Source organism: Nostoc sp. NMS7, assembly GCF_017115085.1.
In the GTDB taxonomy this organism is placed as follows: Bacteria; Cyanobacteriota; Cyanobacteriia; order Cyanobacteriales; family Nostocaceae; genus Nostoc.
Window position 1 is genome coordinate 1 of the sequence record NZ_JABXKJ010000237.1, and the last position, 57671, is coordinate 57671.

Sequence of the window (57671 nt, forward strand, 5' to 3'; positions counted from 1 at the left end):
ATGCCCAATGCCCCATGCCCAATGCCCCATGCCCAATGCCCCATGCCCAATGCCCAATTCGTTATTTGCTGTTCAATATGCCCATGCACGCTGCTGTTCGCTAGTGTTGCTGGCTCACCGAGAGGGATTGATTAAACTTAGAGAACCTGTTCTAAATACTAGTCCAGCTTTTTGGAGTGTTATCGCCCCCAACCCCATATCTTGGCTCAACTGTGATGGAACACTGCGGCTAAATCACCCAGATGAGCGTCGGCTAATTGGCGAGTTAGTACAAGTGGTAGATAACATAAAATGCCCTGATATTAGCGATTCTGTGAAATGGGAAAAAATAACGCTGAATTTGAGCCAAGCTTTTGAAAAGTTCTGGTCTAATTGCCGGATTTGGGGTGAAGTGAAAATTACGTCACCAGAGGTAGCCCAAGCCAGACTGGGATTGCTCATGGCTACTCAGTCAGTATTAAGATATGTGTTAGAGGAAAATTTGGGGGTTTTTGCGCCCTTGGAGTTATAAGTCAGTAATGTTGCTTAGTACAGCATTTCCGAAATTGTTAGCTTTTTTAAACGCAGAGGGGAGGCAGCGCGTTGCGGTGAGGCAGTCCGGTCTTGGGGGTTTCCCCCATGAGGAACTGCCGAACCCGAAGGGGGGTTCCCACGCCACTCCCCCCGTTGTAGCGACTGCCGTCGCGCTGAGAATTCACTATGAATTTATGAAGTTCTGTAGTTAGGCAGAAAATAAAAACTTTTATCACACCTATTGACTCAATGCATCACCTCAGCTACATTAGCAAGTGTGTGAGGAGCGAACCAGCAGGGACACCGAGACGAAACACGGCCAGTCGTCGGTGTCCTTTCTGATTTATATGGGTTAGGTTTGAAAAAGTGCCCTCAGTATAGCAAAAACTTTTCAATTGCTACTGCTGCTCCGTCTTCCTCTACACTAGGAGCTACCCACTGCGCGATCGCTTGCACTCCTGCTGGTGCGTTACCCATAGCTACACCAAGTCCAACATATTCCAGCATTTCCACATCATTGAAGTTATCGCCAATCGCCATAACGTTGGCTATCTGTAAACCCAGCAATTCTTCGGCTAGATAACGTACACCAGTTCCCTTATTCACAGAGGCATTAGTTGCTTCAAAAAAGGTAGCAACAGATGTTGTCAGATAAAGTTCAGCAGGTGTGTATTGGCGGCGCAAATTCCCCAATAGCTTGTCGATTACATCTGTGTCATCAGACAAAGCAAGAATTTTTGTCGGTTCATTCGTTAAGGTTTGGCGCAAATCACCCACGGGAATCGGGATAACACCAGAACGTTCTGCATAAATTTGGGTTTCTCTAGTTAACTCACGGACGTATAGCTGATCATTGATGTAAAAGTGGACAGATAAAAGCGATCGCAATTCAGGTTGTTCAAAATAGTCGATTAGCTGGTGGGCAATTTCCCTGGAAACAACCCAATGGCGATGAATTTTTTGGGTAATTGGGTCTTGAATCCAGCCTCCTTGATAAGCCATTAATGGTAAAGTAGAGCCGATTTCTTGGTGGAAGCGCAAGGCGGAACGATACATTCTACCTGTAGCGATCGCCACTTGAATTCCTCGTGCTTGGGCGGCAATAATCGCTTGCTTTACACCTGTACTGACGGTGTTAGACTCTCCGGCGATCGTACCATCTATATCCAAAACTAATAGTTTAATGTCTTTTGCAGTAGCCTGATGATCAGTAGATGCCAAATGTGTGGCCGATGCTTTCTGCATAATTTCCTAGATTTTAAGTTTCAATAAGAGGTTAACAGGCTCTAGCTATCAGTGGGGAGTAGTAGAAAAAATTCGGTTCTCTAGTCACTTACGTACTTATACATACCTGCGAAAAGTTGGTTCTACTAGGCTTCCGTACTAAAGCTGCAAATACGTAGACACCAGTTTGTTTAAAATTATATGCAGGAGCAATTGGTATGCAAAAACGGCGCTATTGTCGCCAAAGCCAAGCTGAACAAGCATCTGAAATTGCTAAAATAGGGCTATGTCTGAAATCACTTCTGCAACCGCAACACGTCCCACGTTCATCCTCGTCGATGGACACTCCCTCGCTTATCGTTCATACTTTGCTTTCGCCAAAGGGCGAGATGGAGGACTGCGTACCAAAACGGGGATTCCTACCAGTATATGTTTTGGTTTTGTGAAGTGCCTGCTGGAAGTAATGGCAACACAACAGCCACAAGCAATGGCGATCGCTTTTGATTTGGGTGAGGCAACTTTTCGCCACGAAGCTGATGAGACTTATAAAGCCGATCGCCCGGAAACGCCAGAAGACTTCATTCCCGACTTAGCAAACCTGCATGAGTTGCTGAATGGCTTCAATTTACCATTTTTTACTGCCCCTGGTTTCGAGGCAGATGATGTTTTGGGAACCTTAGCACAGCGAGTAACTGCTGCTGGGTATAGGGTGAAGATTCTTACAGGCGATCGCGATTTATTTCAACTGATTGACTCTGACAAACAAATTACTGTTCTAAATTTTAGTCCAGATGCCCTCAAGCGCTCTACAAATAGCATCACGGAATTTGAAGCAGCACAAGTCAAAGAAAAAATGGGCGTTTTACCTTCACAAATTGTCGATTTCAAAGCTCTTTGTGGTGATAAATCAGATAATATTCCTGGAGTCAAGGGAATTGGTGAAAAGACAGCAGTTCAGCTGCTAAATACCTATGGTTCTCTTGATCATATTTATGCTGCCTTAGATGAAATTAAAGGCGCAACTCAGAAAAAACTCGCAAGTGGTAAAGATGATGCTGAGAAGTCTCGCTATTTGGCAACCATAGTTTTAGATGTTCCTATAAAATTTGATTTAGAAGATTGCAAATTAAAAGGGTTTGATACAAGCGTTTTATCACCAATTTTAGAAAAGTTAGAATTCAAGTCTTTTTTAGGCAAAATAAATGACCTACAGCAACGTTTTGGTGGCAAGGTTGCAGAAAACCAAGAAGCCAAAATAGATGTAATTAATCCCAATTCTAATAACTCCGAATTCAGCGCTGATGAAGATAATGATTTGTGGTTTTTCAGTGCTAATGATACGGCAGTAGTTCCACAACAATCCACTTCTCCAATTACACCACGCATCATCAACACTGAAGCTAAATTAACTGAGTTAGTGAAACTTTTGCAAAAATTCACCAATTCAGAAACTCCCGTTGCTTGGGACACTGAAACCACCGATTTAGAACCAAGAGATGCTGAGTTAGTAGGAATTGGTTGCTGTTGGGGAACGGAACCAGATGAGGTAGCCTATATTCCTCTGGGGCACAAAACTGGAGAAAATTTGCATAAAGATTTGGCGCTAGAAGCATTACGCCCAATTCTCGAAAGTGCTGATTATCCGAAAGCTCTACAAAATGCCAAATTTGACCGCTTAGTTCTCAAGTGTCAAGGAATTAATTTGGTAGGAGTAGTATTTGATCCCATGCTAGCTAGTTACATTCTAAATCCAGATTCTAGCCATAATTTGATGGATTTGGGGCAGCGATATTTGGGATTGATCGCAAAAAGTTACTTAGATTTAGTTCCTAAAGGCAAAACCATTGCTGATATAGATATTCCCGCCGTAGCAGATTACTGCGGTATGGATGCTTATTCTACCTTTGGTTTAGTGCCAAAATTGCGTGAGGAACTGGATAAATTTCCAGCTTTATCTAAGCTATTGGTGGAAGTGGAACAGCCACTAGAAGCAGTTTTAGCCGAAATGGAATATACAGGCGTTCGGATTAATTCCGCTTATTTACAAGAACTTTCCCAGCATTTAGAAACTGAGTTAGCCAGGTTAAAAGAGCAAGCAACTGCAATAGCTGGAGAAAATTTTAACTTGGGTTCACCAAAGCAAATGAGCCAAATCTTGTTTGAAAAGTTAGGGTTAAGTACCAAACATTCTCGTAAAATTCAAACGGGCTATTCTACAGATGCAGCAACATTGGAAAGACTTCAAGAAGATGATAACACCGGATTTGTTGAGGCGATCATTGAGTATCGCACCCTATCTAAATTAAAGTCTACTTATGTTGATGCATTGCCAGCATTGGTGCGTCCAGATACTCAACGGGTGCATACTGATTTTAATCAAGCAGCGACATCAACTGGTAGGTTATCTTCTTCTAATCCGAATTTGCAAAATATCCCCATTCGTACAGCTTTTAGTCGCCAAATTCGGAAGGCGTTTTTGCCAGAAGCTGGTTGGTTAATGGTGGCTGCTGATTATTCACAAATTGAATTGCGAATTTTGGCTCATTTGAGTCAAGAGCCGATATTAGTGCAAGCATATCAGCAAAATGAAGATGTTCACACTGTTACCGCGCGGTTAGTGTTTGAAAAAGAAAATATCACATCAGAAGAACGAGGGATGGCAAAAACTATCAATTTTGGCGTGATTTATGGAATGGGTTCTCTAAGGTTTTCGCGCTCAACTGGGATAGATAAGACCATTGCCAACGAGTTCATTAAGCGGTTTAATGAAAGATATCCGAAAGTATTTGCATATTTGGAGCGAGTCAAAAAAGAAGCGATCGCTCTTGGTTATGTAGAAACTATTCTCGGTCGCCGTCGTTATTTTGATTTTACTAATAACAGTTTACGCAGATTAAAAGGCAGTAACCCAGAAGATATTGACTTGAGTAAATTAAAGAATTTGGGTGCTTTCGATGCGGGTTTACTACGCTCTGCTGCTAATGCACCAATTCAAGGTTCCAACGCTGATATTATCAAAATTGCAATGGTAAGATTGCATGAGGTTTTGAAAAACTATCAGGCGCGTTTGTTGTTGCAAGTTCACGATGAACTAGTGTTTGAAATTCCTCCTCAAGAGTGGGAAGAATTACAACCACAAATTAAGTCGGTGATGGAAAATGCAGTCCAGTTGAGTGTGCCGTTGCTGGTGGATGCGCGTGTTGGTGAAAATTGGATGGAGACGAAGTAAGTTGAACTGTGACAAGGCTTTTAGTTAGAAAAGTGTCAATCAGTTTAGTTGAAATCATCAAGAGTCAACACTTTTGACTCTTGACTCTTGACTCTTGATGATGGAGTAGGCAAGAGTTAACAGTTAAGCGCCACGCTTCAGCGCCACTTCTACCTGCTGTAACTCCTTCTCTAAACGATTTTTGAGTTTTTCGGGTACGGGACGATTTGGGTAAGAACTGTAGTGTCCAGCTAGAGAATTGAGGGCTGTTCGCATGGTTGTAAAGGAGCCAAGACCAGAAACAGAGTTAACTCGCTGATAGCGAGATGAAAAGTCATTAATTTTTTGACGTGCTTCTGTTTGAACTGCTGCTTTGTCTGGTGAATCTTGTGATAAATCCAGAGCTTGTCTCATAATATTGACCACAGCTAAGGTGTCTTGGCGATAATCCCCAGTCAAACTATCTGGACTGCCAGAACAGCCCATTAAGCCGATAGCTACAACTAAAACCAGCGCAAGCAAACGCGACCAATAGCGCTTCATAAGCATTAAGTAGAAGAATACGTAAATTAATGTCCATCCTATCTTGAATTGGTATCTTGGGGATCAATTTAGTTAGGAGTGGGGGAGTAGGCTTGCCGTGAGCGTAGCCGAATGGGAGTAGGGCTGTTTCATTCGCTAAAAGGCGCTCATTTACAAGCATCTTGGGCAAAAAATCAGGTGATTAAAAAATTTGATTGGACAATTATCATCGTGATGCCTTCTCTGAGAGAGGCTTTGCCAAGAGTTAGTGAGTTAGAGTCATCTCACTTTCCCTACCTCAATCTTTGCAATTTAAGCATCGTAATACATATCATCAGCCACAAAAAACCGACTCCATAACCTGCAATTATGTCTGTAGGCCAATGGACTCCTAAATATAAGCGGCTGATACCAATAGCAGCAATTAAAATAACTGTCAAACTATAAATAACTTTGGCAAAATCAGGATAGTGAGTTGCCAATTCGTAAGCAATAAAACCATAAAGCACTATAGAACCTAGTGCATGACCACTAGGAAAACTAAAAGATTTTTCAGAAATTAACTGATGCCACAGTTGAGGGCGAGGTTTAGAAAAAAACAACTTTAGCCCTGTAATTTTATTTAATCCACGTTCCTAAAGAGGAATTTTTCATCAAAATTTTTACCTACCTTAAAAGGGCTAGCTTACCTCACCCTCAATCCCTCTCCTTTATAAGGAGAGGGAAGTTAGAGACTTGCATTTTATTTAATCCACGTTCCTAAAGAGGAATTTTTCACTAAAATTTTTACCCACGTTAAAAGGGCTACTGTTAACTACTAACTTTCTGATAGAGAGTATCGCGTTGTTGGTAAGGTCTTCCTAAAGAAGCGATCACAGCTTGCAAAGTTTCCACTTCCATACATGTACCACCCAAAGCACCTGCCATTGTGGTAATATGTTCTTCCATCAAGGTGCCGCCGATATCGTTGCAACCCCAAACTAAGGCTTCGGTTGCACCAGCAAGCCCCAATTTTACCCAACTCTGCTGATGGTTGGGAATCCAATTACCTAAGTAAATTCGCGCCACAGCCCCTAGCAGCAGGGCATCACTCAAAATTGGTTGATCGCGTCCGACACGACGACGTAAGGATTTGGGCGCTTCTTGTCCAACGAAAGGTAATAAAATAAACTCTGTGATGTTTGCTGGATATCCCTGAGTGATGGCGGTTTTTTGGAGCGATCGCAATTTTTCTAAATGTCCAATTTGCTGCTCGTGGGTTTCAATATGCCCAGATAACATGGTGCTGGTGGTATGCAAGCCTAATTTGTGAGCAGTGCTGACAATTTCTAACCAAGTGGTTGTGTCAATTTTCTCTGGACATAGTATTCGCCTAACTTCATCGTCTAACACTTCAGCTGCTGTTCCCGGCATTGAGCTAACACCAGCATCGCGCAAAGCAATAATCACATCAGCATATTCAAGTCCATCAAGTCTGGCGATAAATTCCACTTCCTGGGGAGAGAAAGCATGTAAATGTATCTGGGGAAATTCCTGTTTAATGGTTTCTACTACCTTGAGATAGTAGGGCAAAGATTTGCCATTTATCTGCGCTTGGGGATTTAACCCGCCCTGCATACAGATTTCCGTCGCACCCCGCCGCACCGCATCTGTCGCTTTTTCCAAAATTTGCGCCGAATCTAACCAGTATGCATCGGCATCACCATCATCTCGACGGAATGCACAAAAACTACAGTGTTGCTCACAAATATTAGTAAAGTTGATATTACGATTAATTATGTATGTAACTGTATCGCCTGCTTGAGTGTGGCGGAGTGTATCGGATGTAGTACGTATTGCTGCGATCGCCTCTGGCTCAGTTTGTTGTAACAATACCACTCCCTCTTCGGGAGATAAGTCATATCCCATCAAGGCACGGTCAAGAATTTTTTCAACAGCAATTTTTGTCAGCATTACTTTCTTAATTTCTCACTAAATCTTAATTTTATGTATGATCTTGGAAATAATAAGTAGCTTTATATAACCCATTAACAAAAAAATAGCGTGGTTTTACCATCGCATAATTAATTTCAGTAGACCGAAAAGTTCTGTGTTAGTAAAGCTCACCGTTCGCGTAGCGTTCCGTTAGCGCAGCCTCTCTTAGAGAAGGAAAGGTATCACTTTGTGATGGATAGTTACAGATACAACTATTGTACAAAAAAATTATAAGATACATTTTTTAGAAATTTGTTGAGAAATTCAAGATAAGTAAAACTCATAAATTAGCCAATTAGCCAAAAAGGTAAGGGTAACTCTCCCCGCGTCCGTGAGGAGCAAGTGACACGACTAGTCACACTTAGGACATAAGATTGCAATGCCTCTGTCATCTAGATAGGTTTTACTAAACCTTACGTCAGTGTTAATATAGGTAATCTTCATGAATGAAAAGGAAATAGCTGGCTCAGTATGCTAGTACGGCTCATACAGAGTCTTATTCATCTGTTTTCAGTGATCTACTGCTGACTGCTCCCTGTAGAAGTCAGAATACCTGCCGAATCAACCATTAATATCGTTTTATCTACGAGGTACAAAATGACTGTTCAATCTTCTAGTTCGATTCAGCAACAAGTTACCAGTCAAGTACTATCAGTGCCTGTACAATCAGCGCTCTATATTGCACTGTGTTCTTTGACACTGTGGACAATTTATTTCACTACATACCCCGCTATCCATGACACGACTCATACTCTGCGTCACCACACACTGATGGTGAGTTGCCATTAGTTGATTGAGTCAATAATTAGCAGGAGCAGAGAAATAAAATGACAAAACTTAAGTGGTCTAAGCTGATCGGTGCGATTTGCATGATGGGAATCATCCTGTATGGTTGGATCGGACTTGCCCAATCCCCTCAACCATCGGTGCGGCTAACAACCAATCCACCGATTAATCAGGTTCAACCCCTTGAGGCTGAAGCCACCACAGTTTTGGGATCAGGGCACTACAATCCGCCAGTGCAGCTGATGCTGCAAGCCGTAGATGCTCAAGGGCAATCTTTAAAGGATGCCAAAATCCACTTGCAATTATTCACCCCTCCTAAAAATCCTTGGTTCACAACAGATTTTCCGATCGTCGAGGGAACAAAGTTGCTGGACATTGAGGGCAATGCACCAACAGGTCAGTTGCAGGTTCAACAAACCCTGCCGATCCGGGGAACGTATCAACTCCAGGTAGCAGTTACTCCGCTTGTTGCCAATGCGTTTCAGCCGATTCAGCAAAAGCTGACGCTGACGCTGCCTGAAAATTCCTTAAAGTTCCGCTACTTTGGCATCCTGGTTGTGATTTTGCTGGCAGTTGGGCTACTAGGAGGTTGGGTGATTGGGGGCAGACAAGCGATTCAACCGGGAGAAATTGCCCCGCAACAGGTACGATTGTTATTAAGTGGATTGATTGTGGTAGCGATCGCTGCACTCCTCTGGGTGAATATCAGCGCTGAACTTGCCGAATCGCACCATATGTCGATGTCGATGCCAGGTATGGGAGAAGAAGTTCCGCTCTCTGGTAAGCCCGCTAAATTGCAGTCTCAAGGACTTTATATGCAACTATCGGGTGACGAGAGTGCAACGGTGGGTCAACCTGCCAAATTGCAGGTTAGCGTCAGTGATACCAAAACCAGCCAACCCGTGACAGATGTAGTATTGAAGGTAACAACCACCCAACTCGAAAATAATTGGGTGGCGTTTGCTTATGAGGGTACTCCAGACAGCAACGGAAAATTGGCGTGGCAGCAGGAGTTCTTTGACGGTGCCCCCCATAGCGTTGTTGTCGAGGTTGCGCCGCAAGCAAACGTAAGCCGGCAATTTCAGCCATTTCAAGTTGCAGAGAATATTCCAGTCGAAGGTGTCGCTCCGCCGATGCATGTCCGGTTGATTTCGCTAACTTACTTCACCGGAATTGTGGTAATTGGTTTGCTGCTGGGACTGTGGCTGCGACAACGGCAGACTCCGCGTACTGGGATGACTTGGAAGCGTAGTGTTTCGTAAGTCAGTGTCAACTAGCGTTATTGCTATGTCATTCGGTTGTAAATACATTTGCCCTTAGTTTCTTCGCCCAATCACCAAAGAGGCTGATTGCCTAAAATCCATGTCGGATACCATTGAGTGTTCGACATGGATTTTTATAGACACAGCATCAGAAATTGAACCCTGCAATTTATCTATGAATCATCAACACATTATATTCGTCTGCACGAACTGTGAAAGTAGTCATAACACAAAACAGTATGTTGCTAAAAGCGGTGGTGAACGGCTGCTAGAGAAATTAGAAACCCTATATCATAACTGGGTGTTGCAAGACGAGTTCTCGATTCGACCCGTTGAATGCATGGGTGTTTGTGACCAGGCTTGTGCAATTGCTTTCGTCTCTGTTAACAAACACACCTACTTATTCGGCGATTTGCCTGCTGATGATGAATGTGTAGAGAAGACAGCAACTGCCGTACTTGACTGTGCTAGTCAGTATCACACCAAGTCGGATGGTTTGCTCCCCTACGCCAAGCGCCCGGAACTGCTCAGAGCCGGAGCGATCGCACGGATTCCACCGATGCCGTCGTGTCAATAGACATTTTACTAAGTTCCCTAAACACTATGTAAGTACTTGTTGCTTTCATGAGTTATGGGGTTCATTACCATTTATAAAAATATGAAGACATTGAATTCTTTAGAATTGGATTTAAATAAAGCACTTCAAAAATTAACTTCTTTATACTTTTTATTTAAGCAAAAATACTATTGAATTGAGAAAAATTGCCTAGAGTTTTGCAAGACAGCTAATCACGGTAAAATCCCACAACCAAGAACGAAAAAGGAATACCCTACTCCCTATTTTCAAGACAGATTATAGCTCGACCTGAATCTAATAACTTCAGTAGCAGTTTTGAAGCGCTATAAAATTATTGACAATAATTATTAATTCCTCTAATATTTATAAAGCAATTGCAAATCTTTTGCAATTCTTTTTTGGCGCTAACCGTAACTAAATATCATGCCCAACAACTTCGCTCTAGGTGACGGAAAACCGTGGAGCCGCCGTCAATTACTGAAGCTGGGCCTAGCAGGTGCTGGAGTGACTGGTGCAGCTGGACTTTGGCAGATGCTAAATCTACAAAATAAGTCAATCGTCAAAGTGCCACCACTCGATATGGACGCACCAGACGACGTGACTAACCCGATGAAGATGTTAAGGAATTTTGATTATGGGACGGTGAAGCAAGAGAATGGGCGGACTATCCGGGAATTTCAGTTAACTGCTGGTACTTCCATTATAAAACTCAGTACTGCTGTCTCTTACAACATTTGGGATTTAAATGGTCGCATACCAGGGCCAACGCTACGGGCAAAAGAAGGTGATCGCATCCGCATATTATTTTTCAACAAGGCGGGGCATTCTCACTCTTTGCATTTTCATGGCGTTCATCCGGCAGAAATGGATGGTGTTCGCCCCATCAGGAATGGTAGTGCGACAATTTATGAATTTGATGCTGAACCCTATGGTGTACACCTGTACCACTGCCATATTCAACCAGTCACCCGTCACATCGCCAAGGGGTTGTACGGGATGTTTATCATCGATCCACCTACTCCCCGTCCCCCGGCTGATGAGATCGTATTAGTGATGGGTGGCTATGACGTGAATGATGATAGCCATAATGATTATTACGCCTTCAACGGTCTGCCCGACTATTACATGGATCATCCGATTCAGATTTACAAAGATCAGTTGATTCGGCTGTATCTCCTCAACATCATTGAATACGATCCGGCAGTGACGTTTCATCTCCACGCCAACTTCTTTGATGTCTATCGTTATGGCATGAGTATGAAGAAGAGCGAGAAAACTGATGTGATTACGATGGGTGTAGCAGAAAGGCACATCTTGGAATTTGCTTTTCGCTACCCAGGTAAGTATATGTTCCATCCCCATCAGGATGCGATCGCAGAAAACGGTTGCATGGGTCAATTTGAAGTCCTTGCCCAGAGTAACTCTCAAAACCCTGTGAAAAATTCCTAACCAGATAATTAATAATTCGCAAAAAGTTTTAAAACAACTATTTGATAAAAAATGTCATTATGTGCGACAGTAAAATCTATGACAATGTGTCAAACATAACTAGCTTCTAGTAATAGGTTCCAGCGTTTCAATTTATACCTTTTTCTTTGTGTGAGGACTAAAGATGATAAAACTTCGTTATATCTGTTTAACAGCAGCAGCAGCTCTAATAGTTACCTTGAGTTCCTGTACCAGTAGACCAATTGCAGAAAATCCATCAGCACCAGTTACTAGCCCTCAACCTACAGAGGCAGTAAGTAATAACAGTCATAGTAGTAACAGTGGTAAAGAAAAAATTAACATTAATACTGCTATATTGTCAGAATTGGATAAGTTTGAAGCTAAACTAGGTGTTCCGGCTTTATCGAACAAAATCCAAGCAAATCGTCCCTATGGCAGCCCAGAAGATTTAGTTACTAAAAAAGTAGTTACCCAAGAGCAGTTCAATCAAATTAAAGACCAGGTTGGTGTTCAAGAAGTGGTACTCACAGGTGAGGCCAAAGATATTGACTACATGAGTAAGTTGGGGTTAATGAAAGGGCATCTTTTAGTAGCAAAAGAACTCCTGGATCAGAATCAGCCAAAACAGGCAGAACCTCATATTGGACATCCAGTTGAAGAGATATACGTTGATGTAGAAGATCAACTTAATGAGCGCAAAGTTAAAGAATTTAAGACAACTTTGGTAAGTTTGCAAGATTTAGTGAAATCTAGTGCTAAGGATAGCAAAGTTAAAACTAGTTTTGCTTCTTCAATGCAAGCAATTGATTCTGCGATCGCAGCTTTGCCAGCAGATCAGCGCTCAAAACCGGGATTTGGGCTACAGGTAATTAACGAACTACTAGATTCGGCTAACTCCGAATATGGCGCTGCGATCGCAGATGCTAAAATAACCGCCCCAATTGAGTATCAAGACTCCCGTGGTTTTGTCTTTTACGCCAATGAATTATACAAAGGAATTTCTAGTCAAGTAGCTCAAGGCGATCCCGAAGCACACAAAGCGATTGACGCTAGTTTCGCTGAACTCATAACAGTTTGGCCTGCCGCCATTCCACCAGCGAAAGCAGTCAAAACACCTAATGATGTTACCAAGCTGGTGAAAACCATTGAGGAAAACTCTCAAAAAGTGATTGACAAATCCAATACCCAAGCATAGCGACAACACATTGATTTAATGGGAAGCATAGGGCAAGGAGTTTAAAATGAGGAAATGGTTAGGAGTTAAGAGTTATGAGTTATGAGTTATGAGTTATGAATCCCGATCTGGAAACTCCTAACTTCCAACTCCTAACTAATTACACACCATTGATTACTTGAACTAACAACTGATGCAAGAACTTGACCACAAAAAAACCATTGACCTGTTGAACGCCATCATGGAATTTGAACTAGCAGGGGTAGTCCGCTATACACATTATTCTTTGATGGTCACTGGCCCTAACCGTATTCCAATTGTGGGCTTTTTCAAAGCACAGGCGAGTGAATCTTTACTTCATGCCGAACAAGTGGGAGAAATTCTCACCGGTTTAGATGGGCATCCATCGCTGAAAATTGCCCCAATGGAAGAAACCTACCAGCATAAAGTCAAGGATATCTTGGAAGAAAGTTTATCCCATGAAAAAAAGGCATTGGATCTGTATAAAAAGTTGCTCGAAACTGTCACCAATGCCAGCATTTATCTGGAAGAATTTGCTCGTGGGATGATCGGGCAAGAAGAGATGCATAATCTCGAACTGAAAAAGATGCTACGCGATTTCAGCTAATAGTCATTAGTCCTTAGTCATTAGTCACTTGTACTGACTTTGCCTGCCCTGAGCTTGCCGTACCACTTCCCTACGGGACGCTGCGCGAACGTGGAAGCAAGCTACGCGTAGCGTCTCCAAGAGTTGGGTACTGAGCGACGCGTTGCCCTGAGCTTTGCCGTTCGCGTAGCGCGATGCCCTGAGCTTGCCGTACCACTTCGTGGAAGCAAGCTACGCGGAGCGTCTCGTAGAGAAGGGTCTCCAAGAGTTGGGTCGAAGTAGCTTTGTCGTTGGCGCAGCCTCTCGTAGAGAAGTATTAATTATTGGCTAGGGACTAATGACAAAGGACAAAAGACAAAGGACAAAAGATGAATTTTAGTACTGCTCTACCTACTTTTGTAATCACACTCCGAGAAGGAGTGGAAGCAGCCCTTGTTGTTGGCATTGTGCTAGCTTTGCTAAAAAAAGCTAAACAATCTCGACTGAACTCTTGGGTATATGCTGGTGTCGGCGTTGGCATTGTTATCAGTGGCTTAATAGGTGTGCTATTCAGTTGGGTAATTCAAGTACTGGGAGCAGTTAATCCTCAATACACCTCTGTAGTTGAGCCAGGGCTAGAAGGTGTGTTTAGTGTGCTAGCGATCGCCATGCTCAGTTGGATGCTAATCTGGATGACTAAACAAGCCAGATTCATGAAAGCTACAGTTGAAGGAGCGGTAACAGAAGCGCTGACACAAAATTCAAATGCTGGTTGGGGTGTTTTTACTTTAATTTTAATTGCCGTTGTCCGCGAAGGCTTTGAAACTGTTCTGTTCGTTGCTGCGAATTTTCAACAGGGATTAATGCCAGCCTTGGGTGCTATTGGTGGTTTGGTAGCGGCATCCGCCATTGGGGTGCTGCTATTTAAATGGGGTGTCAAAATTAACATCCGCCAGTTTTTCCAGGTAATGGGCGTTTTATTAGTGTTGATTGTCGCTGGGTTAGTAGTTTCAGCCTTGAAACATTTTGACGACGCCGTGGCTAACCTTGCCCTTAGCAGTCGTGCCACAGAAAACCTTTGTTTCTATTACGAACGCTTTACTAAAGTCCACTCCTGTATTTTGGGGCCAATGGTTTCAAATACTTCCCCAATCTTGCCTGACGAACAGTTTCCTGGCATTATCCTCAAATCTTTATTTGGTTATACAGACAATCTCTATCTTGTGCAAGCAGTGGGATATGTGACCTTTTTACTCACCATTGGCGGGCTGTATTTCCGCAGCCTTGGAGGTGCTTCTCCTGAAGGTAAAAAAAATATCCCCTTTGCTCAAAAACCAATTAGTTCTGCAAAAGATTAAAAGCACAGTCATCGAAGAGGATAGGACTTACGCAAAAGTAGACCCTGTAGAGGCAATTCATGTAGCTTTAGCTTCCCGCAGGGTATTGCCCCTACCCTGTGTAGGTGTAGCTTTGCATAAGTCTTAGCTCTAAGTCCGAGAATTCTCACCATCTTCTCAGGCAACTTCTAATATCTTTTTAATCTTGCTTTCAGAAATGAATCTTATACTGATAACAATTCAATAAACAGAGGGCTTTAAAGTCTGATGTCAACTCGCAGTTTTACTCTCTCCCGATACTTATTACTCTGCTTGTCGCTGATTTTGCTGACATCTGTTGTAATAATGCGTAGTGCGTCCTATGCAATACTTTTTAATCCCGCTACCGATATCTCAACTTCTACAGTTAAGGGAAAACAGACAGCAGTTCTCGCAGGAGGATGCTTTTGGGGAATGGAAGCGGTTTTTGAGCATCTCAAAGGTGTTTCTGATGTCGTCTCCGGCTTTTCTGGTGGTAGTGCAACAACGGCAAACTACGAACTTGTCAGTTCTGGATTGACTGGTCATGCTGAGTCAGTAAAAATTACTTATGACCCATCAGAAATCTCATATAAGCAGCTTTTGAAAATTTACTTTCTGGTGGCACATGACCCAACACAGTTGAATCGACAAGGCCCAGACTCAGGGAAGCAATATCGTTCAGTCATTTATTTTGCTAACGACGAGCAGAAGCGGGTCGCCCTTGATTATATCAATCAACTAAACAAAGCACACATCTTTGATAAACAGATAGTGACTCAACTACTTCCCTTGAATGGTTTTTATCAAGCCGAAGAGTACCATCAACACTTTATTGACCGCAATCCCAATTACCCTTACGTGGTAGTAAATGACTTGCCGAAGTTGGCTCAACTGCAATCACAGTTCCCCAATATATATAAGAAGTAAGCTTTAATTATTCACGCCCCCTTACTTATAACCTGGAAACTGGAAACGAGATTTTAAATGATATTTATTGAGCTAAATGTCTTATGGTGCAAACAACGTTTCCTTAAGCTGCTGACAAGCCTTTTCAATTGCATCTATACTACCTGGATTCACCAGTCCAAAATAATCAAACACATAGATTCGGTTATTTTTAGTTGCTTGGAGTTGCTGCCAAAAAACTTCTTTTTTCAGCGAATCCAAAAGTGCTACTGAGGAATTCCCTTGCGGGGGATTAACCAAAATTATCACCTCTGGATTTGCTTCTAAAACTTTCTCAGCCGAAAGCGTCACATAGCCAGCAATTGGACTTTTTCCTTGTAAATCTGCTGCTATATTTTTCGCCTGGAATTTTGCCAGCAAATCCCCTGCCCAACTATTTTTATTCGGTGCTAAAATTGGTTGACGACTAACCAGCGCTAAAGTAGAAAAACCCGGAGTTGGCTTTTCTGGCAAGAAAGTTTTGTACCGATTTAACAAAGGCTGAGGATCAGCGTCAATTGATTTAGCAAGTGTTTTAGTAAGTTCTTCTAGAGATTTCCAGTTATTCACCTTAGTGAGAAAGGTCGGAATTCCTAGCTGCTGAAGTTTTTGAATTGGGATGTTATAAAAACCTTCTGCACCAATAACTAAATCTGGTTTTAGTGCTACCACTTTTTCTAAATTTGGCGGATTTTGACCTTCGCTAACACGGGAAATATCCTTGAATCTTGAGTCATTCTTAAATAATCTACTACCAGTAATTCCGACAATTTTTGTTGGATCAAGTCGAGAGATAATGTCAGCAGAAAGAGAAGAAAGAGCAACAACTCTTTTGGCTGATCCTTTGGGTAATTGCTGAGAATTTATATTTGTCGTCTCAGTAGGGTTTATGACTTTTGTTTGTGGCTGCTGAGTGGTTGCAGTCGTGCAAGCAGCTAAAACTATACTGATCAAAAGTGCTAAAGCAGATAAGAGCCAACGACGATGCATATCAAAATTCCTTCTGGGATAAAAATGGACTAAGAAGCATACTCAGCACCACATTCAAAAATAGCAAATGTTGCTTTTAGTTCACAGAGCTAAAAGTCAGGTTATTCTTGGTTCAAAAATCCTACTAGTTTTGCCAGATTTTGACTAACCAACGTAGAGGCAAAATCTATCCAATAGGAGACTAAGCTTGCAGTGTATTCAGGTGTTTTATACTGCTCTGTATCCCTTTATATCTTTATAAAAAAATGCGGCAACACAAATAGGTGTTTGGCGGTCTTGAAAAATAGGTTTTAAAACCCTTACTACTTAACTATATAATTCGATACACGTTGTCCACAATTATCTGAGTTGGGGTCGATGATGATCGTAAATTAAAGGGTTTAAGCGCGATCGTCAACACGTAGCTCAGAGTTTCTCCCAAGGGGAGACGCCCGCCGTAGGATGCCCGTTCGCGTAGCGTCTCCTTTAGGAGAAGGGCTGTAGGCCGAACGCTGGCTCCGACTCCGCTCAGAAATAAGAATCTGAAACTTTCTTCAATTTTGAATTTTGAATTTTGAATTTTGAATTGTTAATGTGTCCATCTACTGGTAGGTATGTCTAACCATTCCTTGAACGTTGCAAGAGCAACATTATTTTGGCGGTGTCTATTCGCTGTTGTTTTCACTACTAGTTCGTTACTCCCCAACTTGGGAAGCGAACCAGCAAGGGCGCAAGGAACTGAGTATTGTCAGTTATCATCAACGGCGGTGCAAGAAAAAGAAAACTTGCGTTTGTCAGCCCTCAAAGGCAATGAAGATGCTCAAACGCGCTACCAAAATATGGTAGAAAAACAGGCAGAGGAATTACAGGAGTGCCGCACTCGGACTTGGCCGCAAGTCCAAGCCATTTGGTTGCGCTTGTATCCCTGTGACATTCGCCCAGGAACAATTGATCAGATTATGGATCGGATTGTTAACCGTGGCTATAACCAAGTTTATTTGGAAGTATTTTACGACGGACAGGTATTATTGCCAGCAAGAGCTAACCCGACGGTTTGGCCTTCTGTGATTCGCACTCCAGGGGCAGAAAACATGGATATACTTGCCACAGCAATTAAAAAAGGTCGGCAACGCGGTTTGAAGGTCTACGCCTGGATGTTTACCATAAATTTCGGCTATACTTATGCCCAGCACCCAGACAGAGAAGGTGCGATCGCTCGTAATGGCAAAGGTCAAACGAGCCTTTATGTTGTAGATAACGGCTCTCAAGTATTTATCGACCCCTACAACCTGCAAGCAAAACGCGATTATTATCAATTAGTACAACAAGTTTTGCGCCGTCGCCCAGATGGTTTGCTATTGGATTACGTGCGCTATCCCCGACAAGCTGGAAGTGATTCCATCGCCACCAAAGTTTCAGATTTATGGCTATTTAGTCCTGCAACCCAAGAAGCTTTATTTAAACGGGCACAGAATTATAAAGGGCTGGACTTGATTCGCCGCTTTTTGAGTAAGGGATACGTCACTGCTGGAGATATAGCCGAAATCGATAAACTTTATCCCCAGGAAGGGGAACCCCTTTGGCAAGGACGCATTCCTCCACCAGCACAAAACCCAATCCTGCCTGCAACCGATAGACAGCCACTTTTACAATGGGAGTTGTGGCAGCTCGCCGTTGCCCACGCTATGCAAGGAATTCTAGATTTTGTTAACATCGCTAGTTATCCCACAAAGCAGCAAGGTATTCCTACAGGAGTGGTGTTTTTCCCTGAAGGCAATCAAACTTTAGGACAAGGCTATGATTCCCGTTTGCAACCTTGGGATCGGTTCCCGACGACATTGGAATGGCATCCCATGTTATATGGGAGTTGCGGTAATGTTAGTTGTATTGTGACGGAAGTGCAACGGGTTTTGAGTATGGCAAAACCGGGTACGCAAATAATCCCGGCTTTAGCTGGTCAGTGGGGAAAATCGATCAGTAATCGTCCATCCCTAGAAGTACAAATGCAGGCACTTCGACAATTTGCCCCTCAACTCAAGGGAGTTAGCCATTTTGCCTATTCTTGGCAATATCCTGAGAGTGATAGCGATCGCAAATTCTGTCGGGTTAAGTAGACTTATTCCCGAAGTAGTGAAAGGGATCGAATTTCCCTTTCAACTTTCACCTTTTGACATCTCACCCCGATTTCCAATCGTTCCCGATATTCCAGGAATTTCTAGCATGGTTCAGACTCCAGTTAAAAAACTAAGTTTTGAAGAGTTTCTAGAACAATACCCTGATGGTGGCATTTACGAGCTGATCAACGGAGAGATTATAGCAGTCGAGCCAACTAGAGCGCACAAGAATGTGGCAAGGTTTTTAATGCTTGCTTTCAATGATGAAATTAGACGCTTGGGATTAGACTATATTGCTGACAAAGATGTGATCATTAGGACGTTTACTGATACTGGGCAAGAACAAGGCAGAAAACCAGATGTGAGCGTAGTTAGTGGTTCACAGTGGAACAGCAATGTTCTAGCCTACGGAGCGCTGATTGAGCCGATTCAACTTGCTGTGGAAGTCACCTCAACAAACTGGGATGATGATTATGTTGATAAATTAGATGAGTATCATCGGCTTTGTATCCCTGAATATTGGATTGTAGATTATCTGGCGATCGCTTCTCGTGCTTATCTCGGTAATCCCAAACTCCCCACAATTTTTGTTTATCAGTTGGTTGACGGTCAGTATCAAGTCCAAAAGTTTACGGGTAATGACCGCATTCTCTCTACTACTTTCCCCGAACTAGCTTTAACTGTTAAAGAAGTTGTGGCTGCAAGTCAAATCCAAAAACTATGAGAAGAAATGGTATGGACTCCCTTACACGCAAAAATACATCGCACCATTCGATCGCGCCACTTATTTGAGCGCAACCAAAGGCTATTAGTCGCTGTCTCTGGCGGACAAGATTCTTTATGTTTAATAAAATTACTTTTAGATTTACAATCCAGATGGGGATGGCATTTAGGTATCGCTCACTGTGATCATCGCTGGCGTTCTGACTCCCAAGCTAATGCTCATCACGTCGAAAACTTAGCTAAAACTTGGGGTATATCCTTTTATTTAGAAACAGCGATCGCTCCGGTAAATAGTGAAGCTGCTGCACGCGATTGGCGTTATCAAGCTTTAAGTGCGATCGCTCAGGCAAATAATTATCAATATATAGTTACAGGACACACCGCCAGCGATCGCGCCGAAACTCTCCTCTACAATTTAATTCGCGGTACCGGTGCTGATGGCTTACAAGCCCTGACTTGGCAACGCCCTCTAACTCCAGAGATTATGTTAGTGCGTCTACTTTTAGAAATCACGCGAATACAAACAGAGCAATTTTGTCAAGAATTTAAATTACCAATTTGGGAAGATTCCACCAATCAAGATTTGCAATATGCCCGCAACCGCATTCGCCAAGAGTTATTACCATATTTGCGGGAAAATTTCAACCCCCAAGTAGAATCAGCATTAGCCCAAACAGCAGAACTTCTCCAAGCGGAAGTGGAATATTTAGAAAAAGCTGCCCAGCAGTTGCGGGATGGGGCGATGGGAGATGAGGGAGATGAGGGAGTAATATCTTCCTCATCCTCCTCATCTCCCTTTGCTTTTCCCTTGAGGTTAAATCGTCGGGTATTGCAGAAAGCACCACTGGCGTTGCAACGTCGGGTGATGCGTCAGGTATTGCAGCAAATACTGACTGATGCGCCCAGTTTTGAACACATCGAAAAATTAACGGCTTTAATTATAGCGCCTAACCGATCGCAAACTGATCCATTTCCCGGTGGTGCGATCGCTCAAGTAGAAGGCGACTGGATCTGGTTGAAATAGTTATTTAAAGTCTTTTTGTTTTCAGGGACGATCCACATTATTAGTTTTAGAATATTAAGAAAATATGCAGAAACCCATGCAGATTGTCAGGAAGCATTAAACAATTGGTATAAAGTTGCTACTAAAGCGAAATGGTCAAATTTAGTTGAAGTACAGCAGGTTTTTCCCAAAGCTGAAGCTCTTGGTAATTTTACAGTTTTCAATATTAAAGGAAATAAATATCGCTTGATTGTTAGTATAGATTATCAAGGTCAGTTAATTTATATTAAGTATATCCTCACCCATGCGGAATACGACAAGGAGAACTGGAAAGATGACCCTTACTTTTAATCCAGAGAAATACAAGGAATTATTAACAGCTTATCTTCCCAAGCTGATAAAAAGTGAAGCTGAGAATGAGCAAGCTTTAGGGATAGTGGAAGATTTAATGCACCGGAAACGCACCCCATAAGAAGACGAACTTTATCAGTTATTAATTACTTTAATTGAAAAGTTTGAACAAGAATATTATCAGCAAAGCCAGCAAAATAATCCTGTATCTATGTTGTTATTTATTTTAGAAGAATCTGAGAGAAGTAGAGATGATTTAGTAGCGGTTTTAGGGACAGAAGATTTACTTGATAATATTTTAAATGGACAAGAAAAAATAACTACAGAACAAGCGCGTAAGCTGGGAGAGTTTTTTCATGTAGAATCTAGTTTATTCATGGAATAATAACTTAGTTCGTAGTTGGGCTAAAGCCCAAAAAAAATAAGTTAGGGTATTGAGTTAAAGAGAGAGAGCCCCGACTTCTTGAAGAAGTCAGGGATCTTTTTGTTCGTAATTCATTTAGGATTGCTATACGTATCCATAGTCACTTTGACATAATATCAGTTATTCTTAAGCAACCTATTCAAAATTAGCCTGACGAATCCGAAACTTATTTTTCATAGCAATCACGATTCTGCCATTAAGTAAATCTTCGCTATGTAACTTTAAAACATCTATTAATAACATCTTCCTAGCTTCAAGAGGTAAATTTTCTAAACGTAAAATTCCACAATGACGCTTTCTCTGCTGCCAAATCATCTGTTCAAAGTCATTATCTGTCGTCATAATAATTCTTTCTTCCATAACTGCCCATTTTAAAATATCCTCGTCTTTCATTTCGGGGTCAGTGTCACCTACATAAACCACTTCATGACCCATTTCTTGCAACCAATTACCCAAGGTGCGACTAGCATTGACATCGATTAAAAATTTCATATATGGTCTAAGGTGCAGTCACTCTGTCTAAGACCTCTTCTTGAGAAACAAGATAATAAGCATAAAATAAGGCTGCTTGTATATCTTCTGGTTCTAATTCCGGGTAATCTTCAAGAATTTCTTGATTAGTAGAACCCTTGGCTAATAATTCTAAAATCATTGCTACTGGTATTCTTAATCCCCGAATAATTGGTTTCCCAGCCAAAATATTTTTGTCAAACTTAATGCGTTCTAGTAATTTTTCATCGTTCATCTTTACTACCTACCTCTGATAATTTGCCAGTGACATATAGCATATGATGTACTTCATGCACCTGGGAACCGCTATAACTCCTAACTCCTAACTTGTTAAGACGCCATTAATTCTGGCTGAGACATTAAACTTTGGAGAGTATGGCGCAACTGTGCGATCGCTTGCAGTTGAGAATCACCAGTTTCCTGAAATTGATCCAAAGATTCTCCAATTTCTTGCAGCTTTTGCCGTAAGCCATCTAGACAATCCTGAATTGGTTGTAGTGCTTCTTCATAGAGATTCACTCGACCACAGCATTCAGCAGTTGTTCTTCGCAGGGATAGCAAGTTTTCTTCGATCGCTTTGAGTTCTTGGCGTTTTCCATCCAAATCGTGAGTTTGATTGTCAATCATTCCCTGATTTAGTTCAATACCATCTCGGATCTGCTCAATCTCACGTTCTAACTTTTGGATTTCCTCTGAATATTGTTGTCGCTGGGTTTCAATTTGTAACAGAATCGGTTCTAAATTAATTTTGTTGTTAACTTCTTCTTCAGCAACAGTATATCCTTGTCGCCGTAACAGTACAGCTTGGTGTTGCTTGAGAAACTCCTGATGCTGTAACATATTGCGGCGTTGTCCCACCAAACTGGAGTTTAGCATCTGATAGAGGTCTTGTTCATCCGTTAGTTCCAATTCCAAATTGATCTGGTCATGGTCAGATGCGTGATTTATTTTAGTTTGGAGTTCTTGTATAGTTTCTTGTTTATATTTCAGTTCTTGTTCTTGATCCTGAACAAAGCTAGCGTCTATTTCCACCTTATATTGCAAGTCTTGCACTATTTTTTGTAGTTCTTCTAAAGGCTTTTTCTCCAAAGCTTCCACATCAACTTGCTGACCGAGAACTAGATCACCAGATGTTGCAGCCAAAGACTGAATCTGTTGATATAACTCTTCTTGGTTTCGTAACTGCTCTTTGATTATCCGAGCATACTCTTGCTTGCTGGTAAGGTCTGCTGTATTCACCTGCAATTGTGCTGTGTGCTGAGCTAGAGAGTTTTGTGCTTGTTCCAATGCGTTTTGGCGATCGCTAAAGTTTTGTGACAAACCCTCAACTTCTGCTTGCTGTTGAGCGATCGCAATTTTTTGCTCCTCCAATTTTTGCCAATGCGGGGTTAAAGTCCCTTGCTGTTTTTCAACCAATTCAAAGGCCAGATGTAGGTGTTCTCTGACTGTTTCCGTGGGCGCAGCAGAACTAGACAAGCGATCGAGTAACTCACTCATCACCCGACTTTGCTCCTCATCCAAAACCGTCCCTTGTTGAAAATCCGCTTGACGTTCCTCTAGGCGACGCTGCTCACCCTGCAATTGCTCCCAAGCGCCTTCCAACTCCTGGCGATTGCGCTTAACTTCTGCTTGTAACCGTTCAATTTCCTGGCGCGAGGTGTCAACTTCCTGTTTTTGCTCCTCCAGACGTTGCGACTCATCCTCCATTTCTTGCAACTGTTCTGATCGTACTTCCATGTCCATTTCACGGCGATTCAACTCTTGCGCCTGAAACGTCAGCGACTGCTTCCACTGATCAATCTCATCTTCCTTGAGCTTAAATTTCTCCAATTGGCGGGAAAAATTCTGCAAAATGTTGACTAGTGGACGCCCTGCTTCTTGAATTCGCTGCACTTGACGATTCGGATTCAGTTCAACCAGTACCAAAGCACCATCATTTAATTTGCTTGCGTCCTCAGCCGGAATCACATCTTCGGAGACAGTACTCCAATTCTGGTCTGTTCGCTGACAAGCTAGCAGTTTCAGTTCGGTTTTAGCACCGCCACCGAGTAAACCACCTTTCTGTTTTTGTACTTCTGCTAAATACAGCACACCGTTAGTCCTTTATTGATGCACTTAAAGTTCGTGTTTTGGGATATACCTGAAATAATTCTGTTAACTTGTCTGACTGAACCGAAGTTTAGGAGAACAAGACAGACAAAACTAGAGACGCGAGATATTACATCTTGATACTTATAAAAGCGTCTTGGCCGCGCCTTTATATTTTGTACTGATGACAGTGATGATGACTTCCGTGTTAACACTAGCTTTGTCGAAGTGTATTACGAAAGATGAAGGTTTATAGCTTAATGTATTCTCGGATGAGAATAAGGAACAGGGTAATAATCTTTCCAATACCCGATAATCAATACTTAAACTACCTACTCAAAAAATGGAAAAATTGCGAAACACAATTACAGGACTTACGCAAACAATAGCTGAAAAGAATGATTTTTAGGTAGGGGCAATACCTTGCGGTCAGCTAAAGCTACATGAATTGCCCCAGAGTGCGTATAGTTTTGCGTAAGTCCTAAATTAATAAATAATAATATTAACGGGATTACAAGGAGTACTTTTTAGATAAATGCAGGGAAATTTAAATGAAATTGATATTTGCAGTATCTTGCAATTGATTGAGTTAGGACAGCGAACTGGGGAACTATGGGTAGAAGCTACTAGTTCTCACCATCACCACAAACTGGGTGGAGACAGAGCTAGCAAATATCGCCTCAAACAACAGTCTTGGTTCGTATTTTTCCTGAATGGTCAAATTATCTATTGCCAAGAAGGCGAGAGTAGTTTATCCCGAATCACGGATTATTTACGTCATTACCGAGTTGAGATGCGACTCACCGACAAACAAATTGCCTCCTTACCATCAACCGATACTTCAGAGTATACCTATCTTTGGGCACTCTTGGAGCGGAATATCATCAACCCAAAGATAGCTGGTAGTATCATTCACGGCTTGGTGCATGAAACCCTTTTTGACCTGTTGAGCTTACACCAAGGTAACTTCATCTTTCATCAGGGTGCGGCACTTGCCCCGCAATTAAACACTTTCGAGATTGCGGCTTTTGTTACAAAAATTACCAAGCAGGTGCAAGAGTGGAAGCAGTTCTATCCACACATTCAGTCTCCAGAACAATTTCCAGTGCTATCTGACAAAGTTCGGCTCCAATCTTCGCTATCAGAAGCAACCGTGAATAAGCTAGAACATTGGGCTGATGGGAAAACCTCCTTGCGTCAACTGGCTCGCTATCTCAACCGAGACATTTTGACAGTCGCTAAAGCAATATATCCATATGTGCAACAGGGTTGGCTACAACTAGTATATTCAGTCACAGCTAAACCAGAGACTCAGACGGCTAGCGGCGAATTGAAGGGAAAACACAAGGGGCGGATAGTATCTATTGACGATGCGATCGCTATCGGTGAAACTATAAATTCCATCCTACAACCACAAGGTTATGAAGCGATCGCTCTCACCAATCCCTTAGAGGCACTGAGTCTGGTTTTTCAACTCAAACCGGATTTGATTTTATGCGACATTGCCATGCCGGAATTGGAAGGTTACGAGGTTTGTGCCATGCTGCGACATTCAACAGCATTTCGGCTCATACCGATTATTATGCTTACTGGTAAAGATGGATTTATTGATCGAGTCAAAGCTAGCATGGTCGGGGCAACAGATTATTTAACAAAACCGTTTACAGACACTGAGTTACTTATGCTCGTAGAGAAATATATCAACAACCAATGAAAATTGGGCACTTGTACTGACTTGTACTGAGCGGCGTCGAAGTAGCGAAGTCGTTGGCGCAGCCTAAGAAGAGAAGTATTGGGCATTAGTTATTAATCACTTGACTCCTAACTCCTGTACAGACGCGATTAATCGCGTCTCTCCTAACTCCTAACTCAGTACTCCTGAGGGACATAGAGTACATAAAAAGATCCAAGATTTGTTGATCTAGTAAAATATCAGATAAAAAATGTTATCACAGAGTCAGCTAACTCAGTGAAAGGTCATATCCAGGAAAATAGTGAAAAACTAGAATAAATTTATACAGTTAATACTTGCGGAGGAATCAGGGAATGTTCCAACTAGGAACGTCTACATCAGGAGGTAGATAGACACTTATGAGTACAGTTCTGATTGTGGAAGATAGTATCGCGCAAAGGGAGATGATTACAGACCTCCTAAAAGCAAGTGGCTTAACTGTTACCCATGCCAGTGACGGATTAGAAGCATTGGAGGCAATTCAAATAGCACCTCCCGATTTAGTGGTATTGGATATTGTCATGCCCCGGATGAACGGTTACGAAGTTTGTCGGCGGTTAAAATCCGATCCAAAAACCCAAAATGTCCCTGTGGTGATGTGTTCTTCCAAGGGCGAAGAATTTGATCGCTATTGGGGGATGAAGCAGGGGGCAGACGCCTATATAGCTAAACCATTTCAACCAACCGAGTTGGTGGGAACAGTTAAACAACTGCTGCGAGGATAAGGATAAAAGTAATATGGTCAGTAAACCGGACTTTTTAACTGGCAGTGGTCAAGACCATTTCCGACCGGAATTACAAGTAGAAAGTCCTGAAGGTGAGTTACATTTGAGGTTTTACATTGCCTCGCATCAGGAGTTTGCACTACAAGCAACTGGCATCCGGGAGGTAATTGAACTAAGCCCTGATAGAATCACCCCAATTCCGAATGCTTCTCCTTTACTTTTGGGTACTCTAAATTTACGAGGTCGAGTTATTTGGGTGGCTGATTTGGGTCAATTTCTTGGGGAAGCAACTGCATTAAACACAGATAGAGCTGAAATTCCAGTGATTGCCATTGAAGAGCAAGACACAATAGTGGGTTTAGCAGTAGAGGAAATCGGTGGTATGGATTGGCTCGATGTCCAGAATCTCATCCCACCAAATAATGTTCCCGATACTATGGCTCCTTTTTTACGTGGAGAGTGGTTATTACGTGCTAAAAATAATCAGTCTCTACGACTACTCGATCAAATGGCAATTTTACGGAGTGCTAGGTGGGCAGGATGAAATTGGAGGAGGAAATGGCAGCAAGTATTGATAATCACGAGCCAACATATCAACAGGCGATGAACGCCTATGTTCAAACGAATTATGAGGTTGCCGCCACTTTAGTTGACCAAGTGGTGCAAAATTACCCAAATGACCCTAACTCTCATTTGTTGCGGGGTCACATCTACTGTGTTTTGCAGCAATACGATGTCGCAAAAGAAGAATATAAAAAGGTATTATGCTTGACTGACGATCAAGAAATTATTGGTTTTGCCAATAGTGGAATTGAGAATATCAATCAATATTTACAGTCATTCAGTGGGGAGATTGATACATCAGGAAGTCAAGAGCAAATAAATTCCCCAGAGATGTCTGATGCACTCGCAGATCGCGAACATGAATTAGAAGATTTAGGCATTAGTGAGGATTTTGACAGCAGTAACCTTGATTTGAACTTTTTTGGAGAGAATCAAGAAACTGTGAATGGCGTTGAAGAGCTATCTTCAAAAAGTCCATTTGACATCCCTACAGAAGATAGTATTGGAACAGTAAAAATATCAGATTATTCTACATCTGTTGGTGACGACCCTTTTGCCTTCAATGAAGAATCACAGGAAGAAGAGTCCAATCGCAAGAATGAGGAGAAAACCGAATTAGAGTTACCTGCTTTTTGGCAAGAAGATTTATCAGAAGATAGTCTGGAAGAACCATTAGTAAATAGTCATTTCTCAGAGCAGGGGATAAATTCTGTTCATGAAAATTCAGCTATTGACAATAATAATTCTTCAGATTCTAATTTCCCAACTGGCAATAGCGAGAATAATTTATCTGATTTTTTGAGTGAACCAAAGTCTCCAGAGCTTAGTATTGGAAATTTAGAATATAAAAAATCTAATTTTGGAGAGGAAACTTTACTGATTGTTGAAGAAGAACTTAGAAATGGTTCAGCCGCAACAAATAGCTTGGAATCCAGCAGTCAACATGATTTGCCGCAAACCGAAACAGATAATTGGTTGAAACCAACAGAGACGGGTTTTGTGGCGGATTTATCAGATGATTCTTCATCTTTTAGCAGCAATCTCCCTCTGGAAAAAAAGCAGGTAAAATCAAGTGAAATTATCGCTAAAAATGGCTTTGATGACGATGAAATTTTTGATATAGAAGCATTTGAATCGGCCTTTGGCTCCGAGGTGTCAAGCTCTTATGAAGACTCAAACAATATACTAAATGGAGAAAATTCTCAGAGCAATATTGAGTTTTTAGATGACTTTGAGGAATTTGACGATTTAGGCAACATTCCTGGCTTTGACTTGATGGAAGGAGATTCTAATTTCGGTGATCTAGCAAGGCATTCTGATCGAGCAGAAACTAGTGGCAGCGGACGCCCTGAAAGCGCCGAGGCTTTTTTAAATAATGCAGCTAGCGATCGCGAAGAAGAACTATTCTCGATGACTGGTTCCCATGAAGCAGTTCCAGTCTTTAGCCAAACAGATGTCTCGAAACTAGAACCCAACGTTAACGTCGAGCAAGGCTGGTTAGCACCATTAGAAAATGCCTCCATAGAAAGGAAACAATGGCTAATTGCTGGAAGTGTAGGCATTGTCTCGGCGCTGGTTGTCGCCACTGTTAGCTTTGTCGCCACCACATTTTCGCCAGCCCAACAACGAGAACCAGTCCGAAACACAGGTTGGGCGATGTCACTAGCAGCTGGGATTGCAGGTTTTAGTACCGCAGGCTTCATGGGGAATCTGGCACTTAAACAAATTCGGCGCACAACTGATGATCTCCAAGCTCAATTTGAAGCTGTACGTCAAGGAAATCTGAATGCTCAAGCCACAGTGTTTTCTGAAGATGAATTGGGGCATTTAGCTACTGGCTTTAATGAAATGGCGCGGGTAATTTTCACGACCACAAGTGAAGTCCAACGCAAAGCCGATGAACAAGAGGAAGCCAAAGAAAACTTGCAACGCCAGGTAATTCGTTTATTGGATGATGTGGAAGGAGCTGCTAGAGGAGATTTAACAGTCCAAGCGGAAGTGACAGCCGACGTACTAGGTGCCGTAGCTGATGCTTTTAACCTGACAATTCAAAACCTCCGAGATATCGTCCAACAAGTAAAAGTGGCAGCCAAGGATGTGACAAAAGGTGCAACCAACTCTGAAACCTTTGCTAGAGCCTTATCTGGTGATGCTTTGCGCCAAGCAGAAGAGTTGGCAGTAACGCTGAATTCTGTACAGGTAATGACTGACTCGATTCAACGGGTAGCAGAGGCGGCGCGGGAAGCCGAAACCGTCGCCCGTGATGCTAGTACGATCGCTATCAAAGGTGGAGAAGCAGTAGAAAATACTGTGGCGGGGATTTTAGAAATTCGAGAAACCGTTGCCGAAACCACCCGAAAAGTGAAGCGGTTGGCGGAATCTTCCCAAGAAATTTCTAAAATTGTGGCGTTGATTTCCCAGATTGCTTCCAGAACAAACTTGCTGGCACTCAATGCTAGTATTGAGGCGGCAAGGGCGGGAGAAGCTGGACGCGGGTTTGCGATCGTCGCCGATGAAGTGCGCCAGTTAGCAGACAAATCTGCTAAATCCCTGAAGGAGATTGAACAAATTGTGATGCAAATCCAAAGCGAAACAGGCTCAGTAATGACCGCGATGGAAGAAGGCACACAACAAGTAATTAAAGGCACAAAATTGGCAGAAGAAGCCAAGCGATCGCTCGAAAACATTATTCAAGTGGCGAATCGCATCGATATTCTTGTACGCTCGATTACCAGCGACACTGTGGAACAAACTGAAACCTCCCGCGCTGTCGCTCATGTAATGCAATCAGTAGAACTCACCGCCCAAGAAACTTCCCAGGAAGCACAGCGAGTTTCAGGTGCCCTACAACACTTAGTAGGTGTATCCCGTGACTTGATCGCTTCCGTTGAACGTTTCCGAGTGGAAACTATGGAAATCAGATAAATTGTCATTTGTCCTTTGTCGTTTGTTATTTCCTAATGACCAATGACTAATGACTAATGACCAATGACCAATGACCAATGACCAATGACCAATGACTAATGACCAATGACCAATGACCAATGACTAAAAAACTATGCTGCCGGAACAACAACAGCGGATTTTGGGTTACTTTATCGAAGAAGCCAGGGATCACCTGAATACCATTGAGCAGGGGTTGCTGAATCTAGAGAGTACCTTGAACGACCCGGAAATGATCAGTGAAGTCTTCCGGGCGGCTCACTCCATCAAAGGAGGAGCGGCGATGCTTGGATTGACTAGCATCCAGCATACCTCCCACCGTCTGGAAGATTGTTTCAAAATTCTCAAAGATAATCCGGTTAAGATTGACGAAAAGTTAGAGTCTTTATTTCTTGGTGTATCTGATACTCTAAAAGCGCTCTTAGAGCAGTTGAGCGCACCTTATGGTCTTTCTGAAGATGCGGCTAATACTTTGATGTCAGAAACTGAGCCGGTCTTTGAATGGCTGTATCAGCATTTGGAACTACTTGTACAACAAGGGAACAGTGGAGTAGCCAGCAGTCGTGACGCCACAGAAGTACAGACAACCTCTGTAGAAAATAATGGCTCTACACTTACAGAACTATTCCTGCGGCGAGATATTTCCGGTTTGGTAGAAGACACCCATCAGGAATCCCCAGAAATATCCTTCCCTGTAGCACCCCAGGAGGTGCGAACGCCAGTCACTGCTAAAGAAAATAATAACTGGAGCGAGTTTCAAGCCCAAGTGCTGCAAAGACTGCGGGAAATGTTGCAACTATTTAAGCAAACCACAACACCCTCAACTCGGCAAAACCTTCAGCAATGCTGTTACCAGTTAGTCAAACTTGGTGAGACTTGGAATTTGTCCAAATGGTGTGGTTTGTGTCAAGCAGCAGCCAGTGCGATCGGCAATCTCGAAAATACTTATCTGACTTTAGCTAAAATTGTCATTACCGAAATTAAGCAAGCTCAAGAATTAGTCCTCCAAGGTAGGGAAGCCGAAATTGCAATTAGTCAACAACTAGAAGCGCTTTTAAGCTTTGCAGAAATTGAGTTATTAGAAATTACCCCTAATTTGTTTGATGAACAGTTTGCGGCTTTGACAGAATTATCAACTGTCTCAGAGCCAATTCTATTTGGTAACACCGAGCCGTTAGTCGTAACTAACCTCACCCAGGCAACTGAGGAACTTAATCTAGACAAGGATATTAATGTTCGCCCCTATCTTCAACAAGGGACACTACTAAACGCTGCAACTCACACTAGTCTTGCTTTCACCGCACATGAGGAAGCACATCCAATCAGTAGCAATATTGATCCCAATGGGCCAGAGGTAGGAATAGCTGAGTTAAATACGCTTGCCGATTTATTTGAAGGTGAGACTAACGTACTAGATGAAACTTGGCATCAAGAAGAAACCTTAAATATTGTTGCGATCGATGACTTTGGAATTGATTTCAGCAGCACTGACGCTAAGGACGATCATCGGGATTTATTCGATTTACTCTCCTTTGATGAAGACATCATCAACGAGCAGCACCCAACAATCACACCTACGACAGAAGATTTATCCCTGTTATTTGGCGACAACTTCCTAGAAAAAGAGAATTCAAAACCGCAAAATCAACAAACATCTCCTACGACTCTAGAGTTGAGCGATATTAACGTACCTGATCTAAATTTAGATTCTTCTTCTGCTGAAAATTTACAAGAATTTACTGATATTCCTAGTGATCCAAACCAGTCTCCTGGGGAGATTGTCCAAAATAGTGCCAACAAAAACGATCTCGTTGAAGATTTATTGACACTGCCATTAGATGATGATATTGAACTATTGCCTACAGGCGAAGTGACTCAACCAGAAACTGAGGCGTTCGCCAGTGTGGAACTATCTAGTAACCAACAAAACAGTTTTGATAACTTATTGTTAGAAACGAGAAATGCAAATTGGGTACAACAAATTACCCCTAGTGACTACATAGAATTACCCCAGCAAACAGACTTGTCTTTGGATAGCCTCTTTGCTGAAGTGGAAGAACAGACACTACTGCCTACAAGTGAATCAGAAATTAGTGATTTATTTGATACATCTCCGGCAACAGCACCTGAGTTTTCGGAATCAGAAAATGAGCTGAACAGCTTCTGGAGTGAGGAAACCACAGAGGAACAGGACGATTTCGATTCCTTAATTGAGCAAAATGTGCAAAGGGCGTTAGAGGAGAGTTTGTTTGAGGGGGTGGCTGATGACATTTTTGCCGACAGTCAGCAGCCGATACCGAATCCAATCGCCAGTTTTGACATAGAAGAAGATTTTGATCTCAATTTCCAGCAGCAAGAGCAGCTATTGATATTCTCATTAGATTCTGGAGATAATTTATTTGATGAGTTAACACCGAGTAACTCAACTATTTATCCTGCAATCAACGATGCCTCCACCACTGAAATACTGTTGTTTGCGCCGCATCCAGAGTCAGAAATTATCGGGCGATCGCAACAACCAGAAGCTTTAGATTTTGTTCCAGAATTTACTAATCAGCCCCCAGAGATATCTGATGTTGATCTGGAACTTAATTCATTCGGCTCTTTCGATGAAAATCCGCAACTGCTGTTTGAAGATGTCGCCACAGATGACTCTACCTATATTCAGATGGAAACCACAGATAATACTGTGGATGAACTCCCGGCTAGAGAAACTTCTTTAGATATCAATTTTGGGGAAACTTCAGATTTAGGATCACCTCAAGCACAGCCAAGTGATTTGTTCGGCTCTTTCGATGAAAATCCGCAACTGCCGTTTGAAGATGTAGCTACAGATGACTCTACCTATATTCAGATGGAAACCACAGATAATACTGTGGATGAACTCCCGGCTAGAGAAACTTCTTTAGATATCAATTTTGGGGAAACTTCAGATTTAGGATCACCTCAAGCACAGCCAAGTGATTTGTTCGGCTCTTTCGATCAAAACAGCGAGGATAATTCGCAACTGCTGTTTGAAACGGTTATTCAGGAAGATGTAGAAACCAATTTGTGGGATCTAGGAGAGACATCTGAAGTTGCACTAGTATCAGAGGGAGAAAATGCTATTATTGCCCCCACTGAAGAATTGGCAACCACAGAAACCATTGAAGTAATTGCTCCAGAAGATGAATTTGCCGACTTGGCAGCATTACTACGAGAGGAAGTAGCACCCATCCCCAAAGCTAAGGAGATACCAGAAGTAGATTTTGCTGCCCTGGAAGAATTGTTAGCTACAGATAACGATGAGGCGGCTGCTATATCTAGCGATGTCTACGACGGGCTACGCCAACGCCAGCCCTTGAACACTCAACCAGTTTTGGCTAAAAATGCCATTCCATCACCAGCCACGGATGAATTTGGGGACTTAGAGAAGTTGCTGGCACAAGCAGATCAAACAATATCCCATTCCCCAGTAGTAAAATCGAACACCAGCAAAATTATACGTCCTTCTACTCGTCGGGCTGCGAGATTTGAAGAATCGATGAAGGTTCCAGTTAAGCAACTGGATGACATGAGTAATTTAGTTGGGGAGATGGTGGTAAATCGCAATACCTTAGAGCAAGATAATGAACGGCTGCGGCAGTCATTAGATAACTTGCTGATTCAGGTACAACAACTCTCAGATGTGGGCGCAAGGATGCAGGAGTTGTATGAGCGATCGCTACTGGAAGCTTCTCTGTTAGCCGGACGCAAAAAGAAAGACATCGGCTTTCCAGTCTCTGATTTCAATGCTGACAGGGGTTTTAGTGAGCTAGAAATGGATCGCTTTACTCCTTTCCATACACTGTCTCAGCAGATGATTGAGCGCATTGTCCGCATCCGGGAATCATCTAGTGACATTGACTTTGTTACCGAAGAAACCGAGCGAGTAGCGCGGCAATTCCGCCAAGTAACCACACAGCTACAAGAGGGATTAACAAGAGCGCGAATGGTGCCTTTTGCCCAAACTATCGATCGCTGGCGGCGAGGAGTACGTGATAATGCCATCAAGTGTGGCAAACAAGTGGAGTTGGTGATCGAAGGTGGTGATACCTTAATTGACAAGATGATTTTGGATCATCTCACCGATCCGTTAACTCACATGCTGAATAATGCGATCGCTCACGGTGTTGAAACGCCAGAAGAGAGGCAAGCTGCTGGTAAACCACCCGTGGGAATCATTACTATCCGGGCTTTCTACCAAGGCAACCAAACTATCCTTTCTGTAGGCGATGATGGGGCAGGTATCGATTCCGCAAAAGTTAAGGCTAAGGCGGTGAAGATTGGCATGATTACAGAAGCGCAGGCAAAAGCCATGTCTCGCTTGGAAGTCTACGATCTGCTGTTCCAGTCTGGTTTTACGATGAAAGACCAAGCAGATGAAATTTCTGGTCGTGGTGTGGGTATGGACGTCGTGCGCTCCGAAATTAGCGAAATTCGGGGGACAGTGAACACTGATTCGGCGATCGGCAAGGGAACCACCTTCACTATTCGTTTACCACTGACTTTGAGCATTTGTAAAGCTCTCTGCTGCGTTTCTGATCGAGCTAGAATTGCTTTCCCGATGGACGGTGTAGAAGATACGCTGGATATACCAGTCAAAAATATTCAGCACGATGCCAGTGGGCAATCATTTATTTCCTGGCGCGATACGGTGCTGCCATTCCGACCCCTGAGGGAACTTTTAACCTTTAATCGCCAAATCAGTCGCGGCAATGTCTATGGCGGCACCAGAGATGATGATATGGTTTCGGTAGTTGTGGTGCGATCGGCAAATACCCTGATTGCTCTACAGATTGACCTAGTGTTGAGCGAACAAGAAATTGTAATTAAGCAATTTGAAGGTCCAGCGCCTAAACCCATTGGTGTAGCTGGTGCAACAGTCCTGGGTGATGGTCGGATTATGCCTATTGCTGACGTGCTGGAAATAATTGACATCTTCCAGGGACGGATTTCTACACAACTTGGTGGCAATTCTTGGCAACAGAAAGCTACTCCCCTAGACACCTCTCCGGCGAAGATTGACCCAACAGTGCTGATCGTCGATGACTCAATTACAGTTCGAGAATTGCTCTCCCTGACCTTTAACAAAGCAGGTTATCGCGTAGAACAGGCACGTGACGGCCAGGAAGCTTGGGATAAACTCCGCTCCGGTCTGCCTTGCGATATCGTATTTTGTGACATTGAAATGCCGCGTTGCGATGGTCTGGAGTTACTCTCTCGCATCCAGAAAGACCCTAACCTTAACCACTTACCGATCGCGATGCTCACCTCGCGGGGGGCAGATAAGCACAGACAAATTGCCGCTCAACTCGGTGCTAGTGGCTACTTTACCAAGCCGTATCTCGAAGAAGCTCTACTTGAAGCTGCGGCGCGGATGTTGAAAGGGGAAAAACTTCTTAGCACTACGAGTAATGTTTAAGCTGAAAAACATTTAATTTGCATACCTGAATTAAAGATAACTCTTGTGGGGTAGGCCGGAAAGCCCACCCCACAAGAGTTTTAGTTTTAGGTAATATGCTACCCACATTCGGCAGATGTGACTTGTCCTCCGCAGGAGTACGCGGTTCGTTTTTCTTTCTTGTACTTAAACCTCATCTAAGTTGAGAACCGTAGTTTTCGCCCTCACCCTAAATCCCTTTCCCATATCTGGGAGAGGGACTTTGAAATTCTGGCTCCCCGAATCCCAAATGTGGGAGAAGGGGTTGGGGGATGGGGGCAAATCCTTTTGATCACAGAAGAACTACAGGTTTCAAGATAGACGTGGTTTAAATAGGGTTTAGCGCATCTTCATACAGAATTGGTATAAGCATTTCTTCCTTCTCTATGTGTTCTCTGTGCCTCTGTGGTAGCCTGCGGCAAGCCCTCTGGGTGTCAGCAGTCGCTGATGGGGGAAACCCCCTTCTCTACCAGACGCTCCGCGTTCGCATAGCGTCCCGAAGGGAAGGCGCTAGCCTCTCCCTTTGGGAGAAGACCGCGCTGCTTCACCGCTCCGCGTCTACGTTAAAAAAATTGACTTTCACAAAGAGTTTTAGCCTTAACCCAAGCGTATTGGGTAATATGCAAGTTAAATATCCAACAGCTTACACTGAGACGTTTGATTAATTATATAAAGTTTATATAAAGAACTGTAATTTACCTGCTTTTAGTACTGAATCTAAAATTTGTCCTCTTATATACTCAAATTTATATATACAGGAGGAACGAATTTGGTATATTTAATCATTTATCTATAACAAAACCTACGTTAGAAAGAAAATAGATCAAACATCTAAGCAAAAGACACTATAACGATGCAAAACTACGTTATGACCTCTACTAGCAGTGAATTTAGCTGCACGCCGCCTATAAAAACGCAATATGTAGCTTTTGTGTAGTTGACTAGTCGTAGATTTAAGTTACTCTTAAAGCGGATCGCTTCGTGTAAGAATCTACCCTGACAGAAGTGTATAAAGATATAGTTAAATTTAGCAGTTCTGTCCGAGATTTTGAATTTGCAAACTGAATAGTTTGATACAGCCCTCAAAATGCTGATCCACTACCCTAAACAAGGTAGTCAACTACATGACTCAATATCATCTGTCTGCTAATTGTAATGAATAGTTTACAATACAGTGGATGAGAAAATCTAAAGAAAATATAAAAGAGACTCAACTGTGGTGTCTGGAGGAGAAAAGTGTTTCTGAGACTAGCACATCAACATCGACAATTCGTCCAAGATTTGGTAATGAATCTGAAAGCCTTGGCGATTGTACTAGAGCGGCGCGGGTATCTTGCGTCCTGCTACACCTGTGGCGACCAAATGAATAGTGCATCGTTTATGGTTAGTTTGGGTGATGGCCACCTGATTCGGTTTTTAGTGTCCGATTACGGGATTACTTGGACGGAAATGCGGGATGACCGGGAATTAATGAAGCTAGAAGGTGCGGAGGCAATCAGCCAACTAGACGAACTGGCTAGTCTTGTCAAGCAATCTATGCAAACTGATACAGGCTCTAAAACTGTTGCCAAGAAGTATTAAGCTTCCAAAGGTTGATCGCAATTTAGAAATTGATTATCGGTAACTGGTAATGGTGGCTTAGTTAGCGATCGCTCTTACCTATTCTCCATTACCATTAAGTGATTGGCTCGTCTAGCCCATCGCGTATTTTTTGTATCTGCCAAAACCTCAGGAGCCGGATTTTGAGCCTTTAGCTTTTGGTGTTAAAACACACCAAAGTCAGAGATTGGCAGTTTTGGTTAATTATCTCTAGAATTTTTGCAGCAGCGATCGCCATTCCCGAATAAAATAAACGAATCTTCTGGTTTACCCACCACAAAGGCTGCATGAGTCGCTAAATGGACAATTGTATAATCATCCATTTAAGGTACAGTGACTCTGGGGCTAAAGGCATCGTCTAAAAGCTTCGTAGTTTCCGCAACCGCATCTGCGAAACTTTCCACTTCCCGCCTAGCAAAAGGCAAACCAGGGATAGAACTTGCCGATTACCAACTTTGATTTGATAATTAATTTTACTAAAAGCACCGGCTAAAACCCGCAAAGTAGATTATTTTGCGGTGTTTTTGCATTTTACCGAAAAAATGGGTCCAGAGCTAAACACTCCCTATACTCAAAAGTGTAAATATTAAATCAAGAAGTCCGGCAAGGCAATTAATTTTTATGCTATTCAATGATTTGGAAAATGAAAATTTATAGGTGCTGAGAAAATTAAAGATGTCAGAAGAAAAACCTAGCCAACCAAAACTACCATCAACCAACGCCCTTGACAATCCATCAAGTCATGAATTTGAGAATTGGTTTGAATATCCTGTGAGAGTCCAACCCCACCATACTGACTATGCCGGTAATGTCTGGCACGGTTCTTATCTAGCTTGGATGGAAGAAGCACGGATTGAATGCTTGCGAATTATAGGGATTGAATTTGCTGATTTAGTCGCTATCGGTTGCGATTTACCAGTTGTAGAACTGTCGGTGCGCTATCACCGTTCAATTCAATTAGGTATGGCAGTGGTTGTAAAAACGCGCATGGCTGAGGTGACTGGCGTCCGAATCAATTGGGATTATGCCATTGTCTCAACTGATGGACAACAATTATACGTCACTGCCAAGGTGACTTTAGTAGCTTTAGATCGCGACAGAGGCAAGATTATGCGTCAGTTGCCGCCGAGTTTTAAGGATGCCTTAGCCAAGATTTCAGCATTAAATAACAATTGACCAAGAAAGGTTGTCATTTCATATTTTATACTTCACCTTTCATTAGCAAAAGTGAAGTATAGATTGTTACTTTCCAGTTGGGATCTGCGACAGATTTTGAGCAAACTGCCTTACGTAATGCCAAATATCTTGTGGAGTAATGCCAAAACTAATATTTAATAAAACAAGGATTGCCGCAAGAGTTAATGCAGTAGTCACGGTTGCTTTCAACAATTTCCATAATATTATGAAGATTATCCAAGCTATAATCAACGTAATAATCATATATATTAATTCCTTAATAATTGCCCTTGTCTGAGAAGGTCTTTATTTAGAAAGGGTAAATTTTTATCTGAAGTCAAAATTACTATTGCTAAAGCTATTAGACCTAATTTGGAATAGATACTAAAGCTAAGATTTTTGTCTAACTGTGCCAATGCCATATTAGCTGAAAATGATCAAATTATTCGGCTAAAAGGCAACTTATTTGGCAATTTGGCAGAATTACTGGAAAGACTTTTTTAAGTTTTTGTATCAATAATCACAATATACAAGAGTTAGATTAGGACTCCGATTTGATTTTTGAAAACATCCTGAGACTGAAAAGGCTGTTGTATCAGGGTTTCATTTGAAATTTTGTTCAGAAATCAGACAGCAGTCCTATATTTGGTTACAAGCCAAAACATGGGTTCGACGTTTTCCTGACGGTCAATTAGTACTAATATCGGCTGATTTCGAGATTCAATAGTAGATGTATACTGGATTCTGTAAATTGTATCAATATATATGAAGAGTGCGATGTCTGATGACAAGCCTTACAGCTACGCATTTATTGGGGTTTCTGGGAGGGCGATCGCGCTCATCAACAAGTTCCGATAGGATTGAAAAATATAGATATACAGCCTATGAGTGCGATCTCTAAGTTTCAGCCTATTTTATCCAACAGTGCTTCATTAATGATCGTTTGGTAGCCGACCCCTCGTTTTTCTGCCTCTTCTTTCGCCCAGGCTATGATTTTAGGATGAAATCTGATAGAAATTGGTTCATACTTTTCTTCTTCATCCTTAGCCGGTCGTCCACGCTTCCTCGGTATAATTCCAAACTGATGGGCGATCACATCTCTGAATTTTTGGTTTTCTTCTGGTGTAACTCGTCTTGCTCTATCAAAAGGAAACTCAGATTCCTGACTCATATTGTTGACACTCCCTTGAGGTAGCTTTTCTTGCACTAATTATCCTAAGTCGCTCACCTCGCATGGTAAAAACAACCACAACAATTGAGCCATCTTCCGCTTCACCAATTGCCCATTCCCTTTCTTCTCCCTGAGAATGACTAGAATCCTCTGTAAACAGAAGATAGGGGTCGGCAAAAAGTGTTACAGCTTCCTCGAATTCAATGCCATGTTTCAAAAAATTTGACTCGGCTTTATTCTCGTCCCACTCAAAGCGCATTTATAGTATATACTAAAAATATTTGCCTTTGGTATCCTAGACCAACTTGGGCTTTGGGATGGAGTGCGATGTCTGACGACAAGCCTTACGGCTAGGCATTTTTGATATTGGGGAAGTGTGATATTTGACCGTTAGCCTTCAGCCTAATGCTGAAGGCTAAATAAGAATTGGTCAAGAGCCAGAAAATCTGCCTTTTGGATATCTGAATTAAAGGTTTTTATCGCAGAGAAATTATCTGCGAGTGAGTCTCTAACTTTTCAGTCGCTATTAAAACTTCTTGTCTTGCCCATTTATCTGCTGCCAAAATGTCATCTAAAGAGGGATTTGTACGGTGATCATTTTGATGGCGATCGCACACCCATTCGATACACCGGGGAATATCTAAAAAGCGAATTTTTTCATCTAAAAATAAAGCCACAGCTTGCTCATTGGCAGCATTCAGCACAGCTGGCATGGAACCACCAGCTTTCCCCACAGCATAAGCCAACCGCATACAAGGATACTTCTGGTGATCTGGTTCTCGGAAGGTTAAATTTCCAGCTTTGACTAAATCTAGTCGTTCCCAGTTAGTGTAAATGCGATCGGGCCAAGATAGAGCATACAGTAAGGGTAAGCGCATATCTGGCCAACCGAGTTGGGCTAAAACTGAAGTATCTTGCAATTCAATCAGCGAGTGAATAATGCTCTGGGGATGAATGACAATTTCGATATCGTCATAATCCAACCCAAACAGAAAATGAGCCTCTATTACTTCCAGTCCTTTATTCATCAAAGTAGCAGAATCTACAGTGATTTTCCGCCCCATCGACCAATTAGGATGCTTGAGGGCATCAGCAACGGTTACATCCGCTAACTTTTCTACATCCCAGTCTCGGAAAGCCCCACCGGATGCAGTGAGCAAAATTTTCCGTAAGCCTCCCTTTGGCACACCTTGGAGGCACTGAAAGATTGCAGAATGTTCGGAATCGGCTGGGAGTAACTTTACACCGTGTTTTTCCACTAGGGGTAGAACCACAGGGGCGCCAGCAATCAGGGTTTCTTTATTCGCTAAGGCAATATCTTTACCGGCTTCAATAGCTGCGATCGTGGGTAGCAAGCCCGCACAACCAACGATGCCCGTGACAACGGTTTGGGCATCGCCGTAACGAGCTACTTCTATCACTCCGGCGTCACCTGCGAGTAGAATCGGTTGAGGATCGAGGTCTTTGATTGCTTCTTTGAGCGCTGATAATTTATCTTCTGAACAAATTGCTGCTATTTGCGGTCGAAACTGCCGAATTTGAGCAGCGAACATTTCGACATTGCGCCCAGCTGCCAATCCCACAATCCGAAACTGATCTGGGTACTGAGTGACAATATCTAAAGTCTGAGTACCAATAGAACCAGTAGAACCAACGAGAGTAATCGCTTTCACAATTGCTTAAGGATTTACAGACAACTCCCACTATAAATTGCTTGGGACTGTTTAATCACAGCAATTACTATAATCGATACATTGACGTGGAGGGGGAAAAAGAAATTGTCCCCCTCCACGTCAATGTATCTTCTTGTCCTCGTCTCTGCACCAGCCCCAATCCGTTAATTTCAACTCGATAGACTCCTAGCCATAAAGTACTAAAGTTGCTTAATCTTCGTATAACTAGACAAAATTTGTATTTATAAATACTACAGTTTTAAAAGATAAATTCCGAAAGAATTGGCAAAAGTAACTAAATAGGAAATAATTTCAAGTAGTTGCCGATTTGTCCAGTTTGTTAATTATTTTGGTGGAGGATTTAATATGCCAAATATTACTCATAAATTGCTGTGTTGCAGCCATAGGTGAAAGGATGCATAAAGGAGTTTTTTGAAGCACTTAACCTTATGGTCAAAGTTCAGATAGTTATAAAAAAAGTTTTATGGAAAAATGATTTCCTGTTTCCAGCAGCAATATGGCTTGCCAGCCGAACATTGATCTGGACTGCCATGTTGGTGGTTGCGCCAAAGCTACCGTTACCAGCAGAAGATTTTTTGCCCCCTTTTGGTTGGGGCGTTTTTGATGCCTGGGATAGTATACATTATCGAGCGATCGCAACTTCTGGCTATGAATTTGTGAATGACGGCAAGCAACATAATCTCGCCTTCTTTCCCCTGTTTCCTTCAAGCATCTGGGTTTTGATGAAGTTGGGCTTACCGTTTGAATTAGCAGGTACGTTGGTCAACAACCTGGCATTTTTCGCAGCGCTTTACTGTTTGTACTTTTGGATCAAAGAGCATTATGGCATCAATGCAGCGTATTGGGTCATTGCTGTGGTTTCCTGTTATCCATCTTCGATGTTTACAGGGGTGGTTTACACAGAGGGGCTGTATTTGTTTTTAAGTACGGCGGCTTTGCGGGCGTTTGATCAAAAACAGTATGGCTGGACTGCCCTTTGGGGCGCGATGGCGACAGCAACACGTCCTACAGGTATGGCATTAATTCCAGCATTTGCGATCGCAGCCTGGAAAGAACGCCGACCACCCATAGCCTATATAGCTGGTTTGACTACCGCTATTGGCATACTTCTATTCAGTTTGTATTGTGCGATTTATTTTGGCAACCCTTTCGCTTTTATCGAAGCACAACGGGGATGGCGACCAACTCTAGGGTTTGATTGGCAGGGTTGGTTAAATATGCTGATGCAAATTGCAGTTGGTAGAAAAAATTGGCAACATGGTTGGGTTCAAAACTCCTCTGGCGGGATTCAAGACCCCTGGTATCTCTTGCTGCTTGGTGCGATTCTTGCCAGTGGCTATCTTTTATGGCGTTTTCGTTCTAGGAAATTATTCTATGGCTTTTATGCTTTCCTGTTATTTTTGTTGATTCTGTCCAGCGAACAGTGGATCAATAACTTGCTCAACTTGTTCATGGTCTTAGGTGGTGGCTATGTATTGTGGCGCTTACACACGCAGTTGACCCCAGTTATAGTTATTTATGGCTTTTGTGGTATTGGTTTGCTGCTAGCCTCTGGGGGTACCATCTCCTTAAGCCGTCTGGCCTACGGTATTGTCCCTTTGAATATAGCCATTGGTTTACTGCTATCTCGCCATCCTCGCCAGGGATATTTAATATTGGGCGCTTTTGTGATATTACTAGCCAAAATAGCTGTAGGATTTGCCCAAGAGCGCTGGGTTGGTTAGGTGAGTTCGATATTTACAGTTTATCGAATAGTCTAAAGAAACCTCACCCTGGTTTTGCTACGCAAAACCAGTCCCTCTCCGAACTCACGGAGAGGGATGTCCGTCAGCACAGGGTGAGGTTTTTCTTTTGGGTAATTCGATAACTTGTGTATACACCGTAACCGAGTTGGAGAGGGAAGATTTTACGTCGTAAAAGCTCTTTTTATTCAGCTAATTAGGCGATACAGGAATTATGTTGAGATACCAATTCTCAAATTTTTAGCGCCCAATTTGGACATCTTCATGATTGCTAAGTTACTTCACTTCACTGGGTTCAAACTTAGCCACTTACCTTTCTTAACGGCGACAATTATCGGTGGCCGTAATCCGATTTCTTTGTGGAATGTTTTATTTGTGGGAAACCTTTGTGCCTTAATACTTTTGATCGTAATCTATGGACGACAGTGGAACAGAGCTACTTTGAAACAACTATCAACAAAGGATTGGGTTAGTCTAAGAGCAGTAGCTATCTTATCAGGAGCGATCGCCTCTGGTTTAATTTTCCAAGCACTGGCACTAACTAATGTGAATAATGTCATTTTTTCAATGGGATTAGGCGACCATCCCAGATTATCATTATTTTTTAAGCGTGAACTATTGATTTTTCTGGAGTAATTTATTCTTTGTAAGTCCTTTATTGGTGATAATTAAATTTCCTAATGAATGTATCCAATCAAACGAAGATAGCCCTTGCTTCATTATTTCTAGGTGTAGGTGTCATATCTTTTGGTTCTATTTTCGTGAGATTGAGCGAAACTGAACTCAGCCCCAATGCCACTGTATTTAATCGCCTTTGGCTTAGTAGTATGGTCTTCTTGCTCTGGCATGGATACAAGGCGATATGTCAAGGACTTTCATTAGAGAAACCTGTAGAACGGCAGCTTTACACCAGTCAGGATCTCTGGCTATTGCTTGGTGGCGGTATTTTTTGGGCTGCCACTTTAGTCTTTTTGGCTTGGTCACTGACTCAAACTAGCGTCGCTATTTCTAGTGTCTTACATAATCTTGCCCCGATATCTACTAGCTTAGGAGTATGGCTATTATTTCGTCAGGGTTTTGAGAAGCAATTCCTGATTGGGATGACGATCGCACTTAGGGGAGCGATCACTATTGAATTTGAGGAACTGCAAATCGCCACAGAGGAAGTTCAAGGCGGTTTGACTGCGATCTTTTCGGCGATTTTCTTGAGTGCATACCTGCTGATCGTAGAAAAATTACGAACCAAATTTTCTCCGGCGACAATCCAGTTGTGGATCTGTGCGATCGCGGCTTTAGTCATCTTCCCCATACTTTTGTTCACTCAAGATCAGCTTTTTCCCTCTACAGTCAATGGGTGGCTTTGGGTGATTTCCCTAGCCCTGATCTGCCAAGTTTTAGGTCATGGGCTTTTGACGTATAGCCTAGCCATATTTTCCTCGGTGGTTGTCTCCTTGGTGCATCTGTTAGAGCCAGTATTTAGCGGCATTTTCGCTCTGGTAATTTTTTCGGAAAAATTAACTTACTCAAATTGGGGAGGTTTCGCTGTAGTTTTAATCGGTTTATACTTAGCCGTATCTAGCCAAGCTGCTGTTAATTACCCGTTCCAAGAATCAGTCAAAAATATAGTTAACACTTTCGTTAAAAGTATGACGCTCAAACTGTCAATACTAAAGCAACAATTCTCCAAAACACCAGCTTTACTAGGAACTATCTCATTATTTTTTGCCCTAATTCCCCTATCTTTGGCACCATCTTTGGCAAAATTGTCCGAACAAGAAATTGGTGCAAATGCCATCGGATTTCATCGCAGTTGGATCGCCGCAGTCGTCTTTGGGCTGTGGAATGGACTTGAGGTTTTGCGCCGCCAACAATCTGATCATCAACCTCTAGAACAGAAGCCTTTTACAAAAAAGGACTTGTGGCTGTTGTTGGCAATGGGAACTGCTTCAACGATTTCCCTTTTGTTGTGGGCTTGGTCGCTGAGTCAAACTAGCGTTGCTAACGTGGCTTTGTTGTCTAATTTGAATCCCTTATTCGTTGCTGCGGCTGGGTATCTGTTATTTGGTCGGCGCTTCGATAATAGATTTATTATTGGTATGGTTATGGCGCTTTCAGGAGCGATCGCCTTTGAAGTTCATAAGATGCAATTTGCAAATGACCAAATACTTGGTGATGCCCTAGCATTTCTCAGTGGGATTTTTATCGCCACGTATTTGCTGCTAATAGAACGACTCCAAACCCGATTTAGTACCGCAACCATAATGCTCTGGCGCTGTGGAGTGACTACAATATTTCTGTTGCCTGTCCTCCCATTCATTGAAGAGAGATTGTTTCCCTATTCTTCGATGGGGTGGTTTTTGATCATTTTTCAAGCTCTCTTTTGCCAAGTGTTAGGTCAGGGACTTGTAACTTATAGCCTCAGCAGACTCTCATCAGCCCTTGTCGCCGTTACTCTTCTCCTAAATCCAGTTGTGTCCTCTATTTTTGCTTGGTTCATTTTTTCAGAAGAAGTAGGTTTGTTTGACTGGCTGACTTTTGCCGTAGTTTTAGTGGGTATCTATCTAGCCCAATCTAGTCAATTCACTGTTGAAATAACTAACGAAGGATCATAGTACCATGACCGTTTTTGAATTCAAAATTCATGCTGAATTCTGACGGCTGACGCCTTTATTCTGTTTTGATAAATTAATTACAGCAGTTTTCATCTATTTGAACCACATCTTTAACTTATGGTGAAATCAATGTAAATCCTTTAGCTGTTCCGATAATTTTACTACCAGTTAAATTGATTTGCTGTAAAGCCACATTGTCTAACAGCAAATAAGATTTATTAGATAACATTTGTTGTAAAAGTGGCACAGTTGCCGCAGTTACTTTGCAATCGCTATAAAAGTCTAAACTAGGACGCCCATAAGCAAAAGAAGTATAAATTTGGGTTCCTGGTGAAACATTTGCCCGAATTAAGTCCGCTACTGGTTTAACTGGGAAAGCTTCCTTTAATTCCCAAATCCATGATTGCGAACTCATCAACAGTGCTAAAACTAAATACATCCCAGAAAATAACACTGGAATAAAGTTGCGATCGCGCTGTTTTATTAGCCATGCTGCGATGCCCATACTTATTGCCAAAACAATACTCATAACTATTAAAATAGGCTCTTTATTGGCAATAATAAAGTAAACGCAACCTCCTAAACCAGCAATAGCAATAATAGCCATAAATATTGTCCAAGTTCGCACCTTAAAATGACCGTAATGCCAAATTTCGCTAAGTTTAGCACCAATTGCTAAAGCTAAAAATGGATATACAGGCATAACATACCACGGGAGTTTCGTTCTCATTAAAGAGATAGTTCCTAAGTAAACAATTGTGCCAATAATAATTAGGCGACCCCAGGTAGTTTGACGTTTTTTCCAAGCTAGAAAAAAACCTCCCGGTAAAAATAATAGCCAAGGAAAACTATACTTAATTAACTCGATTAAATAGTACCAGGGAGGGCCACTATGACCTTCAACAACTTGTGCAACGCGATCAAAGGTTTGTGCTTGAAAATTAACTTGGAAGAAATTACTATTATAATGTTGCCATTGAGCAGCAAACCAAGCGATCGCAGGTGCATTTCCGAAAAACATTCCCATTAATAAATAGGGGCTTGTTAACAAAGCAAACTGCCGATCTGCAATCAGAAATAAACAAGCGATCGCTCCTAGCGGCAAAACTATCATCCCTTTAGTGAGAGTGATTAACCCTAGACAAAATCCCACACCTAGAGCATACCGACGATTCTGACGTGCTTTTAGCAAACAAAACAACAACAGCAAGAAAAAGGTAATAGTTGTACCATCTAGCATTGCTAGCCGTCCGTGACGCACCACAGGCAACATCGTCAAGTAAACTAAAGCAGCAAACAAAGCTGGTAAACTTTGGTTAAAAAGCAAACATCCCACCAAGTAAAGCAAAGGCACACCCAAGGCAGTTAATACTGCACCCGGTAAACGTGTTGTCCACTCATTCACGCCTCCGAGCGAGTAAGTCCAAGCTATTAGCAAGTGCATTAGGGGTGGCTTATTATGATAAGGTTCACCTCCCAAGGTGGGGTAAAGCCAATGCATTGAACCAAGTGGGGCACGCCAAATTTCACGGGCAACCTGTGCCACAGTACCTTCATCCCAATCTCGTAAAGGGGAGTTTCCCAAAAATATCAGCCATAGAACTAGAGATATTACCAGTAGGCTAAATAACCATTCTTTTTCTCGGAATAGACGCATATCTAAAATCGGGATAATCATCTCAAAAACTATAAGTTAAAAGTTCAAAGGGCGATAGGTAAATATGGTTTTTCAGTACACTAATGCATTTGTCACCATAGCATCGATTAATTGCGAGAAGTTAGTGAATTTCTATACTAAATTGCTGGAGCAAAAGCCAGTTATTTTAATTCCAAATGTCTATGCTGAGTTTAATTTGGTTAGTATGCGATTAGGTATTTTTAAACCAAAGAACACAAACGAATCTGAATTTGAAGCGATATCTAACGACAAGCCCCTTTGTGTCTACACCAAAAGTAAGATAAGTTTGTGTTTAGAGGTGAGTAACTTAGAAGATGTGATCGCTCACCTAACCGCTTTGGGCTATCCCCCGCCAGGAAACATTTCCATTGCTGACCACGGCAGAGAAATTTATGCCTATGACCCTGATGGCAACCGCCTGATTTTACATCAAGCCATAGTGAATGATAATTGATCAGTGATAATAATTTATTTGGTAATTGACTATGGCCATAACTCAAAATTATAGATTAAACCTGATTCAATGGTATCCAGGTCACATTGCGAAGGCTGAAAGGAAGCTCAAAGAACAGCTGAAGCGCGTAGATGTGGTGTTTGAGGTACGAGACGCCCGGATTCCCTTGGCGACTCACCATCCCCAAATCGGGGAGTGGGTGGAGGGTAAGACACGGGTGTTGATACTTAACCGAGTAGATATGATTACGCCGCAAATGCGATCGCTGTGGATAGATTGGTTTAAACGTCAGGGAGAAGTCCCTTATTTTACCAACGCTCAACATGGTAAAGGTATAGCAGAAGTAGCGCGGGCAGCGCAAGCCGCCGGGGTAGAACTCAATCAAAGAAGAAGCGATCGCGGGATGTTACCCCGTCCAGTCCGGGCTGTGGTGATTGGTTTTCCCAATGTCGGTAAATCAGCTTTGATTAACCGCCTGTTGGGACGGCGAGTAGTGGAAAGTGCAGCCCGTCCTGGGGTAACTCGCCAACTACGCTGGGTGCGAATTTCCGAACATTTGGAATTGCTAGATGCTCCTGGTGTCATCCCTGTAAGATTGGAAGACCAAGACGCAGCATTGAAATTAGCGATTTGTGATGATATCGGCGAAGCATCTTACGATAATCAGCTAGTAGCAGCAGCCCTAGTGGATTTACTCAACTATTTAGAAGCTGTAGCCGCAGATTTGTTACCGAAAAAACCATTACAGTCCCGCTACCAACTCGATTCGATATCAGACACCGGAGATATCTATTTGCACGCCTTAGCGGAGCATCGTTACAAAGGTGATATAGAGCGAGCTGCAAGGCAACTTTTAACAGATTTTCGTAAGGGGTTGTTGGGTGAACTTAGTTTGGAATTACCACCCAATTAGGTTACAAGCATTTTTAGCGCATTTTTGAGTAGCAGGTGAGTAGAGCAGCGCTAGACTAGAAGTCTGGACACTCGGCTTTGGTGACATCTGGGTGGCAGTTATCACTGATCCAGTAGGCTACCTTTTCGGGCGATGCCCCAGATGCGATCGCCCAAGTTGCAGGTTATTATCTAGCAAAGCTGCGTCAGAAGTGCTATTAATTCTGTGCAACTATAACCGAAGGGCGTCAAGTTCAAATTGCGAGAGTTGGATATAGGTAGGCTTGCTCAGATGGAGAATTAGAGCGATTATAGCCCTCGCTTCCTGAAAGCCTTTTCAAGAGGGCTAGCGGGTAAACCCCTGCTCAAAATAACAAAATATTAAATTTAGAATTTTGTAAGAAAAATGACACAAGACAACCAGCCAATCAATGGTCATATTGATGAGTACTTGAATTATTACTGTGGATTATCTCATCCACCCGGATTTGCTGTTTTACTAAAAGGTAAGTGGGGATCTGGTAAAACATGGTTTATCAATAGGTATTTTGGAAACCTAAAACAGCAAAACCGAAAATGCTTGTATGTTAGTCTTTACGGAATGACTTCATTTTCTGAAATAGAAGAAGCCTTCTTACAACAACAAATTCCTTTTCTAGCATCCAAACCAGTAGCGATAGTGAGAAATATTGCTACACAAGTTTTAAAGAGTAATTTAAAAATAGATTTAAATGATGACAACACATTAAATCTTGCCACTCCAAGTATCAAACTTAGTGAGCTTTTTGCAAACCTTGATCAAAGTACATTAATATTTGATGATTTAGAACGATGTAATATAGACCTCAGCAATATCTTGGGGTACATCAACAATTTTGTAGAACATAAAGGGCTAAAAGTAATTATTGTTGCCGATGAGGAGAAGTTAGAAAAAAACGATAGTTACAAAGCGATCAAAGAAAAATTGATTAACCAAGATTTAGCTATTGAGCCTGACTTTCATGGCGCATTAGAAAAATTTATAACAAACGTGAGTAAGCCAGATATTAGAAAATTTTTATCTGAAAATATTCATTTAATACAAAATGTATATATAAAAGCAGAATATGAAAATTTAAGAACTTTAAAACAAATTATTTTGGATTTTGAAAGAATTTTTGAGTCATTGCCAGAAAAAGCCCACAAAAGTAAAGAAGAGATTCTAAAGGATTCAAAACTTTATATTGATTATTTAAAGGATCGTGATCAATCCAAGTTAGCATCATACTCTTTTTCTACTGGCGATAATATACTTGGAGGATATCTTGGACTGAGTTTTCAAGGTGCTAAACTTGAAGATTTTAAGGACTTTTGTACCTACCTTGAAAAATCTCAAGAGTCAGCGAAGAATAACAATATGCCGAATATTGGGCAAGAATTGCTCACCGTCATGCAGAGCGATGTATGGAAATTTCAAGACATGATTTGTTTAAGTGCTTCGCCCTATCAAGTGGGAGTAAGCCAGCGATATCACAGAATTCCTGTATTAAAACACATAAAAGAAACTGACTTTGTAGAAAAGCTTTTATCTCTTGAGTTTGAAGACAAGCATAATGTTTGTAGATCGCTAATTAAGCGCTATGAGGTTGAGAGTTTTAATAAAGAATTATTTGAGGAGTTGGATTGGCTTAAATCTGTCCGGAGTTTATTGCTAGAAGAAATTGCGCGTAAGCAGGGCAAGATTAGTGGATATACTTTAACATTACATATTGAACCTAGTCTGAATGAAGCCATCAACAAGCTTGAGGGAAAAATAGATTAACCGCGATCGCTCTTAACCCTCCCGCACCTCGCACAATAGTGAACTCACCGCGCTGGCTTACAAAATTGAAAATTTGGTGGCTCCCCTTCAGAAAGGGATTCAAACCCCCTCTGAACTGAACATCCAGCACAATTGCCTGCTTTAATGTAATATCCATCACATATACTTGCCGGAATGCAGCTAACAGTGTCATAAAGACAAGGTGAAGGTTAACCTGTAGGGTATAACTTAACTTAGAGTTGCCTGCACCCATAGCTTCAATGGATTTATCACACTCATGACTGAACTGACGCTACGCCTACAAGAGGGAGATATCGAGAGAACGATCGCAGTTGGCCAAGATGTATTTACAATTGGTCGTTTGCCGGAATGTAACTTGTACTTACCTTTTGCTGGAGTATCCCGCAACCATGCTCGTCTGGTGAAAACGGCTGACGGTGTGTGGACTATTGAGGATATGGGCAGCAAAAACGGCACCCAAGTCAATAAATATCTTATTAACTGTCCCCAAGAGTTATATCACGGCGATGTACTTTGGCTGGGCAATGTTAGCCTGGTAGTGCTGCTCACAAGCCCTGTTCCCCAATCGACACCTGAGTATCTTGGAACTTCGGACATTAATGAGCAAAGAACAATCCTTCACAATGTCGAACAATTACAACAGCAATGGATTGCAGCAGAGAGCAAAGATGGCAACATCAATAATAAGGACAAAACCATTGCTCGTCTCAAAGATTTAGTAGACATAGCTAAAAATCTCTGTGCGGCGGCATCTATAGAAGAGATTTTTTCTCAGGTGCAGCAAGTCGTTTTTCGCTACCTTGATAGTATCGAACGCTTGGCATTATTAATTGATGTCAATGGTTCCGGCCAGTTAGAGTTAGTGAATGCTGCGACTAGAAATATTTCTCAACAGAAATATCTCCCCTCTGATGGGAGTTGGATTAGTCGTAGTATCTGTCAAAAGGTATTTGACGAAAAAGTTGTGATTCAAACTGCTGATACTCATCAGGATGAACGGTTTGCTAGTGAACAGAGTATTTTGGTCAAAGGCATTCGCAGCGCGATGGCAGTGCCTTTATGGAATGAAAATAAAGTTGTGGGCGTACTGTATGCCGATGCCAATCTTTCTTCTTACCATTGGGCAAATGAAGGTGAGGAAGAACTCAGCTTTTTTTCAGCTTTAGCAAACCTTGTGGCTTCTAGTGTGCAGCGTTGGCTACTGGTAGAGAAACTCAAAACTGAAGAGATGATTCGTCACCGACTAGAACGTTATCATTCTCCAGCAGTTGTACAGCAGTTGATCTCTGTAGGCGGATTACCGGGTGGTCGTTTAGCTCCCGCCGAGAGCGAAATTAGTATTTTGTTTGCAGATTTGGTTGGCTTTACGGCAATTTCTGAACGGTTAACACCAACTGCGATCGCTCAACTATTAAATAATTTATTTGAAGAAATGCTCAAAGAAGTGTTTGGTTGTGGCGGCACTTTAGATAAGTATATTGGCGATTGTATTATGGCATTTTTTGGCGCTCCCGAACCGCAACTAGATCACGCTGATCGCGCTGTTATTGCTGCTCAGGGAATGCTCACTCGTCTCGAACATCTTAATGCCAATGGTTTTTGGCAAGAACCCCTACAATTACGTATTGCGATTAATAGCGGTAAAGCTGTTGTGGGAGATGTCGGTAGTTCCCAAAGGGTAGATTATACGGCATTAGGCGCAACGATTAATCTTGCTGCTCGCATGGAAGCAGTTTGTCCCCCTAGTGAGTGTGTGATTAGTGAAGCCACCCATAAAATGCTTTCACAACCCTCAGATTTCCAGGAAATGGGAGATTATCGTTTCAAAGGTATTGACCGATTAGTTAAGGTTTATCAGACAAATTTGCAGCAAATGCCAACAATTATTAGTCCATTCAATTAGTCATTTGTCATTGGGCATTGGGCATTGGGCATTGGGCATTGGGCATTGGGCATTGGGCATTGGGCACTGGGCATTGGGCATTGGGCATTGGGCACTGGGCATTGGGCATTGGGCATGGGCACTTGTACTGAGCGGCGCGTTGCCCTGAGCTTTGCCGTTCGCGTAGCGTCTCGTAGAGAAGGGTCGAAGTAGCGTTGTCGTTGGCGTATCCTCTCCTAGAGAAGTATTGGGTATTGGAAAAACAACTAACAAATGACAAATTTATCAAGATAAATACATAGTTAAGTTGTATATTTTATTTCAAAAATAATTGAGAAATTGTCATATTAAACAACTAATTCTTCGTTAAAAGACTAAAATTTGGGTGGTAGCTTCCAGAATTGATCTGTGTAACACTAGGAAGCCTACCTGAAGAAGCTATTTTTTAACAGGAGGTCAGGTAATGGCGATCGCCACCATTAATCCCGCCACTGGGGAAATTTTTAAAACCTTTGAGGCGCTTAACGATGCCGAAATTACCGCTAAACTCGATTTGGCTAATCAGGCTTTTGAACAGTACCGTCAGACTAGTTTTTTGACGCGATCGCACGCTCTTCAAAAGGCTGCTGATATTTTAGAGCAAGACAAAGCAGAATTTGCGAAGTTGATGACTCTGGAAATGGGTAAGCCTTTGAAAGCTGCGATCGCGGAAGTCGAAAAATGCGCCGTCGTCTGTCGCTATTATGCCGAACACGCCCCTGGTTTCCTAGCTGATGTTCCTGTAAAAACCGATGCTAGTCATAGTTTTGTTCGCTACCAACCAATGGGTGCAATTCTCGCGGTGATGCCGTGGAATTTCCCCTTCTGGCAAGTATTCCGCTTTGCCGCACCAGCACTAATGGCGGGAAATGTCGGCTTACTCAAACACGCTTCCAATGTGCCGCAGTGCGCTTTGGCAATTGAAGATATTATCCGACGCGCCGGTTTTCCTGAAGGTGCGTTTCAAACTCTGTTAATCGGCGCTGCTAAAGTTGCCGATTTAATCGCTGATGACCGCGTAAAAGCTGCCACCTTGACCGGAAGCGAACCCGCAGGTGCATCCCTCGCCGCCGCCGCCGGTAAACAAATTAAAAAAACCGTTTTGGAATTGGGAGGAAGTGACCCATTTATTGTGTTAGCAAGTGCTGACTTAGAGACAGCAGTTGTCACAGCTACTACAGCGCGGATGTTGAATAACGGGCAATCATGTATTGCAGCCAAACGTTTTATTATCGCAGATGCGATCGCAGACAAATTTGAAAAATTGCTTTTAGAAAAATTCGAGGCGCTGAAAGTAGGCGATCCCATGCAACCAGATACCGATTTAGGCCCACTGGCAACTCCTGGTATTCTTCAGGATTTAGATCAGCAAGTGCAAAATGCTGTTAGCAGTGGTGGTAAAGTCCTCACCGGTGGACATCCTTTATCAGATCGTCCAGGGAACTTTTATCCGCCAACGATTATCATAGATATCCCCACTGATACACCAATTGCCAAGGAAGAATTTTTTGGCCCGGTAGCCTTGTTATTTCGGGTTCCAGATATCGATGCTGCCATTAAACTCGCTAATGACTCACCCTTTGGCTTAGGTGCAAGTGCTTGGACAACCAACGACCAAGAATGCGATCGCTTGGTTGAGGAAATCGAAGCCGGTGCCGTGTTTATCAACAGTATGGTCAAATCTGATCCCCAGTTGCCCTTTGGTGGCATCAAGCGTTCTGGATATGGCAGAGAATTGAGTATCCAAGGTATACATGAGTTTGTCAACATTAAAACCGTGTGGGTTAAATGATTATGGGTAGGGCATGGGACATGGGGCATGGGGCATGGGAAATAGGGAATAAGGCATAGGTAATGGAGAAGAAACTTAATTACCAATGCCCAATGCCCAATGCCCAATATTATCAATAGTTAGGAAATAAAATGAATACAGCAGAATTATTGGTGCAATGCCTAGAAAATGAAGGAGTGCAATATATTTTTGGACTCCCTGGCGAAGAAAACTTGCACGTTTTGGAAGCGATCAAACATTCTTCGATTAAATTTATTACAACTCGTCATGAACAGGGTGCAGCATTCATGGCCGATGTCTACGGACGCCTAACAGGAAAAGCCGGAGTCTGTCTTTCTACTCTTGGGCCTGGGGCGACCAATTTGATGACCGGGGTAGCAGATGCTAACCTCGATGGTGCGCCCTTAGTGGCGATTACCGGTCAAGTGGGAACAGATAGAATGCATATTGAATCCCATCAATATTTAGATTTGGTGGCAATGTTTGCACCTGTTACCAAGTGGAATAAGCAGATTGTGCGACCGAGTATTACACCAGAAGTAGTGCGGAAAGCATTTAAGCGATCGCAATCGGAAAAACCCGGTGCAGTTCACATCGATTTACCAGAAAATATTGCTGCCATGCCTGTTGAAGGCAAACCTTTGCGTAAGGATAATAGCGAAAAAACTTATGCGTCTTTTGCGAGTATTCGGGCAGCCGCCGCCGCAATTTGCCAAGCAGTTAACCCATTAATCTTAGTCGGAAATGGGGCAATTCGCGCTCATGCAAGTGATGCAGTCACACAATTTGCCACCTTGCTGAATATCCCTGTTGCCAATACCTTCATGGGTAAAGGCGTGATTCCCTATACACACCAATTAGCATTGTGGTCAGTGGGATTACAGCAAAGAGATTTTATTACCTGTGGCTTTGATAACACAGATTTAGTAATTGCGATCGGCTATGATTTGATTGAGTTTTCCCCGAAGAAATGGAATCGTAATGGTGAAATTCCGATTGTGCATATTGGGGTAAGTCCGTCGGAGATTGATAGTAGTTATATTCCTAATGCCGAAGTCGTGGGAGATATTTCAGATTCCCTCTATGAAATTTTAAAATTAGCAGATAGACAAGGTAAACCTGATCCCTTTGCCATCAGCTTAAGATCAGAAATTCGTGCTGATTACGAACAATACGCCCATGATGACGGATTTCCGATCAAGCCGCAAAAGTTAATTTATGACTTACGGCAAGTGATGGGACCAGATGATATCGTCATCTCTGATGTTGGCGCACATAAGATGTGGATGGCTCGTCATTATCATTGCCATAGCCCCAATACTTGCATAATTTCCAACGGCTTCGCGGCCATGGGTATTGCCATTCCTGGCGCTTTAGCAGCAAAACTCGTTCATCCCAACCGCAAAGTCGTTGCTGTAACAGGCGATGGCGGCTTTATGATGAATTCTCAGGAATTAGAAACCGCCTTGCGTGTCGGTACACCTTTTGTCACCATAATTTTCAATGATGGTGGCTATGGGTTAATTGAGTGGAAGCAAGAAAATCAATTTGGCAAAGGAAACTCATCTTTTGTGCATTTTAGCAATCCTGATTTTGTTAAATTCGCCGAAAGCATGGGTTTAAAAGGCTACCGAGTTGAATCGGCTCTAGATTTGATTCCCACACTTAAAGAAGCCCTCGCTCAAGATGTGCCTGCGGTGATAGATTGTCCCATAGATTATCGAGAAAATCACCGCTTTAGTCAAAAAGCCGGCGAGTTGACTTGTGGGGTGTAAAAAGTAGAGACGCGATTAATCGCGTCTGTTAGGAGTTGAGACGCGATTAATCGCGTCTCTACAAAAGTTTGGAGTTAGGAGTTATTTATTCCTAACTCCTTATTAATTTCTAGTCCTTTAGTGTTTTGGTAGGGTGCGTTACAATACGATTCGGTTAAAAAAATCGACAAAGCTCAGAGGTTCATCGACAAAGCTCAGAGGTTATTGATTCTAACTCATCAGTAATTTTTACTCTTAATTAATCGTCTTCTGGTCTAAATTTCTGCTTTCATGCTTTTGGGCAATATCTGACTTAATAATAAGTCCCTTAGTATTGAGCGCTATTTCAACTCGGTATTGACCATTCACCATATTAATAGCAGACTACACCGCATATCTGGGAGCATTGACTGAGATAGAAGCGCGAGAATTGATAGCGAGTTCGCTCATTGCTTTCACTGATGAAGATGTAGAGTGGATTTTGACACAAAGTTGCTGCTGGCTACTGTTGTTACACATTCTGTGTAGAGAAAGATTATTTAACTTAGAAGAAGGAGAGAATGATGATAATTGGTATGAGGAAGGATTAAGACAGATAGCACCATAGCACCATTCGTTTAAATCAGATTTCGTTCACTGATAAATTTAAAGAGGAATTGCAGAGTAACTATGAAAGCGCACCGAATTGAAACAAAGTTAACTGAAGACGGAACTTTGATTATCAAAGACCTACCATTTCAGGCTGGGGAAACCGTTGAAATTATCATTCTAGAAAGTCACACTCATCCCCAAGAAGCGAATTTATATCCTTTGCGTGGCAAACAACCTTACCGTTATGATGATCCTTTTGAACCTGCTGTGCCTCTGGAAGATTGGGAAGTCTTGCAATGATTATACTGGATACCCATATATGGGTTTGGTGGGTTCAAGGTGATACAAAACTGACCAAACAACATCAGATCTGGCTGCAACAATATGAATCACAAGGGTTAGGAGTCAGCATTATGTCCTGTTGGGAAGTTGCAAAATTGGTAGAGATTGGCAAGCTAACTCTACCGTATCCCATTGAGGAGTGGTTAACAGGAGCTTTAGCTTATCCAGCAGTGCAGCTACTCGAACTGACAATTCCAATTATCGTTGAATCAACCAAACTCACAGGTTTTCACCGAGATCCATTTGACCAAGTTATTGTAGCCACTGCCAGAATTTACAGCTGCCCGTTACTAACTGTTGATGCCAAAATTCTGGCATATCCTGGGGTGCAAACTCTCAAAAAATAAAAGAGGTTAAGTGGATCTTTACTGCTTATGGTGGCGTAATTGCTCTACTATATAGTCTTCTAGTTCTTGTTTTTCTCTGTTACTAGCATTTCGTTGATAAGTTCTTCCGGTTTCTTGAATAAACTTGCGTTTCTCGCTTGGAGAAGATTTAAGTTTACCTCCAGTTCCTTGCAGCTTTTGCTGTAATTCTTCCCAAGTCTTTTCACCCACACTTTCACCTAGTTTCACCAGTGCCTTTGGTAGTAACATTTTTGCCTGTCTTTGAAAATCTTCTTCTGTCTCAAGGGAAGCTAAATCTATATTGCTGAAGTCGATATCGATTTGAAACTTACTCATGGAATTATATTTGTTCTATTAACGATTATTACCACAATAGGAGTTTACGGCTGATTGCTTCCCAACCTAATTATGATCAGGTGATGAGTATTAAAGCCAAAATGTATCAAATTATAAGTCTGCAATTCACCAAAATTATGAAAATAACAATTCTTTCCTTGTACATTTTGGCTCAAATTATGCTTACATCTGAGATAATAATCGATATCATCGATTTTTCAATAATAATTTAAGACTGCGAGATCAGAAATATTATACGTGTAGTTAATGCGACCTTAACCAGGTTAGCAATATTAGAAATGTTATCTTAAAAGCAAGGTCATTTACTCAAGTGTTGAGGATAATACTATGACTACAACGCTCAAAGAGTCTAATTCTATCGAGTCATTGCTAGGCAAAGAGGCTGAAGACCTGCTTACCCACAAAGCAAAAGTTTCTCATGATTTAATACATTTGCCGGGGCCAGACTTTGTAGATCGAATCTGGCTCAACAGCGATCGCAATCCCCAAGTATTACGAAATCTCCAGCTACTTTACTCTACTGGTCGTCTGGCGAATACTGGT

The 57671-nt window shown here is 42.2% G+C and carries 50 protein-coding genes and 3 pseudogenes (1 of these 53 running past the window's edge); 36 read left to right on the forward strand and 17 right to left on the reverse strand.

Features of this window, described 5'->3' with window-relative positions:
* On the forward strand, window positions 1-511 hold a 511-nt coding region (locus HWQ38_RS30980), incomplete at its 5' end, for a DALR anticodon-binding domain-containing protein (protein WP_292801515.1).
* Between the two features lie 374 nt (window positions 512-885).
* On the opposite strand, the gene HWQ38_RS30985 is transcribed toward HWQ38_RS30980, so the two are convergent.
* Window positions 886-1758, reverse strand: a complete 873-nt coding sequence (locus HWQ38_RS30985; protein ID WP_292801517.1) for a Cof-type HAD-IIB family hydrolase — start codon at window positions 1756-1758, stop codon at window positions 886-888.
* Window positions 1759-2023: 265 nt separating this feature from the next.
* On the opposite strand from HWQ38_RS30985, the gene polA reads away from it, so the two are divergent.
* Window positions 2024-4966, forward strand: a complete 2943-nt coding sequence (polA, locus tag HWQ38_RS30990; RefSeq protein ID WP_292801519.1) for a DNA polymerase I — start codon at window positions 2024-2026, stop codon at window positions 4964-4966.
* Window positions 4967-5089: 123 nt separating this feature from the next.
* On the opposite strand, the gene psb27 is transcribed toward polA, so the two are convergent.
* From psb27 to cofH, 3 genes and pseudogenes are all read right to left on the reverse strand, one after another.
* Window positions 5090-5494: a photosystem II protein Psb27 gene (psb27, locus tag HWQ38_RS30995; RefSeq protein WP_292801521.1), complete on the reverse strand. Its 405-nt coding sequence runs from the start codon at window positions 5492-5494 to the stop codon at window positions 5090-5092.
* Between the two features lie 266 nt (window positions 5495-5760).
* Window positions 5761-6081 (reverse strand): annotated as a pseudogene (locus HWQ38_RS31000) (phosphatase PAP2 family protein); the annotation flags it as partial.
* Window positions 6082-6277: 196 nt separating this feature from the next.
* Window positions 6278-7420, reverse strand: coding sequence for a 7,8-didemethyl-8-hydroxy-5-deazariboflavin synthase subunit CofH (gene cofH, locus HWQ38_RS31005; protein WP_292801523.1), 1143 nt, complete (start codon window positions 7418-7420; stop codon window positions 6278-6280).
* Window positions 7421-8038: 618 nt separating this feature from the next.
* Here cofH and HWQ38_RS31010 point away from each other — a divergent pair.
* The 8 genes from HWQ38_RS31010 (at window position 8039) to msrA (ending at window position 15560) form a co-directional block, all read left to right on the forward strand.
* Entirely contained in the window at window positions 8039-8230 is a 192-nt protein-coding gene (locus HWQ38_RS31010) for a CbtB-domain containing protein (protein WP_292801525.1), read from the forward strand.
* 38 nt (window positions 8231-8268) lie between these two features.
* Complete coding sequence (locus HWQ38_RS31015; RefSeq protein WP_292801527.1) at window positions 8269-9489, forward strand: hypothetical protein; 1221 nt, start codon at window positions 8269-8271, stop codon at window positions 9487-9489.
* Window positions 9490-9589: 100 nt separating this feature from the next.
* Complete coding sequence (locus HWQ38_RS31020) at window positions 9590-10066, forward strand: DUF1636 domain-containing protein (RefSeq protein WP_292801529.1); 477 nt, start codon at window positions 9590-9592, stop codon at window positions 10064-10066.
* Window positions 10067-10489: 423 nt separating this feature from the next.
* Window positions 10490-11515, forward strand: coding sequence for a multicopper oxidase domain-containing protein (locus HWQ38_RS31025; protein WP_292801531.1), 1026 nt, complete (start codon window positions 10490-10492; stop codon window positions 11513-11515).
* Window positions 11516-11678: 163 nt separating this feature from the next.
* Entirely contained in the window at window positions 11679-12710 is a 1032-nt protein-coding gene (locus HWQ38_RS31030; RefSeq protein ID WP_292801533.1) for a helix-hairpin-helix domain-containing protein, read from the forward strand.
* A 172-nt stretch (window positions 12711-12882) separates the two neighbouring features.
* A complete protein-coding gene (locus HWQ38_RS31035) occupies window positions 12883-13317 on the forward strand; it encodes a ferritin-like domain-containing protein (RefSeq protein ID WP_292801535.1) in 435 nt (144 codons plus the stop codon).
* A gap of 347 nt (window positions 13318-13664) precedes the next feature.
* Complete coding sequence (locus HWQ38_RS31040; protein WP_292801537.1) at window positions 13665-14633, forward strand: FTR1 family protein; 969 nt, start codon at window positions 13665-13667, stop codon at window positions 14631-14633.
* Window positions 14634-14879: 246 nt separating this feature from the next.
* Complete coding sequence (gene msrA / locus HWQ38_RS31045; protein WP_292801539.1) at window positions 14880-15560, forward strand: peptide-methionine (S)-S-oxide reductase MsrA; 681 nt, start codon at window positions 14880-14882, stop codon at window positions 15558-15560.
* An 81-nt stretch (window positions 15561-15641) separates the two neighbouring features.
* Here msrA and HWQ38_RS31050 read toward each other — a convergent pair whose 3' ends face one another.
* Window positions 15642-16568: an ABC transporter substrate-binding protein gene (locus tag HWQ38_RS31050; RefSeq protein ID WP_292801541.1), complete on the reverse strand. Its 927-nt coding sequence runs from the start codon at window positions 16566-16568 to the stop codon at window positions 15642-15644.
* Window positions 16569-17161: 593 nt separating this feature from the next.
* Between HWQ38_RS31050 and HWQ38_RS31055 the strand changes: the two genes are divergently transcribed.
* The 6 genes from HWQ38_RS31055 (at window position 17162) to HWQ38_RS31080 (ending at window position 21123) form a co-directional block, all read left to right on the forward strand.
* A complete protein-coding gene (locus tag HWQ38_RS31055) occupies window positions 17162-18661 on the forward strand; it encodes a family 10 glycosylhydrolase (RefSeq protein WP_292801543.1) in 1500 nt (499 codons plus the stop codon).
* Window positions 18600-19385: a Uma2 family endonuclease gene (locus HWQ38_RS31060; protein WP_366933361.1), complete on the forward strand. Its 786-nt coding sequence runs from the start codon at window positions 18600-18602 to the stop codon at window positions 19383-19385. The genes HWQ38_RS31055 and HWQ38_RS31060 overlap by 62 nt, the downstream gene beginning before the upstream one ends.
* Window positions 19386-19391: 6 nt before the next feature.
* Entirely contained in the window at window positions 19392-20408 is a 1017-nt protein-coding gene (gene tilS / locus HWQ38_RS31065) for a tRNA lysidine(34) synthetase TilS (protein WP_292801545.1), read from the forward strand.
* A gap of 30 nt (window positions 20409-20438) precedes the next feature.
* Window positions 20439-20738: a type II toxin-antitoxin system HigB family toxin gene (locus HWQ38_RS31070; protein ID WP_292801739.1), complete on the forward strand. Its 300-nt coding sequence runs from the start codon at window positions 20439-20441 to the stop codon at window positions 20736-20738.
* Window positions 20722-20859 carry a hypothetical protein gene (locus HWQ38_RS31075; protein WP_292801547.1) on the forward strand — a complete coding sequence of 46 codons (138 nt, stop codon included), beginning with the start codon at window positions 20722-20724 and terminating at the stop codon, window positions 20857-20859. Before HWQ38_RS31070 ends, HWQ38_RS31075 begins: the two co-directional genes overlap by 17 nt.
* A gap of 90 nt (window positions 20860-20949) precedes the next feature.
* The gene (locus HWQ38_RS31080; RefSeq protein WP_292801549.1) at window positions 20950-21123 is read left to right on the forward strand and encodes a hypothetical protein; all 174 of its coding nucleotides are present in this window, start codon (window positions 20950-20952) and stop codon (window positions 21121-21123) included.
* A gap of 174 nt (window positions 21124-21297) precedes the next feature.
* On the opposite strand, the gene HWQ38_RS31085 is transcribed toward HWQ38_RS31080, so the two are convergent.
* The 3 genes from HWQ38_RS31085 to hmpF all read right to left on the reverse strand — a co-directional run bounded on the left by HWQ38_RS31085 (window position 21298) and on the right by hmpF (window position 23763).
* On the reverse strand, window positions 21298-21654 hold the full coding sequence (locus HWQ38_RS31085; protein WP_292801551.1) for a DUF5615 family PIN-like protein: 357 nt from the start codon (window positions 21652-21654) through the stop codon (window positions 21298-21300).
* A gap of 7 nt (window positions 21655-21661) precedes the next feature.
* The gene (locus HWQ38_RS31090; RefSeq protein ID WP_292767217.1) at window positions 21662-21907 is read right to left on the reverse strand and encodes a DUF433 domain-containing protein; all 246 of its coding nucleotides are present in this window, start codon (window positions 21905-21907) and stop codon (window positions 21662-21664) included.
* A 95-nt stretch (window positions 21908-22002) separates the two neighbouring features.
* Window positions 22003-23763, reverse strand: a complete 1761-nt coding sequence (gene hmpF / locus HWQ38_RS31095) for a pilus motility taxis protein HmpF (protein ID WP_292801553.1) — start codon at window positions 23761-23763, stop codon at window positions 22003-22005.
* A 532-nt stretch (window positions 23764-24295) separates the two neighbouring features.
* Between hmpF and HWQ38_RS31100 the strand changes: the two genes are divergently transcribed.
* The 6 genes from HWQ38_RS31100 (at window position 24296) to HWQ38_RS31125 (ending at window position 36766) form a co-directional block, all read left to right on the forward strand.
* On the forward strand, window positions 24296-25474 hold the full coding sequence (locus HWQ38_RS31100; protein WP_292801555.1) for a response regulator: 1179 nt from the start codon (window positions 24296-24298) through the stop codon (window positions 25472-25474).
* A 377-nt stretch (window positions 25475-25851) separates the two neighbouring features.
* Window positions 25852-26217 carry a response regulator gene (locus HWQ38_RS31105; RefSeq protein WP_292801557.1) on the forward strand — a complete coding sequence of 122 codons (366 nt, stop codon included), beginning with the start codon at window positions 25852-25854 and terminating at the stop codon, window positions 26215-26217.
* Window positions 26218-26230: 13 nt separating this feature from the next.
* A complete protein-coding gene (locus tag HWQ38_RS31110; protein WP_292801559.1) occupies window positions 26231-26761 on the forward strand; it encodes a chemotaxis protein CheW in 531 nt (176 codons plus the stop codon).
* Complete coding sequence (locus tag HWQ38_RS31115) at window positions 26758-29706, forward strand: methyl-accepting chemotaxis protein (protein ID WP_292801561.1); 2949 nt, start codon at window positions 26758-26760, stop codon at window positions 29704-29706. The genes HWQ38_RS31110 and HWQ38_RS31115 overlap by 4 nt, the downstream gene beginning before the upstream one ends.
* A gap of 133 nt (window positions 29707-29839) precedes the next feature.
* Window positions 29840-35167, forward strand: coding sequence for a response regulator (locus HWQ38_RS31120; protein WP_292801563.1), 5328 nt, complete (start codon window positions 29840-29842; stop codon window positions 35165-35167).
* Between the two features lie 1254 nt (window positions 35168-36421).
* On the forward strand, window positions 36422-36766 hold the full coding sequence (locus tag HWQ38_RS31125) for a DUF1815 family protein (protein ID WP_292801565.1): 345 nt from the start codon (window positions 36422-36424) through the stop codon (window positions 36764-36766).
* Between the two features lie 245 nt (window positions 36767-37011).
* On the opposite strand, the pseudogene HWQ38_RS31130 reads toward HWQ38_RS31125, so the two are convergent.
* Window positions 37012-37292 (reverse strand): annotated as a pseudogene (locus HWQ38_RS31130) (CHAT domain-containing protein); the annotation flags it as partial.
* A 167-nt stretch (window positions 37293-37459) separates the two neighbouring features.
* Here HWQ38_RS31130 and HWQ38_RS31135 point away from each other — a divergent pair.
* Window positions 37460-37960: a thioesterase family protein gene (locus HWQ38_RS31135; protein WP_292801566.1), complete on the forward strand. Its 501-nt coding sequence runs from the start codon at window positions 37460-37462 to the stop codon at window positions 37958-37960.
* Between the two features lie 66 nt (window positions 37961-38026).
* Here HWQ38_RS31135 and HWQ38_RS31140 read toward each other — a convergent pair whose 3' ends face one another.
* From HWQ38_RS31140 to dxr, 4 genes are all read right to left on the reverse strand, one after another.
* Window positions 38027-38224: a hypothetical protein gene (locus HWQ38_RS31140; protein WP_292801568.1), complete on the reverse strand. Its 198-nt coding sequence runs from the start codon at window positions 38222-38224 to the stop codon at window positions 38027-38029.
* A 640-nt stretch (window positions 38225-38864) separates the two neighbouring features.
* Entirely contained in the window at window positions 38865-39131 is a 267-nt protein-coding gene (locus tag HWQ38_RS31145) for a BrnA antitoxin family protein (protein ID WP_292801570.1), read from the reverse strand.
* Complete coding sequence (locus HWQ38_RS31150) at window positions 39115-39390, reverse strand: BrnT family toxin (RefSeq protein ID WP_292801572.1); 276 nt, start codon at window positions 39388-39390, stop codon at window positions 39115-39117. Before HWQ38_RS31150 ends, HWQ38_RS31145 begins: the two co-directional genes overlap by 17 nt.
* Window positions 39391-39607: 217 nt before the next feature.
* Window positions 39608-40804: a 1-deoxy-D-xylulose-5-phosphate reductoisomerase gene (gene dxr, locus HWQ38_RS31155; RefSeq protein WP_292801574.1), complete on the reverse strand. Its 1197-nt coding sequence runs from the start codon at window positions 40802-40804 to the stop codon at window positions 39608-39610.
* A gap of 449 nt (window positions 40805-41253) precedes the next feature.
* Here dxr and HWQ38_RS31160 point away from each other — a divergent pair, with 449 nt between their 5' ends.
* The 3 genes and pseudogenes from HWQ38_RS31160 to HWQ38_RS31170 all read left to right on the forward strand — a co-directional run bounded on the left by HWQ38_RS31160 (window position 41254) and on the right by HWQ38_RS31170 (window position 45179).
* Window positions 41254-42549: a mannosyltransferase family protein gene (locus HWQ38_RS31160; RefSeq protein WP_292801576.1), complete on the forward strand. Its 1296-nt coding sequence runs from the start codon at window positions 41254-41256 to the stop codon at window positions 42547-42549.
* A gap of 351 nt (window positions 42550-42900) precedes the next feature.
* A pseudogene (locus tag HWQ38_RS31165) lies at window positions 42901-43128 on the forward strand (EamA family transporter); the annotation flags it as partial.
* Between the two features lie 119 nt (window positions 43129-43247).
* On the forward strand, window positions 43248-45179 hold the full coding sequence (locus tag HWQ38_RS31170) for an EamA family transporter (protein WP_292801578.1): 1932 nt from the start codon (window positions 43248-43250) through the stop codon (window positions 45177-45179).
* A gap of 115 nt (window positions 45180-45294) precedes the next feature.
* Here the strand turns inward: HWQ38_RS31170 and HWQ38_RS31175 are convergent, their stop codons facing one another.
* Complete coding sequence (locus HWQ38_RS31175) at window positions 45295-46836, reverse strand: glycosyltransferase family 39 protein (protein WP_292801741.1); 1542 nt, start codon at window positions 46834-46836, stop codon at window positions 45295-45297.
* A gap of 64 nt (window positions 46837-46900) precedes the next feature.
* Between HWQ38_RS31175 and HWQ38_RS31180 the strand changes: the two genes are divergently transcribed.
* The 3 genes from HWQ38_RS31180 (at window position 46901) to HWQ38_RS31190 (ending at window position 50003) form a co-directional block, all read left to right on the forward strand.
* Window positions 46901-47311, forward strand: coding sequence for a VOC family protein (locus tag HWQ38_RS31180; protein ID WP_292801580.1), 411 nt, complete (start codon window positions 46901-46903; stop codon window positions 47309-47311).
* 31 nt (window positions 47312-47342) lie between these two features.
* Window positions 47343-48224: a ribosome biogenesis GTPase YlqF gene (gene ylqF, locus HWQ38_RS31185; RefSeq protein ID WP_292801582.1), complete on the forward strand. Its 882-nt coding sequence runs from the start codon at window positions 47343-47345 to the stop codon at window positions 48222-48224.
* A 384-nt stretch (window positions 48225-48608) separates the two neighbouring features.
* On the forward strand, window positions 48609-50003 hold the full coding sequence (locus HWQ38_RS31190) for a P-loop NTPase fold protein (RefSeq protein WP_292801584.1): 1395 nt from the start codon (window positions 48609-48611) through the stop codon (window positions 50001-50003).
* On the opposite strand, the gene HWQ38_RS31195 is transcribed toward HWQ38_RS31190, so the two are convergent.
* Window positions 49975-50256 carry a hypothetical protein gene (locus HWQ38_RS31195; protein ID WP_292801586.1) on the reverse strand — a complete coding sequence of 94 codons (282 nt, stop codon included), beginning with the start codon at window positions 50254-50256 and terminating at the stop codon, window positions 49975-49977. The genes HWQ38_RS31190 and HWQ38_RS31195 overlap by 29 nt on opposite strands.
* 24 nt (window positions 50257-50280) lie before the next feature.
* On the opposite strand from HWQ38_RS31195, the gene HWQ38_RS31200 reads away from it, so the two are divergent.
* Window positions 50281-51927: an adenylate/guanylate cyclase domain-containing protein gene (locus tag HWQ38_RS31200; RefSeq protein ID WP_292801588.1), complete on the forward strand. Its 1647-nt coding sequence runs from the start codon at window positions 50281-50283 to the stop codon at window positions 51925-51927.
* Here the strand turns inward: HWQ38_RS31200 and HWQ38_RS31205 are convergent, their stop codons facing one another.
* Entirely contained in the window at window positions 51928-52179 is a 252-nt protein-coding gene (locus HWQ38_RS31205; protein WP_292801590.1) for a hypothetical protein, read from the reverse strand. It lies immediately after the preceding gene.
* 190 nt (window positions 52180-52369) lie between these two features.
* On the opposite strand from HWQ38_RS31205, the gene HWQ38_RS31210 reads away from it, so the two are divergent.
* The 5 genes from HWQ38_RS31210 to HWQ38_RS31230 all read left to right on the forward strand — a co-directional run bounded on the left by HWQ38_RS31210 (window position 52370) and on the right by HWQ38_RS31230 (window position 56771).
* The gene (locus HWQ38_RS31210; RefSeq protein ID WP_292801592.1) at window positions 52370-53737 is read left to right on the forward strand and encodes an NAD-dependent succinate-semialdehyde dehydrogenase; all 1368 of its coding nucleotides are present in this window, start codon (window positions 52370-52372) and stop codon (window positions 53735-53737) included.
* A 131-nt stretch (window positions 53738-53868) separates the two neighbouring features.
* The gene (locus HWQ38_RS31215) at window positions 53869-55512 is read left to right on the forward strand and encodes an acetolactate synthase large subunit (protein WP_292801594.1); all 1644 of its coding nucleotides are present in this window, start codon (window positions 53869-53871) and stop codon (window positions 55510-55512) included.
* 385 nt (window positions 55513-55897) lie between these two features.
* A complete protein-coding gene (locus HWQ38_RS31220) occupies window positions 55898-56098 on the forward strand; it encodes a hypothetical protein (RefSeq protein ID WP_292801596.1) in 201 nt (66 codons plus the stop codon).
* Window positions 56099-56160: 62 nt separating this feature from the next.
* Window positions 56161-56382, forward strand: a complete 222-nt coding sequence (locus HWQ38_RS31225; protein WP_292801598.1) for a hypothetical protein — start codon at window positions 56161-56163, stop codon at window positions 56380-56382.
* Entirely contained in the window at window positions 56379-56771 is a 393-nt protein-coding gene (locus tag HWQ38_RS31230) for a type II toxin-antitoxin system VapC family toxin (protein ID WP_292801600.1), read from the forward strand. Before HWQ38_RS31225 ends, HWQ38_RS31230 begins: the two co-directional genes overlap by 4 nt.
* A gap of 18 nt (window positions 56772-56789) precedes the next feature.
* Here the strand turns inward: HWQ38_RS31230 and HWQ38_RS31235 are convergent, their stop codons facing one another.
* Entirely contained in the window at window positions 56790-57107 is a 318-nt protein-coding gene (locus HWQ38_RS31235; protein ID WP_292801602.1) for a hypothetical protein, read from the reverse strand.
* A gap of 348 nt (window positions 57108-57455) precedes the next feature.
* On the opposite strand from HWQ38_RS31235, the gene HWQ38_RS31240 reads away from it, so the two are divergent.
* A protein-coding gene (locus HWQ38_RS31240) for a class I fructose-bisphosphate aldolase (protein ID WP_292801604.1) crosses the window boundary here: on the forward strand, window positions 57456-57671 show its 5' end (the start). 867 nt of this gene lie beyond the right edge of the window; only the first 216 of its 1083 coding nucleotides appear in the window; its start codon is at window positions 57456-57458; the stop codon falls past the right edge of the window.

Coding starts and splice junctions, on each gene's coding strand:
- HWQ38_RS31050 (WP_292801541.1), bottom strand. CDS start 16,568: ATGCATCGTCGTTGGCTCTTATCTGCTTTAGCACTTTTGATCAGTATA.
- HWQ38_RS31075 (WP_292801547.1), top strand. CDS start 20,722: ATGACCCTTACTTTTAATCCAGAGAAATACAAGGAATTATTAACAGCT.
- HWQ38_RS31230 (WP_292801600.1), top strand. CDS start 56,379: ATGATTATACTGGATACCCATATATGGGTTTGGTGGGTTCAAGGTGAT.
- msrA (WP_292801539.1), top strand. CDS start 14,880: ATGTCAACTCGCAGTTTTACTCTCTCCCGATACTTATTACTCTGCTTG.
- HWQ38_RS31035 (WP_292801535.1), top strand. CDS start 12,883: ATGCAAGAACTTGACCACAAAAAAACCATTGACCTGTTGAACGCCATC.
- HWQ38_RS31135 (WP_292801566.1), top strand. CDS start 37,460: ATGTCAGAAGAAAAACCTAGCCAACCAAAACTACCATCAACCAACGCC.
- HWQ38_RS31145 (WP_292801570.1), bottom strand. CDS start 39,131: ATGAGTCAGGAATCTGAGTTTCCTTTTGATAGAGCAAGACGAGTTACA.
- HWQ38_RS31100 (WP_292801555.1), top strand. CDS start 24,296: ATGCAGGGAAATTTAAATGAAATTGATATTTGCAGTATCTTGCAATTG.
- HWQ38_RS31190 (WP_292801584.1), top strand. CDS start 48,609: ATGACACAAGACAACCAGCCAATCAATGGTCATATTGATGAGTACTTG.
- HWQ38_RS31080 (WP_292801549.1), top strand. CDS start 20,950: ATGTTGTTATTTATTTTAGAAGAATCTGAGAGAAGTAGAGATGATTTA.
- HWQ38_RS31110 (WP_292801559.1), top strand. CDS start 26,231: ATGGTCAGTAAACCGGACTTTTTAACTGGCAGTGGTCAAGACCATTTC.
- HWQ38_RS31040 (WP_292801537.1), top strand. CDS start 13,665: ATGAATTTTAGTACTGCTCTACCTACTTTTGTAATCACACTCCGAGAA.
- HWQ38_RS31115 (WP_292801561.1), top strand. CDS start 26,758: ATGAAATTGGAGGAGGAAATGGCAGCAAGTATTGATAATCACGAGCCA.
- HWQ38_RS31015 (WP_292801527.1), top strand. CDS start 8,269: ATGACAAAACTTAAGTGGTCTAAGCTGATCGGTGCGATTTGCATGATG.
- HWQ38_RS31160 (WP_292801576.1), top strand. CDS start 41,254: ATGGTCAAAGTTCAGATAGTTATAAAAAAAGTTTTATGGAAAAATGAT.
- HWQ38_RS31150 (WP_292801572.1), bottom strand. CDS start 39,390: ATGCGCTTTGAGTGGGACGAGAATAAAGCCGAGTCAAATTTTTTGAAA.
- HWQ38_RS31010 (WP_292801525.1), top strand. CDS start 8,039: ATGACTGTTCAATCTTCTAGTTCGATTCAGCAACAAGTTACCAGTCAA.
- ylqF (WP_292801582.1), top strand. CDS start 47,343: ATGGCCATAACTCAAAATTATAGATTAAACCTGATTCAATGGTATCCA.
- HWQ38_RS31200 (WP_292801588.1), top strand. CDS start 50,281: ATGACTGAACTGACGCTACGCCTACAAGAGGGAGATATCGAGAGAACG.
- HWQ38_RS31030 (WP_292801533.1), top strand. CDS start 11,679: ATGATAAAACTTCGTTATATCTGTTTAACAGCAGCAGCAGCTCTAATA.
- psb27 (WP_292801521.1), bottom strand. CDS start 5,494: ATGCTTATGAAGCGCTATTGGTCGCGTTTGCTTGCGCTGGTTTTAGTT.
- HWQ38_RS31235 (WP_292801602.1), bottom strand. CDS start 57,107: ATGAGTAAGTTTCAAATCGATATCGACTTCAGCAATATAGATTTAGCT.
- HWQ38_RS31055 (WP_292801543.1), top strand. CDS start 17,162: ATGTCTAACCATTCCTTGAACGTTGCAAGAGCAACATTATTTTGGCGG.
- HWQ38_RS31090 (WP_292767217.1), bottom strand. CDS start 21,907: ATGAACGATGAAAAATTACTAGAACGCATTAAGTTTGACAAAAATATT.
- HWQ38_RS31225 (WP_292801598.1), top strand. CDS start 56,161: ATGAAAGCGCACCGAATTGAAACAAAGTTAACTGAAGACGGAACTTTG.
- polA (WP_292801519.1), top strand. CDS start 2,024: ATGTCTGAAATCACTTCTGCAACCGCAACACGTCCCACGTTCATCCTC.
- cofH (WP_292801523.1), bottom strand. CDS start 7,420: ATGCTGACAAAAATTGCTGTTGAAAAAATTCTTGACCGTGCCTTGATG.
- HWQ38_RS31170 (WP_292801578.1), top strand. CDS start 43,248: ATGAATGTATCCAATCAAACGAAGATAGCCCTTGCTTCATTATTTCTA.
- HWQ38_RS31025 (WP_292801531.1), top strand. CDS start 10,490: ATGCCCAACAACTTCGCTCTAGGTGACGGAAAACCGTGGAGCCGCCGT.
- HWQ38_RS31195 (WP_292801586.1), bottom strand. CDS start 50,256: ATGGGTGCAGGCAACTCTAAGTTAAGTTATACCCTACAGGTTAACCTT.
- HWQ38_RS31210 (WP_292801592.1), top strand. CDS start 52,370: ATGGCGATCGCCACCATTAATCCCGCCACTGGGGAAATTTTTAAAACC.
- HWQ38_RS30985 (WP_292801517.1), bottom strand. CDS start 1,758: ATGCAGAAAGCATCGGCCACACATTTGGCATCTACTGATCATCAGGCT.
- HWQ38_RS31105 (WP_292801557.1), top strand. CDS start 25,852: ATGAGTACAGTTCTGATTGTGGAAGATAGTATCGCGCAAAGGGAGATG.
- HWQ38_RS31020 (WP_292801529.1), top strand. CDS start 9,590: ATGTCGGATACCATTGAGTGTTCGACATGGATTTTTATAGACACAGCA.
- HWQ38_RS31140 (WP_292801568.1), bottom strand. CDS start 38,224: ATGATTATTACGTTGATTATAGCTTGGATAATCTTCATAATATTATGG.
- HWQ38_RS31180 (WP_292801580.1), top strand. CDS start 46,901: ATGGTTTTTCAGTACACTAATGCATTTGTCACCATAGCATCGATTAAT.
- HWQ38_RS31085 (WP_292801551.1), bottom strand. CDS start 21,654: ATGAAATTTTTAATCGATGTCAATGCTAGTCGCACCTTGGGTAATTGG.
- tilS (WP_292801545.1), top strand. CDS start 19,392: ATGGTATGGACTCCCTTACACGCAAAAATACATCGCACCATTCGATCG.
- HWQ38_RS31175 (WP_292801741.1), bottom strand. CDS start 46,836: ATGCGTCTATTCCGAGAAAAAGAATGGTTATTTAGCCTACTGGTAATA.
- HWQ38_RS31120 (WP_292801563.1), top strand. CDS start 29,840: ATGCTGCCGGAACAACAACAGCGGATTTTGGGTTACTTTATCGAAGAA.
- HWQ38_RS31215 (WP_292801594.1), top strand. CDS start 53,869: ATGAATACAGCAGAATTATTGGTGCAATGCCTAGAAAATGAAGGAGTG.